We start from the raw sequence: 55,253 nt of genomic DNA on the forward strand, positions 1-55,253 counted from the left end.
AAGGCGGAGGGTGCCGAGCGGTCGCTATTGTCGAGGAACAGCGTGACTTCGGCGGTGTTGCGCGCGGGCCGAGCGCCCGAGCCGGAAAAGATCACGTCGTCCATGCCGGACGCGCGCATATTCTTGTAGGAGCTTTCGCCCATCACCCAGCGCAGCGCCTCGACAAGGTTCGACTTGCCGCAGCCGTTCGGCCCGACAATACCCGTCAGGCCGCGTTCGATAACGAACTCGCCGGGCTCGACGAAAGACTTGAAACCAAGGAGGCGAAGGCGCGAAAACTTCATTCACGCGCCTCATAGGCGGGTTCGGCAAAAGTGTTCCGCGGTCTTGCGAAGAGAATCCGCGGCAAGACGACTGGTCGAGCAGCGCCGGGGCGCTGCCGCCTCAGCGCTGAACGAGCGTCAGAGCAGAGGGTCGATGATGGCCGACATTTCCTCAATCGACATCGCCCCTTTGTAGGTCTTACCGTTGATGAAGAAGGTCGGTGTCGAGTCGACCTTGAATTCATTGGCGCCGCGCTTCTGGACCGATCTCACATCGTCCAGAAGTTTCTGGTCCGTCAAGCAGGCCTCGAAGGACTCCTGTGTAAAACCGGCGAGCTTCGAAATTTGCAGCAGCGCGTCCTTGGTGTTCGACACGCCCACCCAGTTCGCCTGCTGCCTGAACAGCACGTCGACCATCGGGAAATAGTTATCCTTGGCGCAGCGCGCCAGCATGAAACCCGCTTCAGCGCTCGGATCGAACGGGAATTCGCGCAGGATGTAGCGCGCCTTGCCGGTGTCGATGTACTTGGTCTTCAGTTCCGGGAAGGTCGTTTCGGCGAAATGCGCGCAATGCGGGCAGGTCATCGAGGCGTATTCGACGATGGTGACCTTGGCGTCGTCCTTGCCGAGCTGCTTGTCGGGCAATGCGCCCGGCTTCAGCAGTTCCGCCATGTCGACAGTGCCCTGCGCTTCCGGCGCCTGGACCGCGGCCGGCGTCGCCGGCTTTGCGGGTGCGGCCGGATCGGCGGGCTTCACATCCGCCGCCTTGGCCTGTTCGCCCGAGTCACTGCAGGCGGCGAGCAGGGCCACCGCCGGAATGGCGGCCAGCGAAGACAGGACGTTTCTGCGAGACAAGCTGTTGCCGAACGGAGGACGGTTCATACGAATCACCTGACAAGGGTTGGATTTTGCAATGCAAAGGCACGAAAAGGCGAGAGTTGGCGCGAATTAAGGCATCTCCATCCCCAATCCAATCGCGAAACCTGACAAAGGCGATCACGAATGCGAGATGTCGATGACAAATCCATGACTGTCTTCAAGGAGTTCTTGGCTTCCTTTCACCCAGGATAGTTGCGCCAAGCCTTTCCAGCGAGGCGCGCAGCCCTTCATCTTCGATCAGTTCGACCGTGCTGGATAACTTTGTCTTCTCCGCCGCCGTCAAGGGCCTGAAGGTCGGTTTAGGCCGTCCTTTGTCCGCCGTCACCGGTTTTTGCACGATCCTGATGCGGCCTATTGCCGTAAAGCCGAGGAAAGCGTTGACGCGGTTGATGATCTCGCCGGTCTCGTGCTGCAAATGAAGTGCCGCCATCCCTTCGCAGGCGATGACCAGCACGGCCGGCTCGAACGGATCGTCCTCATGCAGGCGGCGCGGCCACTGGATCTTCTCGGGACGCGAGCGGCTGGCGAGGCGCGGACCGGCGATCTCCTCCCACGACTGGACGAGACCGATCGAGATGCCCGCCCGCTTGCGCAGCACCGGATCGAGGATCCCGGTGGCGAGATCGCTCACCGGAACAGGATTGCCGAAGCGCATTTTCCCTGCCATGTGCGTTCTCCAGCCACGACCTCATCCAACACGAAGATCAATGGCACCAGCAGACCAGACCCGCAAGACCGGGCCAGACAATACCGCGTCGCGCCTTATCGCCTGGTACGACGCGCACCACCGTGAGCTGCCCTGGCGTGTGTCGCCGCGCGAACATGCACGGGGCATGCGGCCCGACCCCTACCGCATCTGGCTGTCCGAAGTCATGCTGCAGCAGACCACCGTCGAGGCGGTGAAGGCCTATTTCCAGGTCTTCGTGGAAAAATGGCCTGATGTCGAGGCATTGGCGGCTGCGCCGACCGAGGACGTGATGAAGGCCTGGGCGGGACTGGGCTATTACTCCCGCGCACGCAACCTCAAGGCCTGCGCCGATCTGGTGGCGGCGCGTGGCGGCCGGTTTCCCGACACGGAGACCGCCTTGCGAGACCTGCCCGGCATAGGCGCCTACACGTCGGCGGCCATCACGGCGATCGCTTTCGACCGCCCTGCCGCCGTGGTCGACGGCAATGTCGAACGCGTCATCTCGAGGCTGTTTTCGATCACGACGCCGCTGAGCGAAGCCAAGGCCGAAATACGCGCCCATGTCGAGCGCATGGTGCCGGCGGCAAGGCCGGGCGACTTCGCCCAGGCGATGATGGATCTCGGCGCCACGATCTGCACCCCGCGCCGGCCGCGCTGCATGCTGTGCCCGCTGCGCGAGGATTGCAGCGCCGTCGTTTCAGGCGACCCCGAGCATTTCCCGGTGCGACTTCCAAAGGCCGACAAGCCGCAGCGGCGGGGTGCTGCTTTCGTGGCCGTGCGCGAGGACGGCGCCATTCTTCTGCGCAAGCGGCCCGAGAAGGGATTGCTCGGCGGCATGACGGAGGTGCCGACCACGGCCTGGACGGCGCGGGTGGATGGAGCCACCACGCCGGAGGCGGCGCCCTTTCCCGGCGATTGGCGGCGCGCAGGGACGATCACGCATGTCTTCACCCATTTCGCGCTCGAGCTCGAAGTCTTTCACGCCCACGTCAGAGATGATGCGCCCGAGGGGTATTTCTGGTCGCCCGCTGATGAGATTTCCGGAGAGGCCCTGCCAACCGTCATGAAAAAGGCAATCGAAGCTGCGATACCCGGCGCGACGAAAAGCCGTCGCCACAGAGTACAAAGAGGCCCCATGACTGAAATCCGCCACATCGTTTTCGACATCGGCAGAGTGTTGCTCCACTACGATCCGAACATTCCGTTCAGCCGCCTCATTCCCGATGCCGAGGAGAGAAGGTGGTTCTTCGACAATGTCTGCACGCATGACTGGAATATCGAGCAGGATCGCGGCCGGACCTGGGAAGAGGCAGAGGCATTGCTGATCGCGGACCACCCCGATCACGCCGAAAACATCCGCGGCTTCCGCCGCCACTGGCATGAGATGGTGCCGCATGCCTATGACGACAGTGTCGCCATCATGCTCGGGCTGATCGAGAGCGGCCATGATGTGACCATGCTGACCAACTTCGCCGCCGACACGCTGGCCGAAGCCCGCAAACGCTTTGATTTCCTCGATCGGCCGCGCGGCGTCACCATCTCCGGCGAGATCGGCAAGATCAAGCCGGACCGTGACATTTACGATCATCACGTGGCTGCGTTCGGCCTCGAACCATCGGCGACGCTGTTCATCGACGACAGCCAGAAGAATGTCGATGGCGCCAGGGCGGCGGGCTGGCAAGCGGTGCTGTTCACCGATGCCAAGACGCTTCAAGCAGACCTTGAACGCTTCGGTTTAAAGGCCTGATCTGAATCGCTTGCGGCGATCCGCTGAGATTCTGAATCAATGCAGAAGCATGCAGCATTGGTGCGGGGTTCAGCCCCCTGCCCGTTCCATGCCGAGACGGGCGATGCGGCGAAGTTCGTCGATCGGGGTGAGCCCGCCACTGCGCTCATAATGCCAGAAGGTCCAGCCGTTGCAGGCGTCCAGTCCCTGCACTTCAGCGCCGATCTTGTGGATCGAGCCGGCGCTGTCGCCGATCGCCACCGTGCCGTCGGCACGCACCTTGGCCGCCCAGCGCTTCTTGGCGTCATAGAGCGTGGCGCCTGGCGTGACCAGCCCGGTGTCGATCAGGCTGACGAAGGCGACCCGCGGCTCGGCGCGCTTGCCGGTAAGCACCGTCAAATCGGCATCTTCCAGCGGCCGCACGGCGTCGATACGCTCGTTGGCGGCGTCGATATAGGCCTGCTCGCGCTCGATGCCGACGAAATGACGGCCAAGGCGCTTGGCCACCGCACCAGTGGTGCCGGAGCCGAAGAAGGGATCAAGCACGATGTCGCCGGGCTTGGTCGAAGCCATCATGATCCGGGCGAGCAGCGCCTCCGGCTTCTGCGTCGGGTGCAGCTTTTCGCCATTGTCGTTCTTCAGCCGCTCACCGCCGGTGCAGATCGGGAACAGCCAGTCGGAGCGCATCTGGACGTCGTCGTTCGACGCCTTCAGCGCCTCGTAGTTGAAGGTGTAGCCCTTGCCCTTCTGATCACGCGAGGCCCAGATCATCGTCTCATGCGCATTCTGGAAGCGGCGGCCGCGGAAATTCGGCATCGGATTGGTCTTGCGCCAGACGACGTCGTTGAGGATCCAGAAGCCCAGATCCTGCATCTTGGCGCCGACCCGGAAGATGTTGTGATAGGAGCCGATGACCCAGATGGTGCCATTGGGTTTCAGCACCCGCCGCGCCGCCAGGAGCCAGGCGCGGGTGAAGGCGTCGTAGGCCTCGAAACTCTCGAACTGGTCCCAATGGTCGTCGACGGCATCGACCTTGGATTGGTCGGGGCGGTGCAGATCGCCGTCGAGTTGCAGATTGTAGGGCGGATCGGCGAAGATGACGTCGATCGACTTCTCGGGCAAGCGGTCGAGGGCCGCGACGCAGTCGCCCTTGAGGATCGTGTCCAGCCATTCGGATTGCTGGGGAGCAAGGGAAAGCTCGTCGAGAAGACGCATGGCAGACATTTTTACACCCAAGGCACGCGTTACTGTTTACTCCCCGTTATGGTTACCGATCAGCGTAAATATTCGGTGAAGGCCGGCGGTGTGGGCTGCCGGGTTTGCGAAGGCGGTGCCGTTAGTGTATGCCGCGCCGCCTGAGCCCCGAGAGGCCATTCCTCCATCCTCCTGTTCCGGATCACCATGCCCCAGCCAGATCTTGTCATTTTCGATTGCGACGGCGTGCTCGTCGATTCCGAAATCATCGCGGCACGGGTCGAAGCCGAGTTGATAAGCCTTGCCGGATACGAGATCTCGGCGGAGGAGATTGCCGAGACCTATGCCGGCTTGACGTTCAAGGACATCCTGATGCGGATCGAGGAGAAGTCCAAGATCCCGTTCCAGGTATCGCTGATCGATCGCGCCGAAGAGCTGGTCGACCGCAGACTGCGAAGCGACGTTCGCGCCATCGAGGGTGTGCGCGAAGCGGTTGCCTCGGTCACGGCGCAACGCTGCATCTGCTCCAACTCACGCTCGGAGCGGATAGAATTCATGCTGGAGAAGGTGCATCTGCTGCCGTTTTTCGCCGGCCGCATCTTCTCGGCGCTGGAAACGCCTACCGGCAAAACAAAACCGGCTCCGGACGTGTTCGCGCTCGCTGCCGAGAAGCTCAATGCCAATCCGGCGAACACTTTCGTCATCGAGGATTCCGTACACGGCGTCCACGGCGCCAGGGCGGCCGGCATGCGGGTGATCGGCTTCACCGGCGCGGCCCACAGCTATCTCGGCCATGCCGATGCCTTGACCGAGGCCGGCGCCGAGACGGTGATCCGCCGCTGGCCGGAGCTAAAGAGCGTGATCGCCGCGTTGTCAGAGTGGTCGGCTGACGCTTGAAAAAGGTGCCTCCAGTCGGACGCACGCCATTTCAGTGACCGCTTAGTTTGCCGCCACGACCTTCTTCCTGTGGGTCTTCTTCGGCTTGTCCGTTGTCGCCTTCGGCGCGGTTTCGTCATAGCCGGCGTAGGCTTGATAATCCGGCGCCGTCGGGGCCGGCACGACGACATTGGAATCGGTGAACACGAACTGGGTGGCGACCGAGGGATCGGTCACCTGGACCTGATATTGGTGAATCTGCGAGTAAAGCACGTCGGTGCCGTGCGTCACCGCGATGCGGATCGGCATGGTGATGTTTCCCGGTGTGAACTTCGGTCCCGGCACGATCTTGCCGGCGACGGCGATCTTCATCGTCAGCTGGCCGTCGGCACGGCTGCAATCGCGGGTGACGTCGCTGATCGAGGCCTGGTAAATGATCCGCGCCGAATCGTCGGGCGGAGTGGCAGCGGCGGCGTCAGCCGCGGCCTGGGCCGCAGCGTCAGCCGCGGCGTCGCCGGTCTTTTTGAGCTTGGGCTTGGGCTTCCGAGCTTCATTGACGTAAGTGTTGAAGAAGGCCGTGCCGTCGCGCACCGTCACTCTCGGACAGTAGGCGTTCAACTGGCTGGCCAGAATCTTGGGATCCTGCGGCGGCGGCGGTGCTGCCGGATCCTTCTTGCCGAAGCCGAGGTTCAGGATACCGTTGTCGCTCGATTGGCAACCGGCGGCGGCGAGCATAAAGCCGGTGAGCGCAAGACCCGCCACAAAACGACCGCCGAATGTATGAAACGCCATGAAACTGCTCTTCCCTCTCGCAAAGCTGGTGACGTATATCAACCGCGCGGCAAAAATGCGACTGAGGCAGCGTAGAAATTAACCACCTTCTGGTGAACGGAAAAGCCAAGCGGCAAACGGATCTGTGACATGCAATATGTGAGTACCCGCGGGGAAGCGCCCGTGCTTGGATTTTCCGATGCCGTGCTGGCGGGCCTGGCGCGCGATGGCGGGCTTTACGTGCCGCGCGAGTGGCCGCGGTTTTCGCCCGCCGAGATCCGTGCCATGCGCGGCCTTGCCTATCCTGATCTCGCGATCCGCGTGCTGTCGCCCTTCATTGGCGGCGAAATCCAGGCGCCTGTGTTCGAACGGCTGGTTCGCGAAGCCTATGCCACCTTCCGCCACGAGGCTGTCTGCCCGCTGGTCCAGACCGGCTCCAACACCTTTGTCCTCGAACTCTTCCATGGGCCGACGCTGGCGTTCAAGGATGTGGCGATGCAGTTGCTTGCCCGGCTGATGGACCACGTGCTTGCCGAACGCGACCAGCATGCCACCATCGTCGGCGCCACGTCGGGCGATACCGGTGGCGCGGCCATCGACGCCTTTGCCGGGCGCAGCCGCACCGACATCTTCATCCTCTTCCCGCATGGCCGCGTTTCGCCGGTGCAGCAGCGGCAGATGACGACGTCGAGGGCCGAAAACGTCCATGCGCTGGCGATCGAAGGCAATTTCGACGACTGCCAGGGCCTGCTCAAGGACATGTTCAACGATCACGCTTTCCGCGACCGGGTGGCGTTGTCGGGTGTCAATTCGATCAACTGGGCCCGCATCATGGCCCAGATCGTCTATTACTTTTCCTCGGCGCTGTCGCTCGGCGCGCCGGACAGGCCTATCTCCTTCACCGTGCCGACCGGCAATTTCGGCGATATTTTCGCCGGCTACGCAGCCAAGAAGATGGGCCTGCCGATCGAGCGGCTGGTCATCGCCACCAACGACAACGACATATTGGCGCGCACCTTCGCCACCGGCGAATACCGCACCAAGGGCGTTTTCGCGACCACTTCGCCGTCGATGGACATCCAGGTGTCGTCGAATTTCGAACGCCTGCTGTTCGAGGCGTCAAACCGCGATGCGTCGACCGTACGACGCTACATGGATGGCCTGAAGCAGTCGGGCGCTTTCACCATCGAAGCCCGGGAAATTGCCGGGATGCGGTCCGAATTCGACGCCGGCCGCGCTGATATGGACGAGGTCGCCGCCACCATCCGCTCGACGCTTAAGGCCAGCAATTACCTGCTTGATCCACATACGGCGGCAGCCGTGCATGTGGCAGCAGGCAAGGCCACGGGCGCCGTACCGATGGTGGTGCTGGGCACGGCGCATCCGGCAAAATTCCCTGCCGCCGTCGAGGCCGCCAGCGGGGTCTCGCCCGCCCTGCCCGCATGGCTAGGCGGGTTGATGACATCAGAGGAAAAATACACGGTACTTCCATCCGACCTGAAAATGGTGGAAGATTACGTCGGCCGCCGCGCGCGAGCGGCGCGTTAGGGAGTAAAAGCCATATGGGTGTTGAGGTAAGCCGTCTGTCGAACGGCCTGACAGTCGCCACCGAAACCCTTCCAAGTATCGAATCGGTTGCCCTTGGTGCCTGGGTCAAGTCCGGTGCCCGCAATGAGCGTGACGATGAGCATGGCATGGCCCATCTGCTCGAGCACATGGCGTTCAAGGGCACAAAGCGGCGAAGTGCGTTCGAAATCGCCTCGGAGATCGAGGACGTCGGCGGCGAGATCAACGCCGCCACCAGTGTCGAGACCACCTCCTACTATGCCAGGGTGCTGTCGGACGACGTGCCCCTGGCCGTCGATATCCTGGCCGACATCCTGCAGGAGTCCGAATTCGACCCGCAGGAACTCGAACGCGAGCAGCATGTGATCCTGCAGGAGATCGGCGCCGCGCACGATACGCCCGACGACATCGTCTTCGACCGTTTCACCGAGACGGCCTTTCGCCACCAGACCATCGGCCGCTCGATCCTGGGTACGCCGGAAACCGTCAAATCATTCACCTCCAAGCAGTTGCACGATTTCATCGAGCGCCAATATGGTGCCGAGCGGATGGTGATTGTCGCTGCCGGCGACATCAAGCACGACAATTTCGTGCGCGAGGTCGAGAAGCAGCTTGGCGGCTTTCGCAGCAAGGCCGACAGCACCATCCCGCAATACGCGCAATATGTCGGCGGCGATTTCCGCGAGGATCGCGACCTGATGGACGCGCAGATCGTGCTGGGCTTCGAGGGCCGCGCCTATCATGTGCGCGACTTCTACGCCTCGCAGGTGCTGTCGATGATCCTCGGCGGCGGCATGTCATCGCGCCTGTTCCAGGAAGTGCGCGAGAAACGCGGCCTGTGCTACTCCGTCTATGCCTTCCACTGGGGCTTTTCCGACACCGGCATCTTCGGCGTCCATGCCGCGACCGGCCAGAGCGACATCGCCGAACTCGTGCCTGTCATCATCGACGAACTGCAGAAGGCCGGCGAGAGCATCCTGCAGGAGGAACTCGACCGGGCGCGCGCCCAATATCGTGCCGGGCTGATCATGTCCGCCGAAAGCCCGGCCAGCCGCGCCTCGCAGATCGCAAGGCAATTGCTGCTATTCGGCAGGCCGATCGCCAAGGAGGAATTGATGGAGCGCCTGTCGGCGCTGACGGTCGAGCGGCTGACCGACCTTTCGTCGCGGATGTTCTCGACCAAGCCGACGCTTACCGCTGTCGGGCCCGTGGGTACGCTGGCACCATATGAGGCGATCCTCGATTCGCTTCCGGGCACGCAGACCACAGCCCGCAGGCTCGCAGTCTAAGTCCCCAAAGCGTCGTGTTCGCGCTCCCTTTCTTTCGCCGTGACCTGCCGGCGCTGAAGGGCAATCTCGTCACCTTGCGCGTCCCATTCACCAACGACTACCGTGAGTGGTCGACGCTGCGCGGCGAAAGCCGCGCCTTCCTGGAGCCGTGGGAGCCGCGTTGGACACCCGACGAACTCGACCGCACGGCATGGCGCCTGCGCATCAGCCGCTACCGCGAAGACTATGCGCAAGGGACGGCGATCGCCTTCTTCATCTTCGAGAGGTCGAGCGGCAAGCTGGCGGGCGGCATCACGCTCGGCAACATTCGCCACGGTGTCTCGCAGAGCGGCCATGTCGGCTACTGGATCGGCGAGCGCTTCGGCGGCCGTGGCCTGATGACCGACGCGGTCAAGGTCGTGGCCCGATTCGCCTTCGATACGCTGCGGTTGCACCGGATCGAGGCGGCCTGTATTCCCGACAATGCCAGGTCGATCCGCGTGCTTGAAAAAGCCGGATTCCGGCGCGAAGGACTTCTGCGATCCTATCTCAGGATCAACGGCATCTGGCAGGATCACTACCTCTACGCCCGGATCGCGGACGATCCGCCCGCAGGAACGAAGGACTGATTTTGACGAATTTCCTGCGAAACGGGCCGCTGTTCGCCCTTGTCCTCGCGGCAATCCTGACGCTCTGCGCGGCTTCGTCGGCCTTTGCCGTCGAACCGATCAAGATTGCCCGCGACGACAAGGCGCTCGACCTTTCAGGTGCCGTCGAGATCTACCGCAACCAGGGGGAAAACTTCCAGGTTTCGACAGCGCCCGGGCCGGACGGCATCGTGCGGCGCATCGAGGTCGAGGCCAATGACGCCCGCTCGACGGGCGACTGGGCGGTCTTCGCGCTTGCCAACACCACCGACCAGCAGCTCGACCGGCTGATCGTCGCGCCGCATTTCCGGCTGGTGAATTCAGGCATCTTCTGGCCCGATCTCGGCTCGACGCGCATTGCCGCCATCACGCCCAGCGAAGGCTTCGCGCTCGACCGCCAGACCAGCCCGGACGCCGACGTGTTCCGGGTGACGCTGAACCCCGGCACGGTGATCACCTTCATCGCCGAACTCGCCTCGCCGAAGCTGCCGCAGGTCTATCTCTGGGACCCGGAATCCTACAAGGACTCGGTCAATTCCTACACGCTGTTTCGCGGCATCGTCATCGGCATTGCGGGCCTTTTGGCGCTGTTCCTGACCATCCTTTTCGTGGTCAAGGGGACGTCGATGTTCCCGGCGACTGCCGCGCTCGCCTGGGCGGTGCTTGCCTATATCTGCGTCGATTTCGGTTTCCTCAACAAGGTTATCGAGATCTCGCCCGGCAACGAGCAGATGTGGCGGGCTGGAACGGAGGTGGCTCTGGCTGGAACCTTCGTGGTTTTCCTGTTCGCCTATCTCAATCTCAACCGATGGCATGGCCATTTCAGCTATGGCGCACTAGCCTGGATACTCGGGCTGGTGCTGATCGCCGGCGTCGCCATCGTCGATCCGGCGGTCGCCGCTGGCATCGCCCGCATCTCCTTTGCCGCCACGGCGCTCACCGGACTCGGCCTGATCATCTTTCTCGGCATACGCGGCTATGACCGCGCCATCATGCTGGTACCCAGTTGGGTCATGGTACTGTTGTGGCTGTGCGGGTCGTGGATGGCAATCACCGGCATGCTCGACAACGACATCGCCCAGCCGGCGCTCGGCGGCGGGCTTATCCTGATCATCCTGCTGATCGGCTTCACCGTCATGCAGCACGCTTTTGCCGGCGGCGCGCTGCACCAGGGCCTGTTCTCCGACCTCGAACGCCAGGCACTGGCAGTTGCCGGATCGGGCGACACGGTCTGGGACTGGGACGTGCTGCGCGACCGCGTGGTGACCAAGCCCGATGTCAGCATCCAGCTCGGCCTGGCGCCGAACAGCCTTGGAGGCGCGGCGCGCAACTGGCTGCCGGTGCTGCATGCCGACGACCGCGACACGTTCCGCACGACGCTCGATGTGGTTCTGGAGCACCGCCGCGGCCGGGTGGCGCAGAACTTCCGCCTGCGCGGCGCCGACGGGCATTATCATTGGTTCGCCTTGCGCGCGCGGCCGGTCATCGGATCGGACGGCGAAGTCATCCGCTGCGTCGGCACCATGGTCGACGTCACCGAGCAGAAGAAGTCCGAGGAAAGGCTGCTGCACGACGCGGTGCACGACAATCTGACCGGCCTACCGAACCGCGAATTGTTCATGAACCGGCTGGAGGCGATCATCTCGATCGCACGCACCGAGGAGAAGGTGCGCCCGACCGTCTTCGTCATCGACATCGACCGCTTCAAGCAGGTCAATGACGGGCTCGGCATCTCGGCCGGCGACACCATCCTGCTCACCATAGCGCGCCGCCTGCACCGGCTGTTGAAGCCGAAGGATTCGCTGTCGCGTTTTGCCGGCGACCAGTTCGCGCTGATGCTGCTGTCCGAGCAGGATCCTGCGCGCATCGCCGGCGTGGCCGATGCCATCAAGCACGCGATCAACAACCCGATCACCTTCGCCAAGCGCGAGATCGTGCTGACGGCCTCGATCGGCCTGATCACCTGGACCTCGGCGCAAACCTCGGCCGAGGACATGGTCAAGGACGCCGAGCTTGCCATGCACCAGGCCAAGCGCTTCGGCGGCGACAGGATCGAGCCGTTCCGCCCGGCTTTCCGCACCGTCGGCACCGACCGGCTGCAGTTCGAATCCGACCTGCGGCGCGCCATCGAGCGACGCGAATTCACGCTTGCCTACCAGCCGATCGTGCGGCTCGAGGACGGCAGCGTTGCCGGCTTCGAGGCCTTGCTGCGTTGGGACCACCCGCGCCGTGGCATGATCCCGCCTGCTGATTTCATCCCGGTCGCCGAAAGCTGCGGGCTGATCGTCCAGCTTGGGCTGTTCGCTATGCAGCAGGCGGCCGAGGACCTGGCGGGATGGCAAAAGCAGATCGGCGATGCTCCGCTGTCGGTCTCGGTCAACCTGTCCAGCCGCCAGCTCATCCGCCGCGACCTGGTCAGCGATGTCCGCTCGGTCATCGCGCGCGCCAATCTGAAGCCGCGCTGCTTTCGGCTCGAACTCACCGAGTCCCTGGTCATGGACAATCCGGAACAGACCGCCCATGTGCTGACCAAGCTGAAGCAGCTCGGCATCGGCCTGTCGCTGGACGATTTCGGCACCGGCTATTCCTCGCTCGCCTATCTGACGCGTTTCCCGTTCGACACCATCAAGATCGACAAGAGTTTTGTCGACGACAACACGCCCAAGCGCGCCGTGCTGCTCAAATCCATGGTCAATATGGCGCATGAGCTCGGCCTTTCCGTGGTGGCCGAGGGCATTTCGGACGAACGCGATGCGCTGGAACTGCGCCAGATGGGATGCGAATATGTCCAGAGCTTCATGTTCGGCGCGCCGATGCCGGGCGACCAAGTGCTGAAGACGTTGAAGGAACAATATCCGCTGACGCAGGCGTGATGCGTTTTACGCGTGTGGCCCAAGCGCTTGGTGGCTTTGCAACATAGCTCGAAATTAGCCGAAACGATCATCCGTCGTCATCCTGGGGCGAAGCAAGGAGCGTAGCGACGCGGCGCAGACCCCCAGGATCCATGCCGCGACTTCAAGGCGTTGATACGGTGCAATGCTTTGCTCGGCTGCATCCTTCGGTAAATGTCACGGAATGGATCCTAGGGTCGCCGCGACGGAGCTTCGCTCCTGCTTCGCCCTAGGATGACGAAGTTGAGTAGGCTTCGGCCAATCTCGGATGTTCGCGACAGTCGAAGCTTTAGGCGTGCCCGGCGGCGAGGCTGAGATGGGCGAGATCGATGCCGATCGAGGCTAGGATCCGGTCGTATTTGCGCTCGATGTCGGCGTCGAACAGAAGCTCGGGACTGGCCGGGCAGGTCAGCCAGCCATTCTCGGCGATCTCGGTTTCCAGCTGGCCGGCGCCCCAGCCGGAATAGCCAAGCGCCATCAACGCGTGACGCGGGCCGCGGCCGGACGATATGGCGCGCAATATGTCGACTGTCGCGGTCAGGCAGATGCCGTCGGAAACGGTCAAAGACGATTCCACGCGGTAGTCGCCCGAATGCAGGACGAAGCCCCGGCTGCGATCGACAGGCCCGCCATTGCGCACGACGAAATCGCGCGCCTGCGCCGGCAGGCGGATCGCCTCCTGCTCGTTCATGATGCCGAGCTGCACCAACAGGTCCGGAAACAGCATCTGCTGCGTCTGGTTGATGATCAGGCCCATCGCGCCTTCATCGCTGTGCGCGCAGACATAGATGACCGAGCGCGTGAAACGGTCGTCCTTCATGCCGGGCATGGCAATCAGGAACTGATCGTCGAGAAAGCCGCGTCCAGCAGCTGTCTTCTTGTGGCGCAACAAATCCATGGCGGGGAGGGTAACGTGTTTCCTGGGCGCCGAAAAGATGCGCCGCGCCGGATTCGACCAAAGCCCATGTTGCCAGGCCGGCGTGACTTGCCCGCGAAAGTCACGCAAATATGATATCAGCAAGGCCATGAAATCATTGCGCGGCCACGAACGGACGATCAAATCACCGCCATGCAAAGCCTGAAAATCCTGCTGCTCGGCGCCGCTATCGGATCGGTGACCGTCCTCCCCGCCTCAGCCTCCTCATCCGCATGGTATAACAGCGAAGGTGGCAAGGTGCGGCTGGTGACATCAGGCAAACCGGACGATGCCGGCCGCATCCAGGGCGCTCTGGACATCGCGCTCAAGCCAGGCTGGAAGACTTATTGGCGCGATCCAGGCGACGCGGGTGTGCCGCCACAACTCGACATTTCGGCCAGCACCAACATCGTGGACGCCACACTCTCGTTTCCGGCGCCGCAGCGTCATGATGACGGCTACGGCAAATGGGCCGGCTACAACTACCCTGTTTCGCTGCCTGTGACATTCACGCTGGCGACGCCGAACAAACCGGCAGTCATCAATGCCGACATCTTTCTCGGCATTTGTGAAACGATCTGCATCCCCGTGCAGACGCGGCTGACCGTCGACCCCGGCTCCGACCCGGACAATGCCGACGACGCAGCCCTGGTGAAGGCGAGTTTCGCCGCCTTGCCCGCACCCGCAAGACCGGGTTTCGGCATCAATGTCCTGCCGGGCGACCACGAGACGCTGGTTGTCGAGGCGAGTTTTCCCGGCGATCCGGAGGCGGCGGATTTCTTCGTCGCCGGCGAGCGTGACTACATGTTTGGCGCCCCCTCCCGCAGCGAAAGGGACGGCAAGCTGATCTTCACCGTGCCGATCCTCGACCGCCCTTCGACAACGCCGACGGATGGCGGGCTTCGCTACACGCTGACGAGTTCGGCAGGCGCCGTCGAAGGGCTGCTGCCTTTCCCTTGAAGCGCTTGCCTCGATGGTTGCGGGAAGCCGCCGAGTTCGCTACGCAAGCACGCATCCTTCCCATTCCCCAAGCGAGGACCTCATGACCATTTCCGTTGGCGACAAGCTGCCCGAGGCGACTTTCAAGACAATGACCGCCGACGGAGCCAAGGCGATCACGTCGGCCGAGATTTTCCCTGGCAAGAAGGTGGTTCTGTTCGGCGTCCCTGGCGCCTTCACGCCGACCTGCAGCAACAACCATTTGCCCGGCTATCTCGAAAACCATGACGCCATCCTGGCGCGAGGCGTCGACACCATCGCCGTCGTTTCGGTCAATGACGTCCACGTCATGGGCGCCTGGGCGCACTTCACCGGCGGCGAAGGCAAGATCCTGTTCCTCGCCGACGGCAATGGTGATTTCGCCAAGGCGGTCGGCCTCGACAACGACCTTTCCGCGGGCGGCATGGGACTGCGCTCGAAGCGCTTTTCGATGATCGTCGAGGACGGCAAGGTCACCGCCGTCAATGTCGAGACCAAGCCCGGAGTCGACGAATCCGGCGCGGCTCATATTCTGGGACAGCTCTGAACTTCAACAGCCGTGTCGGGCGAGGCCGCAGCGGCCGACCTCGCCTAGCGGCCGCCTGCACTCCAGAACAGCCGCTTTTGGGGGGATTCCAACGATGTTTGACATCTTCTGGCGCGCTGTCGCGATCGGCGTCGGCGCCACCGTGCTGATGGATCTCTGGGCCATCTTCCTCCACAAGGCATTCGGCCAGTCACGGCCGAATTGGGGACCGGTCGGTCGCTGGGTCTGGCACCTCGGCGACAAGGTCTTTCACGACGATATCGGCGATGCGGCGCCCTACGCGCATGAGGTGGCGCTGGGCTGGGCGTTTCACTATTTGGTCGGCATCGTCTACGGCATCATCCTGGTCGTGGTGGCCGGAGCGGGCTGGCTGGCCACACCGACCTTCCTGCCGGCCTTCATTCTCGGCATCGTCACAGTCGGTGCCGGCTGGTTCCTGCTGGCGCCTGGCATGGGTGCTGGATGGGCAGCCTCGAAGCGACCCAATCCGATGCAGATCCGGGCGCTCAACCTGGTCTCGCATACGATTTTCGCGCTCGGGCTTTGGGGCACGGCGCTGCTGATCCGGTAGGGGTTCAGCGCTGCTCCAGTCTGTCGATAGGCTGCCATCCATGGAGAACATGGCGCGTGCCGATATCGTAAGCAAAATAGTTGCCGCCGCCAGCCGGCTGATCCGCGTCGCGGCTGATTTCCCGTCCGCTGAGGGAAAGCAGCAGGAGTGTTCCCACGCCTCCATGGCCGATGAAAGCAATGTCGCCGGCCTCCTTGGTGGCCAGAACGTCGCCGACTTCGCTCACCACACGATTCTGGGCATCGATCGCCCGCTCCCAGCCGCGAATGCTTTTGTCCGGATTGGCGAAGAACTGGTCCGCGACCGCCTCGAATTCGGACGGCGGCAGGAAACCCGTCGAGGACCGGTCATTCTCATGCATGCGCTCTCTCACCACGACCGCAAGGTGGAGATGGCTTGCCAGGATTTCGGCCGTTTCCATAGCCTTGCGCTCGCCCGACGACACGATGCACCGGATTGAACCGACCCATGGCTGATCGAGCATGGCAACGGCTCTCGTCCGTCCGATGTCGGATAGCCTCCATTCCGGCACGGGAACGGCGGCATCGATCTGAACCTGGGGATGCGTGACATAGTAGAGGATCGGCACGATCGAGGTTCCTGCCTGAGAACGGACCGGCTGCCGGAATCAGTAGCTCTGGGTCGAACGACGCGCCTTCGTGGCCAGCGGCTGCTTTGCCTGGGCATCTGGCTTTGGGTTTGACACCGCTGGCTTGAAAGAGCCTTTCTTGAATGGCGCCATGCCTTCCCTTGCCAATTCGTCGGCACGCTCGTTCTCGGTGTGGCCGGCATGGCCCTTGACCCAGTTCCAGGTGACCTTGTGGCGTCGGTTGGCCTCATCCAGCGCCTGCCACAGTTCGCCGTTCTTGACCGGCTTCCTGTCGGCGGTCCTCCAGCCATTCTTCTTCCAGCCATGGATCCACTTGGAAATGCCATCCATGACATATTTGCTGTCGGTGTGAAGCTCGACGGTGCAAGGTTCCTTCAGCGCATTCAGCGCCGAGATGGCCGCCAGCAACTCCATGCGGTTGTTGGTCGTCTCGGCCTCGCCGCCGGAAAGCTCCTTGGTGGCGCCGTTGAAACGCAGGATCGCGCCCCAGCCGCCTGGGCCTGGATTGCCCGAACAGGCGCCGTCGGTGAATATCTCAACCTGTTTGCTCATGATGCCCCATATTCGGCCAATCCATATTCCGAAGCAGATTTGATCGCCCTATGGAACCGCATCCTTCTGATGTATTCGGTCGGGTCGCGTTTCATGACCAGTCCGCCATCCGGAACGGTCAGCCAGTCGTAGAGCCGGGTCAGCATGAAGCGCAATGCCGAACCGCGCGCCAGCATCGGCAGCGCCGCCTTTTCTTCGCCGCTCAGCGGACGCACGCTCTGGTAGCCGGCAAGCAGTGCCTTGCCCTTGGTGAGGTTGAAGGAAAAGTCCTTCTCGAAGCACCAAGCGTTGAGGCAAGTGGCGACATCATAGGCGTAGAGGTCGTTGCAGGCGAAATAGAAGTCGATCAGGCCGGAGAGCTTTTCGCCCAGGAAGAAGACATTGTCCGGAAAAAGATCGGCATGGATGATGCCTTCGGGAAGGTTCTTCGGCCAGTTCCGCTGGAAGTCGGCGAAGTCGGCGTCGACTTCGGCCGCCAGTCCCGGCTCAACCTCGTCGGCCCGGTCGCGGGACGCGTCCCAAAGCTTGCGCCAGCCGTCGATGGCGAGCGCGTTGGGACGGGTCATCGAAAAATCGGCGCCAGCCAGGTGCAGGGCGGCCAGTGCCCTGCCGACCTCGGCGCAATGCGTTGCCATCGGGCGCCGCAGCGACAGCCCTTCCAGGAAGGTGATGATGACGGCTGGCCGGCCGGCCAGCGTGCCAATGACGCTACCGTCATCAGCGGTCACAGGCAGCGGGCAGGACACCCCTTTCTTGGCGAGATGGCCCATCAGCCCGAGGAAAAACGGCAGATCCGCCTTCTCGACGCGCTTTTCATAGAGCGTCAGGATGTAGGAGCCGCTGGAAGTGTGCAGCAGGAAGTTGGAGTTTTCGGTGCCCTCGGCGATGCCCTTGTAGGAAAGGAGATCGCCGACCGGATAATGCTTCAGGAATGCGCCGAGTTCGCCCTCCGCAACGTCGGTATAGACGGCCATGTGCCTTACGCGGCTCCGTTGACGAAGGCCATGTCGGCCGGCGTCAGTTCGACATCTCGCAGTACCCGCATGACCGGAAAATCCTCTGTTTCGGTGGCAGTGACGGCGAGGTCGATGGTGACATCGAAGCGCTGGCGGAACGCGTCGATGATCTCGTCGACGATGATCTCCGGCGCCGATGCCCCAGCCGACAGGCCGAGCGTCGAAATGTTGCCGATGTCATTCCACGGAATCTCGGCGGCGCGCTGCACGAGAAGCGACATCGTGGCGCCGGCACGCTCCGCCACTTCGACAAGGCGGCGCGAATTGGAGGAATTGGGTGCACCGACGATCAAATAGAGATCAGCGCCCGGGGCGGTGTCCTTGACCGCTTCCTGGCGGTTGGTGGTGGCGTAGCAGATCGATTCCGCCGCCGGCGCCTGCAGGTCGGGAAAGCGGTCCTGCAGCGCGCGGATGATGCCGGCGGTGTCCTCGACAGACAGTGTGGTCTGGGTGACGAAGCCAAGCGCCTTCGGATCGGCCGGCACAAGCTTCGCGGCATCGGCTTCAGTCTCGATCAGCGTTACCGCGCCCTCCGGCAACTGGCCCATCGTGCCGATCACCTCGGGGTGTCCGGCATGGCCGATCAACAGCACGTGGCGGCCAAGACGCTGATGGCGCATTGCCTGCTTGTGGACTTTCGAGACCAATGGACAGGTGGCGTCGAGATAGAACAAATTGCGCGCCTGCGCGTCCGCCGGCACCGATTTCGGCACGCCGTGCGCCGAGAAGACGACCGGAGACTGCCGGTGTTCGGCTGGGATTTCGGAAAGCTCCTCGATGAAGACAGCGCCAAGGCTTTGCAGCCCCTCAACGACATAGCGGTTGTGGACGATCTCGTGGCGGACATAGACCGGCGCGCCATATTTCTTCAGCGCCAGCACCACGATCTGGATGGCGCGGTCGACGCCGGCGCAAAAGCCGCGCGGCTGGCAGAGCCGGATCGTCAGCGGAGGCTTGGTGGTTGTCTGAAGCATTAAAATCCTGACCGGTTCGTCAGCGCCGAAATGAGGTGCCCACCCCTGTTCTGTCAAGAGCCGGCCTGTCAAGGGCGTCGCTGTCGTTCAGTCCTCTTTCGCGGGAAGGCGAAGCCGCAGAACGAGCACCGCTGCGAGCGCCGCGGCGAGCCCATACCAGGTGACAGCATATTGCAGATGGCTGTTCGGCAGGTCGATGATGGTGACGCCGCCGACCGGCAGGCCGCCGGGATTGGGCGTCTTGTCGGCATCGATGAAGATCGGCACCAGCGTGAAGCCGGCCGGCAAGCCGGCGCTTGCCGCCATCACGTCGCGGTCCTTCCAGTAGAAGATGTTCTTGGCCACATCATTGTCGGGAAGCATCATCGACGGCTTTGCCGGCAGCGGGTTGCGGGCGAGCCCGGTGACCGCCACCTTGCCCGTCACCTGTCCCTTGGGGCGTTTGGCGGCGTCCTTGAGGTCGTAGGGCACGAAGCCGCGATTGACCAGCACGAAGCGGCCATCGTCGAGGGCCAGCGGCGTATAGACGTTGAAACCGGCGTCCCCCTCCCAGGTCGCGTAAAAGTGCCGCTCGCCTGCGTGCAGGAACGTGCCGCTGACGGTCACGGGCGTATAGTCGGCGTCTCCGGTGGCGGCGAATTCCTTCTCGACATCGGCCAGCGGCCGCGGCGCCGAATGGGTGCGCTGGTCGATGGTCTGGAGAAGGCCTTCCTTCCAGTGCAGGCGCTGGACTTGCCAGGTGCCGAGCGCCAGCAGGATCAAAAGCAGGACCAGGCCAAGCCCGAGCAGCAATGCCGATCGTGGCCGCGAACGGCCGCTGCCTTTGACGGATGCCTCACTCATTCGCCGCGGTCCAGCCGGCCTTCGGCCGCCTTGTTGGCATATTGCAGCGTGAGCAGCACGCCCTTGATGAGCCGGAGCGCGGTCAGGCACAGCACCAGGGCCAGCGGAATCCATATCAGCAGATGCAGCCAGAGCGGCGGGCTCAGCGTGACCTCGACCCAGAGCGCCAGGCCGACGATGATGAAGCCGATGATGAGGATGACGAAGACCGCCGGCCCGTCGCCGGCATCGGCGTAGGAATAATCGAGGCCGCAATTGACGCAGCGCTTGCCGACGGTGAGGAAGCCGGAAAACAACCGCCCTTCGCCGCAGCGCGGGCAGCGGCCGCGCAGGCCAGCCGAAATCGGATCGATCGGAGGCCAGATCGCCTTATCGTCGCTCATTGCTTACCGCTCGATCTCGATCGGTGTCCCGTCGGTCACCATTGCCCAGATTTCGTCCATGTCGGAGTCCGTAACCGCAATGCAGCCGTCGGTCCAGTCGACCAATTGAAGCAGCCAGCCCCACCAGCCATAGCCATTGGGCTGGCCATGAATCATGATCATGCCGCCAGCGTCGACATTGCGGGTCTTCGCGGCCGCCAGATCGTCGGCATTGGGATAGGAGACGTGGATCGACTTGTGAAAGATGCTGTTGGGATTGCGCCAATCGTAGCGCCCCTCGGGCGTGCGTTGATCGCCCTCCTGGTACTTGTGCCCAAGCGGATCGCCGCCGAGCGCGATGCCGTAGCTTCGCAGGACCTTGCCGTCGCCGATCAGCTCCAGCCGCCGTTCCGCCTTGCTAACACGCACCAGATCGACTTTGCCGCCGGCAAAAGCTGGAACCGCCGCGATCATGAACACGAAGAAGATGGCAGAAGGAGTTGTTAGCCGCATCGGCTATCGATCGGCGATCATTGCGCCGAAAAGAAGAAGGCGGCCACGTCGCCGCGGTCGCCTTCTCGAATCCCCAGAGACGAAAATCAGTGGGCTTCGACCACCGCGCCGACCGATCCCCAGACATAGATCGAGGCGAACAGGAACAGCCAGACCACGTCGACGAAGTGCCAGTACCAGGCGGCCGCCTCGAAACCGAAATGCTGCTTGGGGGTGAAATCGCCCTTGATCGCCCTGATGAGGCAGACCAGCAGGAAGATGGTGCCGATGATGACATGGAAGCCGTGGAAGCCGGTCGCCATGAAGAAGGTGGCGCCGTAGATGGAGTCCTTGAAGGCGAACGGAGCGTGCATGTACTCGTAGGCCTGCACCATGGTGAACAGCATGCCGAGGCCGACGGTCAGCACCAGGCCGTTGATCAGCCCTTTGCGATCGCCATGGATGAGCGAATGGTGCGCCCAGGTGACCGTTGTGCCCGACAGCAGCAAGATGACGGTGTTGTAGAGCGGCAGATGGAAGGGATCGAGAACCTCCATGCCCTTCGGCGGCCAGACACCGCCGGTGAACGCGGTGCGGGCATATTGATGTGCCTCGCTCGGGAATAGGCTGGCGTCGAAATAGGCCCAGAACCAGGCGACGAAGAACATCACCTCTGAGGCGATGAACATGATCATGCCATAGCGCAGATGCAGCGACACGACACGCGTGTGATGGCCTTCATGCGCTTCCTTGATCGTGTCCGACCACCAGGCGAACATGGTGTAGAGCACGATCACCAAGCCGATGAAGAACAGCCACGGATTGGCGATGTTGAAGCCGAAGATCGGGAAGGAACCGCCCTTCAGATACTGCATGAGGCAGACGCCGCCAAAGGCGGTGACGAGCGCCCCTACCGATCCCAGGAAAGGCCACGGGCTCGGGTCGACGAGATGATAGTCGTGATGTTGTGCGTGCGCGTCTGCCATATCAACCCCCGAGATTTGCTTCGGTATTCGAAATTGTCTTGCTGTTTCCCTGGACCGGCTCCGAAGAGGCGACCGGCTTGTTCTTCTCGACCGGGAACATCGTGTAGGACAGAGTGATCGTCCTCACGTCCTTCAATTCCGGCACGTTCACGATATCCGGGTCCACATAGAACAGGACCGGCATGTCCAGCGTCTCGCCGGGCTTCAGCGTCGTATCGGTGAAGCAGAAGCACTCGACCTTGTTAAAGTAAGGCCCCGCCAGTTCCGGCTGGACGTTGAAGGTGGCGCGACCGGTGACGGGGCGATCGAACTTGTTGGTCGCCTGGTAATGCGCCTGCACCGTCTCGCCGATCTTCATGGTCAACGAGCGCTGGACCGGCTGGAACTCCCACGGCACGCCGGCAATATTGGCGTCGAAGCGGACGGTGATCTCGCGGTCGAGCACACGGCCGGCATATTGCTTCTCGACGCGTTGGGTCGTGCCGCCATAGCCGGTCGCCTGGCAGAACATCTTGTAGAGCGGCACGGCGGCATAGGCCATGCCGATCATGCCGGTGAAGAAGGCGAGACAGACAGCCGCGACGATGCGGTTGCTGTTCCTCCCTGCCGGCTTTTTGGATGTCTCGACGCTCATCACATCGTGCCCGACAGATTGTGGCCGAACTTCACGATCGTGGCGATGTAGAAAATGATGACCAATGCTGCCAGCGCCACGGCGATGGCGATGGAACGGCTGCGCTGGGCCTTCTTCTGGCGCTCGGTCAAGGTGACCGTTTCGAGCTTGTCCTCGATCATGGTCATGCCCCACCCATGGCAAGCGCGCGTTCGACAACGCTGTCGGCCAGGTAGGTAGCGAAGATGGCGAAGAGATAGAGCAGCGAATAGCCGAACAGCGCCTTGGCCGGCTTCATGACGCGATCGTCGTCGGCCATGCCGAGCACTTTCCACGCATACCAGACAAAGCCAACCCCAAGCAGCATCGCGGCCACGCCGTAGACCGGCGTGGTGTAGCCGAGCAGCCACGGCAGCACACCGACCGGAGCCAGCACAAGCGCATAGGCGAAAATCTGACGGCGGGTCGACGCCTGGCCGGCGACATTGGGCATCATCGGGATGCCGGCGCGGGCATAGTCGTCGGACTTGAACAGCGCGAGCGCCCAGAAATGCGGCGGCGTCCACAGGAAGATGATCAGGAACAGGATGATGCTTTCGAGGCTGACCGACCCGGTCACGGCGGCCCAGCCGATGACGGGCGGGATCGCACCGGCCGCGCCGCCGATGACGATGTTCTGCGGCGTCCAGCGCTTCAGCCACATCGTGTAGACGACGGCATAGAAGAAGATGGTGAAGGCCAGCAGTGTCGCCGACAGCCAGTTGACCAGCACGCCGAGCGTCATCACCGACAGCACCGAAAGCACCAGGCCGAAGCTCAGCGCTTCGTGCGGCTGGATGCGGCCGGACGGCACCGGACGGCTGGCCGTCCTGGTCATCACCGCGTCGATGTCGGCGTCGTACCACATGTTGAGCGCGCCAGATGCACCGGCGCCGATGGCGATCGACAGGATGGCGATCACCGCCAGCAGCGGGTTGATGGTCACGGGTGCCGCGACCAGTCCGACAAAAGCCGTGAACACCACCAGCGACATGACGCGCGGCTTCAGCAGGGCGAAGAAATCGCCCGCCGTCGCTTCCGACATGCGGAAGCGCGCTTCGTCAATGCTGGTTTCGTCGACTAGGGCCATGCGTACTCAAGTTCCATCATTCCGTTGGCCAAAACCGCCGGCGCGCCGGCGGCTTCGTATTCGAGCGGGCAGCCGCCTTATTTGATCTTCGGCAGCTGTTCCCACTGGTGGAACGGCGGCGGCGAAGGCAGCTGCCATTCGAGCGTGGTGGCGCCCTCGCCCCATGGGTTGGCGCCGGCGATCCGCTTCTTCTGGAAGGCTTCGAAGACGCAGTAGAGGAAGATCGCCACGCCGACAGCCGAGATATAGGACCCGATGGACGACACATAGTTCCAGCCGGCAAATGCGTCCGGATAGTCTATGGTACGGCGCGGCATACCAGCGAGGCCAAGGAAATGCTGCGGGAAGAAAATCAGATTGACGCCGACGAACGTGACCCAGAAGTGGGTGTTGGCAATCACCGGCGAATACATGTAGCCGGTCATCTTCGGGAACCAGTAGTACCAGCCAGCGAAGATGGCGAACACCGCGCCCAGCGACAGCACGTAGTGGAAGTGCGCAATGACGAAATAGGTGTCATGCAGCGAGCGGTCGAGGCCGGCATTGGCCAGCTGGACGCCGGTGACGCCACCGATGGTGAACAGGAAGATGAAGCCCAGCGCCCACAGCATTGGAGTCTTGAACGAGATCGACCCGCCCCACATCGTGGCGATCCAGGAGAAGATCTTCACGCCGGTCGGCACCGCGATGACCATGGTGGCGAAGACGAAATAACGCTGCGTGTCGAGCGACAGGCCAGTCGTATACATATGGTGCGCCCAGACGATGAAGCCGACGGCACCGATCGCGACCATGGCATAGGCCATGCCGAGATAGCCGAACACCGGCTTCCTCGAGAAGGTCGAGATGACATGGCTGATGATGCCGAAGCCCGGCAGGATCAGAATATACACTTCCGGATGGCCGAAGAACCAGAACAGGTGCTGGAACAGCAGCGGGTCGCCGCCGCCATCAGGAGCGAAGAAGGTGGTGCCGAAATTGCGGTCGGTGAGCAGCATGGTGATGCCGCCGGCCAGAACCGGCAGGGACAGGAGCAGCAGGAAGGCGGTGACCAGCACCGACCAGGCAAACAGCGGCATCTTGTGCAGCGTCATGCCGGGTGCGCGCATGTTGAAGATGGTGGTGATGAAGTTGATGGCGCCGAGGATCGAGGACGCGCCGGCAATGTGGATCGACAGGATCGCCAGATCCATCGCCGGTCCGGGCTGACCGGAGGTCGACAGCGGCGGATAGAGCGTCCAGCCGCCGCCGACGCCAAAGGCGCCCGGTGCGCTCGGCACGAACATCGAGGTGAGCAGCAGGATGAAGGCAGGCGGCAGCAGCCAGAACGAGATGTTGTTCATGCGCGGAAACGCCATGTCGGGAGCACCGATCATGATCGGCACCATCCAGTTGGCGAAACCGCCGATCAGGGCCGGCATGACCATGAAGAAGATCATGATCAGTGCATGCGCGGTGGCAAAGGCATTGTACATGCTCTTGCCGCCGTCGATCGCGGCGTCACCGTTCATGCCGTAGACCATCTGCGCCAGACCGCTGAAGATCTGGATGCCAGGCTCCTGCAGTTCCATGCGGATGGCGACCGACAGTGCGCCGCCGATGATACCGGCCATGATCGCGAAGATCAGGTAGAGCGTGCCGATGTCCTTATGGTTGGTCGAATAAACCCAGCGCACCCAACCGTGATAAGGCTTGTGGTCGTGCCCGTCGTGAGCTGCAGCGTCTGCCATGTTCCGCTCCGTTCCCTGATCTTTTCTGGCCGCGGCATCAATTGCCGGCGGCCGCAACCTTGTTCTGGCCATCGACCTCGGCCATCAGCGTCTTGTTGGCGCCGGGCAGATCGGTCTTGGCCGCAGCCAACCAGGTCTTGAACTGCGCATCGGAGACGACGCGAATGGCGATCGGCATGAAGGCATGGTCCTTGCCGCAGAGCTGCGAGCACTGGCCATAATAGAGGCCTTCCTTCTCCGCCTTGAACCAGGTCTCGTTGGTGCGGCCGGGGATGGCGTCGACCTTGATGCCGAAGGACGGCATGGCGAAGGAATGGATCACGTCGGTCGCGGTGACAAGCACGCGGGTCATCGTGTGGACCGGCACCACCAATTCATTGTCGACGGCGAGCAGGCGCGGATAGACGCCGCGGTCCTCCTTGCCGGCCTTGGCGCGGTCACCATCCTGAAGGATGGCCGAATTGAAGGCGAGCGTGTTGTCGGTCTGGTATTCGTAGTCCCAGTTCCACTGGTTGCCAGTCGCCTTCACGGTCAGCTTGGCTTCTTCCGGCGGCGTATACTGCGCGGTCAGGAGCTGAAACGAAGGAATGGCAAGGCAAAGCAGGATGACGACGGGGCCAACGGTCCAGATGACCTCGATCAGCGTGTTGTGGCTGGTGTTGGAGGGAATCGGGTTGGCGCTCGCGCGGAATTTCACGATGCAGTAGGCAAGGAGAAGCAGCACCAGAACGGTGATCGGGACGATGAACCACATCGTGTAATTTCCGAACCACTCGATCTGCCGCATCATGTCGGTCGCCGGCGCCTGGAAGGTCGTCTCCCACTCCACGGGCTGATCGGCATGGGCGGATGTGCCGGCAAAAATCGCGGCAGCGGCACAAGCACTCAGAAACTTGGCACTTGCTAGAAACCTGGCGCCAGCTAGGAAATTTCTCATCGCCCTCTTCGTCTCCCAGTCCCTCGCGGCTGTGCCAACGAGAATAACGAACAATGCCGGGACGGGAATCCCGACAGTCTCAAGGTGGTTCAAACCATACTCTTTTTCCCTCCGCAAGAAAGGAGCGGAGGAAACTGTGCGGCATTTTTGCGCGCAAGCCGGCACGGCTCTTCCGGGGCAGCGGCAACGGTGGCGAATCGTGCCTGTCCGGCAGGCCGCCCGCCTCATGACGGCAGGGCGCGCGTGGCGTCGTAATTCAGGCGAATTTGGCAGGGAAAAGCGCTGTATTGCCTGTTTCGGGACAGCTGGGCCGCGGTCTCGTCCTTTACTTGGCATTGGCGCGGCTTAAAGTGCCGTGATTCGCAATGGAGCCGTCATGAACTCTTGGCTTTCGAGACTGGGGCGTACGAGACCGGGGCTATCGAGCACCTTGGTCAAGGCCATGTTTTTAGCCGCCCTGTCCGCGGCCGGTCTGTTCGTCGCCGGTCAGGCCAATGCCGCCCAGCCGAGCGGCACGGTGCGCTCGACGCATGGCGCCTGGTCGATCATCTGCGACACGCCGGCCGGTGCCACCTCGGAACAATGCGTGATGATGCAAAACGTCGTCGCCGAGGATCGTCCGGAAATGGGCCTGTCGGTCGTCGTGCTGCGCACCGCCGACAACAAGGCCGAGATCCTGCGCGTGCTGGCGCCGCTTGGCGTGCTTTTGCCGAACGGGCTCGGCCTTAATGTCGACGGCAAGGACATCGGCCGCGCCTATTTCGTGCGCTGCTTCCAGGACGGCTGTTATGCCGAGGTCATTCTCGAAAAGCCGCTGCTCGATACGCTGAAGACCGGCACATCGGCAACGTTTATCGTCTTCCAGACGCCTGAAGAAGGCATCGGCATCCCGGTCGATCTCAAGGGTTTCGCCGAGGGTTTCGCCGCCCTGCCCTGATCCTGGGCCTTGCTTAGAGCCGGAGGCTGACGCGGTTTTCGAAACCGGAAAACAGGGTCCTGCATCGAGCGGGCGCCGTCATTCAACGACGTCGATCTCCATTGCCGATTGTGCCGGCGCGGCTTCACGCCTACATCGGGGGAAAGCAATCTTCCCACGGATGGACGTGCCATGAACAGCCTGATCGGCCAATTCGACATTTCAGACGATCGCATCAAGCAGATCGTTGCCGACACCATCAACGGCGCCGATGACGGCGAGTTGTTTCTCGAATACAGCGAGAGCGAGGCGCTGATGTTCGACAATGGGCGGCTCAAGACCGCCAACTTCAACACCGACCAGGGCTTTGGCCTGCGTGCGGTCGCGGGCGAAGCCAGCGGCTACGCCCATTCGAGCGACCTGTCGGAAGCCTCGCTGCTGCGCGCCGCCGATGCCGTCTCGACCGTCAAGGGTGGCTATTCGGGTACGCTTGCCGCCGCACCCGCCCGCACCAACCGCCATCTCTATGGCGACGAGAATCCGATCCCCTCGCCTTCCTTCGAGGCCAAGGCAAAGCTGCTGCAGGAAATCGACGCCTGGCTGCGTGCCGAGGATCCGCGCGTGCGCCAGGTGACGGCCTCGCTCGCCGCGTCCTGGCAGCACGTCGAGATCGTGCGCGCCGATGGCCAGGTGGTGCGCGATGTCAGGCCGCTGGTCCGCATCAACGTTTCGGTCGTGGCCGGCGACGGCGACCGCCAGGAAAGCGGCTCCTACGGCATGGGCGGTCGCAAGGCGTTCGGCGAATTCCTGATCGAGGACAGCTGGAAGCACGCGGCGAAAGAAGCGCTCAGGCAAGCACTGGTCAATCTCGAGGCGGTCCCCGCACCGGCCGGCACCTTCGACATCGTGCTGTCCAGCGGCTGGCCGGGCGTCATGCTGCACGAGGCCGTCGGCCATGGCCTGGAAGGCGACTTCAACCGCAAGAAGACCTCGGCCTTCGCCGGCCTGCTGGGCCAGCAGGTCGCCGCCAAGGGCGTTACCGTCGTCGACGACGGCACCATCCCCGAGCGGCGCGGCTCGCTCACCGTCGACGACGAAGGCACGCCTTCGGCCCGCAACGTGCTGATCGAGGACGGCAGACTGGTCGGCTATATGCAGGATCGCCAGAACGCGCGCCTGATGGGCATGAAAGCCACCGGCAACGGCCGGCGCGAAGGCTACGCCCACCAGCCGATGCCGCGCATGACCAACACCTACATGACTTCTGGCGACATGGAGCCGGACGAGATCATCGCCTCCGTCAGGAACGGCATCTATGCCGTTTCCTTCGGCGGCGGCCAGGTCGACATCACTTCGGGCAAATTCGTGTTCGGCTGCACCGAAGCCTACATGATCGAGAACGGCAAGGTGACGCAGCCGATCAAGGGCGCGATGCTGATCGGCAACGGGCCTGACGCCATGCACCGCGTCTCGATGGTCGGCAACGACATGAAGCTCGACAATGGCATCGGCATGTGCGGCAAGGCCGGACAGGGCGTACCGGTCGGCGTCGGCCAGCCGCACCTCAGGATGAACCAGATGACGGTGGGTGGCACCAGGGTTTGAAGATGCTCAATCCGGCAGCCTTGAACCGCGCTCGCCGTTAGGGTATCTTACTCTTGTCTTACACTGGGGTAAGCTCACGATGGCTGGTGCCGAAAAACTCATAACCACCGTCTCGACCAAGGGACAAGTGATCCTGCCCAGCGCGATCCGGAAACGGAGGAATTGGGGTGCCGGCACGCGTCTGCAGGTCGAAGACACACCCGAGGGTGTTCTCCTGAAACCAGCGCCGGCCTTCGCCCCGACGCGGCCAGAAGACGTGTTTGGCGTGTTGCCGCACAGCGGCAAGCCGAAGACGCTGGGAGAGATGGACGCGGGCGTCCTTGCCGAAGCGCGGCGACGCCATGCTCGCGATTGATACCAACGTCGTCGTCAGATATCTGACGAACGACCATCCCGAACAGTCCCCGCGATCCCGCCGGCTGATCGATGGTCAAGCTGTGTTTGTCGCCGTCACCGTGATCCTGGAGGCTGAGTGGGTGCTGCGAAGCGCCTATGGCTACAACCAGGCCGAGGTCGTCAATGCGTTGCGGGCACTCGGCGGGCTCTCCACTGTGGAGATGGAAGACGCCACGGTTGTCTCTTCCGCACTCGACCTGGCTGAGGAAGGGATGGACTTCGCGGATGCACTGCATCTCGGCAAGTCCGCGCATTGCTCGGGATTTGCCACCTTCGATCGCAAACTCGTCAAGGCTGCTCGGGCTGCAGGGCATGGCGGCGTGCAAGAGGCCTAGCGGCCTCCGAACACGATCGTGTTAGCAAATTATTAATGTTCAATTGCCTTTGGTGCGCGATCTGAACAATGAAGGGCACACCATCCTATCCGTGAAGACCGACAGGGGCGATCTCTTCCTGGACAACCTGGCCGATGAAATCCGGCCCTGGAACGCGACCGGCGCAGCAGAACCCGAACATCTGGATGTCGATCAACCAGCGCGGCGGCACGCCGAAAACCTGACGTGTCGCCAAGGCTCTCAGACTGAGCGGCCGAACTGTGCGCCTTTCTTGGAATTGCTCCCGCTGCGACCAGCCTACTGGTTGCAGGACGGCTCGCCCTCTTGCCCGCAAGGCGGCTTCTTCTTGAACTCCTGCGGCTGTGGCAGTCGCCGCTCCTGCATCTGCGGTCTCGGCTGCGCTTCCGGCCTCCGCTCCAGTCTTTGCGGCCGCAGCGCCTGCTCGCTCGGCCTTTCCTGCCTGAACTGGCGCTGCGCATTCTCGTCCGGCCGCCGCTCCTGCATCTGAGGTCTCGGCTGCGCTCGGAATTCCGGCCTCGGCTCTTGTCTTTGCGGCCGCAGCACCTGCTCGCTCGGCCTTTCCTGCCTGAACCGGCGCTGCGCGTTCTCGTCCGGCCTGTTGACCTTGAAGTTGCGCTGGACGTTGACCTCGCCGCCGGCGGAACCTTCTTCGTTCTGCAGCCTGCGGAACTTCCTGCCCCTGTCGCTCCTGTTGGCCGAACCTTGACCGCCCGGTTCGACGATGGACTGCCCGGAAGACAAATCCCTGCGCATCAGCTTCCTCGGCCTGCCCTTGTTCCCCTCGGAGAACACGTCCGGATTGCTGTTCCTGAACCGCTCCTCAACGCCCGGCCGGTTCTCGGCCGGCATGCCGTTGACGGTCGGCAGCTTGCGGAATTTCCTGCCCTTTTTGGTTGCGGTCGAGCCCTGATCACCCGATTCGAAAACGGACCGGCCGGCGGACAGATCCTTGCGCGTCAGCTTCTTCGGCCTGCCGCTGCTCTCATCGGAGAAGGCGTTCGGATTGTTCTTCCGGAACTTCTCCCGCGCGCTCGGCTGGTTCTCGGCCGGCATGCCATTGACGGTCGGCAGCTTGCGATTCCTGCCCTGGGCATTGCCGGCCCCGGCCTGCTCGTTGCCCTGTCCGGTAACGGCGGCGCCGGCGTTTCCGGTGGCCTGCTGGTTGTTGCCACCCGCCGCGCCCCGCTCGCTCAAACGCTTCCTTGACTTGTCGCTAGGCAAGTTCTGGTCGCTAGGCAAGTTCCGACCGTCGAGCGCCGGCTTGCCATTGGCGAGCGGCAGCCTCTTGCCGTTCGCACCAGGCAGGGCGTGATCGCGCGACAGCTCGCCGGTCGCGGACCGGGTCTCCGACTGCGGAATAGCAGTGCCGGGCTGCTGGCCCTGGATGACGCGCTGGCCAGGCTTCGGCGGCAAGCCGCCCTGTTTCTTGTCGCCCTGTTGCTGATTAGTGAACTGACGGGACATGGCCGCCTTCTTCTGCAGCGGCGGCGGCAGCGCGACCCTGGCCGCCAGCGCATCCGCGCGGGCACCAACGGCGCCTCCGGTCGTCTGCCGGCCCGTGGTGCGGCCACCCTGAATACCGGCGCCTGACTGCGCGGCCTGATTGATGGTCTCGTTTTTGATCGTCGTGTTGATGTTGTTGATGACGGTTGTGTTGTGGATGTTGTTGAAGATGATGTCGTTCGGCGGCGGCACGATGTGGCGCGGCGGGTTGATGAACACGGGTATCGGCACGAACACCGGCGTCGGCAGGACGAAGACATCGACTGGCGGCGGCGGCGGCTCAAGTACGACGAAATCCCGCGGTGGTGGCGGCAGGAAGATCACCGTGATCGGAGGCGGCGGCGAGAAATCGAAATCGTCGAAAAAGATTACCGGCCGCTCGACATAGATAATTTCCTCGGGCGGCGGCGGCGGCACGTCGTAGACGATGACGGTGAAGCTCTCCGGCGGCTCCAGCTCGGCGTCGAAATGCTCCAGCCGGCGGCGCGCGTCCCAGGCGTGCGGACCGTGCGGATAGCGCTCCAGATAGGACCAGTAGGCTTCCGGCGTGTCTGTCATCCAGGTCTCGCGCCAGGTGATTGCCTCGCGCCGGGCCGCGATGATGGCGCGCACGCGCTTGGCCATCGCATCGTGTGGGTAGGCGTCGAGGAAATCCTCGTAGCCGCGCATCGTGTCGCGCTCGAGAGCGGCAACATAGGCGTCATGCGCGTCGAAATCGCGGATCGGCCTGGTTCGCGCCGCCCGGGTCTCCGCTGCCGAAACCTTGGGCGGAGGAGCATCCGCGCTGCGTTCGAAGAAAACGAAAGGCGCCGTGATCTTCGAAGCGCTCCATGGCAGTTCCCCGCCTTGCGTGACCTCGCTGACACGCAGGCGCGTGCGGTCGAACACGTCCTGCAGCGACAGGCCGCCTTCGCGCATCATCTCGGCGAGCGCCTTGGCGTAGGCTCCGTAGGGGCCTTTGCCCTCCGGCGCGACGGTTCCCGGAGCAGCGTTGAAGGCGATCAGCATGTTCGGATCGGGATCTACCAATGCAAGGCCACCGGCCAGCGGCTCCTTCCACTTCTGGAAGGGATTTGGCCGCGCCGCATCGAGCACCACGATATTGACCTTGGTCGGCAACCCGGACAGCGGCCTGGTGATATCGGAAATCCGCAGCGCCTGAAGCGGGACATCGTTTGGATTGGCGATCTGAGCATCGACCGGCAGGAAGTAGTTCTCGCCCTCGAACTGCACGCCATGGCCTGCGAGATAGACGAAAACGACGGCGTCGGGACCGGCAGCGGACACCTTGCCCATGAAATCGCGGAACGCGCCGCGCAGCGAGTCTTGATCCACATCACGCGCGCCGACCACGTCGAACCCAGCGGCCTGCAATGTCTGCGCGATCAGGCCGGCGTCATTGGCGGCCGTCGCGAGCTCTCCGGTCTTGTAGGCGCCATTGCCGATGACGAAGGCCAGACGCTTTTCGCCTTGCGCCAGCGCCCCGGTTGCGGCGCTGACCGCGAAAAAGATGAGAACGGCGACGAGACCAAGGAATTTCTGAATCCGCATTGCAATCCGCAATCTCCCTCGTCCCTTCAGCCCAACAACGCCGGAGGGGTCGCAATGTTTCCCGAACCGGGCAAAAATAAAGAGACGCAACACGGCGGCTTTGGGGCGCAATTTCGTCGAAAGAACAGAGGCTTCACAAATTTCCGCGAGCCAGCGGCATTGGACTACCGGCGACGCCTCAGTTTCTCCAGCAAGGCGACGGCCTCGACATGGGGCGACCACAGGAACTGGTCGATCGGCGTCACGCTTTTCAAGGTGTAACCGCCGTCGATGAGGATGCGCAGGTCGCGCGCCAGCGTCACGGGGTTGCAGGACACCGCGGCAACGAACGGAACATCCGAGCGGGCGATCTGCTTCGACTGGTCCTCGGCGCCCGCACGCGGCGGGTCGAAGACGAGGCCGTCGAAGGCGTTCAACTCCTTGAACGTCAGCGGCCTGCGGAACAGGTCACGGCGTTCGCCCGTCACCCGCTTCAGGCCGGTCGCGAAGCGTGATCCCCGGTCGAGCGCCGAAAGGGCGGCCGCATCGCCTTCCACCGCGTGCACTTCCGACTTCGCGGCCAACCGCAAAGAAAAACTGCCGCAACCGGCGAAAAGATCGGCGACCTTCTTGGCACGCTTCAGATGGGTGCCGACGATCTCGGCCATGGTCTGTTCGGCTGCCTCGGTCGCCTGCAGGAAGGCGCCGGGCGGCACGGCGACAGCGACACTGCCGAACATGACCACAGGCTTCCTCGGTTCGATGATGATCTCGTCATCGATGGACAGCCTGGCAAAGCCCTGCGCCATGACAAAATTGGAGGCGATGCGGCGCTGGTGTTCGCCGAGCTTGCCGGACTCATGGGCCGCGACGTCGAGGCCGGAACCGGTCACGGTGACCGCCATCCGGAACGATTTCGTGGTGGCGCATATCAAGTCCGCGAGCGCCCTCAACCGGTCGAGCGCTGCTACGATCTCGGGCAGCGAGATCGGGCATTCGGATATGGAAATGATTTCCGGCGACAGATGGCGATTGAAGCCGAGCAGCATTCCCGTCTCGGTGCGCCGGGCGGCAAGCACGACACGACGGCGCGTATGCGGCGCGCAGGCGACCAGTTCGCCAATCTCGCAATCGATGCCCTTTAGGGCGTGCACCACCTTGTAGCGTTTCCACTGGCGATAGGCTTCGGCCTGGAAATGCTGGAGGGCGCAACCGCCGCATTCGGTGAAATGGCGGCAGGCGGGATCGATGCGCAGCGGCGAGGCCTCCAGCACCGCCATCAGCTCTGCACGATCCCTTTCGCGCGCGGCCAAGACGGTTTCACCAGGCAGCGTGAAGGGAATGAACAGATCGCCGCTTTCGGTCTCGGCAATGCCGTCACCCTGGGCGCCAAGCTTTTTGATGGTGAAGCGCGCGCTCATCGATCCTTGACCCCACCGAGCAGGAATTCGCGGTTGCCGTCGCCGCCTTCGATCGGCGACAGATGCAGGCCGAGCGAGCGCCAGCCTGGAACGGCGTCGAGCCAATCCTGCAGCAGGCCGGCGACACGGGCAGCATCGAAGGGATCTTTCAACAGGCCGCCCTTGCCGATTGCCTCGCGACCCGCCTCGAATTGCGGCTTGACCAGCAAGATCGCGCCGGCACCGGGTTTTGCAATGGCGAGTGCCGGCGGCAGCGCCAGCTTCAGCGAGATGAAGCTGACATCGGAAACGATGAAATCCGGGTTTCGGCCCGCAAGATCGGCGATAGTAAGATCGCGGGCGTTGAGACCTTCGATAACGGTCACACGCGCGTCGTTGCCGATATTGGGATGCATCTGTCCGTGACCGACATCGATCGCCGTGACATGGGATGCGCCGCGTTCGAGCAGCACCTGGGTGAAGCCGCCGGTCGAGGCGCCGATGTCGAGCGCATCGCGACCGGCCGGATCGAGGCCGAAATGGTCGAGCCCGCCGAGCAACTTCAGCGCCGCGCGCGACACATAGCCTTGTGCCGGATCATCGATGGCAACAAGGCATTGCGGCGAAACGTTCTGACCGGGCTTGCGGGCAATGACGCCGTCCACCGTCACCGTGCCGCGCTCGACCGCGTCGCGGGCACGCGAGCGGCTGGCAAACAGCCCGCGCTGGACGAGCAGGTCATCGAGCCGCTGGCGGGTGCTGGCTGGCAGAGGCGAATTCATCGGCCTTCATGGCGAAAGCCGGCAGCGAAGGCAAGGACATTGGGCGGGACAAGGAAAGTGCGGCGAACGCATCGCGCCGGATGGTGGCTTGCCTGCATCGCATCAGGTCCGGCAAAATGGTGGTCGAGGAGAGCTATCGTCGAAACATCCCGGGGGGAGAACGAATGCTGACGGGAACCTGCCACTGTGGCGCAACCCACTGGACCCTGGAAGGCGATCCCGGGCCGATCACGGCCTGCAACTGCACGCTTTGCCGCCGCTATGGCACGCTCTGGGCTTATGACTTCGTCGACGAACGTATCCGCGTCGCGGGACCGGTGGGCAGCTATACGCGCGCCGGAAAGGACATGCCGTCGCTCGAAATCCTGTTCTGTCCGACCTGCGCCTGCGTGCTGGCCTGGCGCGGATTGCGCGCCGATGCCTCCGGGCGGGCACGCATCGCCGTCAATGTGCGGCTGGCGCCGCCCGAGGCCGTCGCCGACTTGCCGATCGACCATTTCGATGGCCTCGACACTTTTGAGGACCTGCCGCGCGACGGCCGCTGCGTACGCGACATGTGGTTCTAGAATATGGTGCGGGGCATCTGGCGCTCGACGGCTGGAGAAAGGCCGTCGTCGCGTCCCCCTGACGCTTGCTCACGTGGATGCTCAACCGCAACCGGGGGCGCAGGTGGAGGATTCGGCACGACCACCAATTGCGGCACCTGCCTGTAGGAAAAGCCGCCGCGGATATCGCCCATCTTGCCCGCGACGATGCCCATAGCCGCCTTTTCGAGATTGCGGTCGTAGCGCGTCTCGGCGATGGCCGGCGCAATTATGATTGCCCCGAGGGCCACGGCGCATAGAAGCGTTTTCATTCCAATGATCTCCCTGCCTGACACAGATCTAGCAGGGCGCCGTTGAAAAACGGCCAAGGGACACGGTAAGCAAAACGCCAAACGGCAGTGTTAACAATGCCTTACAAAATCAAGCCAGCAAACTGATTCAAGCGCTTGAGGTGTCGAATCAGGCGCGCTGGGCTTGCGCGGTGTGACCGAGCGCCGTGAAAACGGTGCGCACGATGCCAGCGGCATCGAGACCGGCATCGGCATACATCTTTTCCGGCTTGGCATGGTCGGTGAAGGCGTCAGGCAGCATCAGCGGGCGCACCTTCAGGCCGCTTTCCAGCAGTCCTTCATGGGCAAGGAACTGCAGCACGTGGCTGGCGAAGCCGCCAATGGCGCCCTCCTCCACCGTCACCAGAACTTCGTGCGAGCGGGCCAGCCGCCGGATCATATCCTCGTCGAGCGGCTTGGCAAAACGGGCATCGGCAACGGTGGTGGAAAGCCCGGCCGCGCCGAGTTCCTCGGCGGCGATCAGGCAATCCTGTAGCCGTGTGCCGAAGGACAGCAGCGCCACCTTGCTTCCTTCCCTGACGATGCGGCCCTTGCCAAGTTCGAGAACCGATCCGCGCTCCGGCATGTCGACGCCGACGCCATTGCCGCGCGGATAGCGGAAGGCGATCGGGCCGTCATCATAGCTTGCCGCGGTGCGCACCATGTGGCGCAGTTCCGCTTCATCGGCCGCCGCCATCACGACAAAACCCGGCAGGCTTGCGAGGAAGGTGGTGTCGAAAGCTCCGCAATGGGTGGCGCCATCGGCGCCAACGAAGCCGGCGCGGTCTATGGGAAAACGCACCGGCAGTTTCTGGATCGCGACGTCGTGGACGACCTGGTCGTAAGCGCGCTGCAGGAAGGTCGAATAGATCGCCGCGAACGGCTTGTAGCCTTCTGTCGCCAGGCCAGCGGCGAAGGTCACCGCATGCTGCTCGGCAATGCCGACATCGAAGGTCCTGGCCGGGAACACTTCGCCGAACAGGTCAAGCCCGGTGCCGCCCGGCATGGCGGCGGTAACGGCGACGATGCGGTCGTCCTCGCGGGCCTCCTGGATCAGGCTCTGTGCGAACACCTTGGTATAGGCGGGCGCGTTGGCCGGCGCCTTGGCCTGCGCGCCGGTGATGACGTCGAACTTGTTGACGCCGTGATATTTGTCGGCGGCGGCTTCCGCCGGCGCGTAGCCCTTACCCTTCTGGGTGACGACATGGATCAGCACCGGGCCCTCGCCATTGTCGCGGACATTTTTCAGGACCGGGATCAGATGCTCCAGATTGTGACCGTCGATCGGGCCGATGTGGTAGAAGCCGAGCTCCTCGAACAGCGTGCCGCCGGTGACATAGCCGCGTGCGTGCTCGACCGCCCTTGTGATCGCACGATCGGCGCGCTTGCCGAGATAAGAGGTCAGTTTCTTGCCGAAATCGCGCAGGCCGGCGTAGGCCTTGCCCGAGGCGAGGCGCGCCAGGTAGGCGCTCATGGCGCCGGTCGGCGGCGCGATCGACATGTCGTTGTCGTTGAGGATGACGATCAGCCGCGCATTGAGCGCGCCGGCATTGTTCATCGCCTCATAGGCCATGCCGGCCGACATGGCACCATCGCCGATGACGGCGATGACATTGTTGCGGCCGCCGGAGAGGTCGCGCGCGGCGGCCATGCCGAGGCCCGCCGATATCGACGTCGAGGAATGGGCGGCGCCGAAGGGATCGTATTCGCTCTCGGCGCGGCGGGTGAAGCCGGACAGGCCGCCTTCCTGGCGCAGCGTGCGGATGCGGTCGCGGCGGCCGGTCAGGATCTTGTGCGGATAGGCTTGGTGGCCGACATCCCAGATCAGCCGGTCGTCCGGCGTGTTGAAGACATAATGCAGCGCCACCGTCAGCTCGACCACGCCGAGACCGGCACCCAGATGGCCGCCGGTGTGGGACACCGCGTCGACCAGTTCGGTGCGAAGCTCGTGTGCCAGCTGCGGCAATTCGCTCTCGGCAAGCGCGCGCAGATCGGCCGGAATGCGGACCTTGTCGAGAAGCGGCGTCTGCGGTGTTGCGTTCACGGGTGCTCGGGCTTTCTATTCAACGGCGGGATAGGCCGCCGGCCGGCGAAAGTAAATGCGTGGCGGTGACGCGGATTGGAACCCTGTCTGTTTGTCTGGGCATGATCTCTGGACAAACGGAAACCGTTTGTCCGAGAAAACCGGCTCCACTTATCGGGATCATGCTCTAGCCTTCCGGCAACGGAATGAACTCTTCCTCATCTCCAGGAACGATATCGAAGCGGCCCGTCTTCCATTCCTGCTTGGCCTGTTCGATGCGCTCCTTGGACGAGGAGACGAAATTCCACCAGATGTAGCGCTTCGAGCCGAGCGAGGCGCCGCCGAACAGCATGAAATGCGCCCCGGTTTGCGACGACACGATGATCTCGTCGCCGGGCCGGAACACCAGCAGGCGCTCGGCCGGAAACACGTCGCCCGAAATCGAGACCTCACCTTCCAGCGTATAGATGGCGCGCTCTTCCGCATCGGCCGGGATCTTCACGCTGGCGCCCGGCGCAAGCCTGAGATCGGCGTAGAGTGTCTCGGAGTCGGTCCTCACCGGGGAGCGCAGTCCCTGAAAATCGCCGATGACAACGCGGCCGCTGACGCCTTCGGCATCGATCTCGGGAAGCCGCAAGACAGCGGTGTTCTCGAACACCGGCGCAACCTCTTCCTTGTCATCCGGCAGCGCCAGCCATGTCTGCAGGCCGGAGATCGACATCGGCGCGCCGCGCAATTCCTCCGGCGTGCGCTCGGAGTGCACGATGCCGCGGCCGGCGGTCATCAGGTTCACATCGCCCGGCTGGATCACCATTTCGGTGCCGAGGGAGTCACGATGCCGGATCTTGCCATCGAACAGATAGGTCACGGTCGACAGGCCGATATGGGGGTGCGGGCGGACATCGAGCGCCTGGCCGGCGCGCAGGATCGCCGGGCCCATGCGGTCGAAGAAGATGAACGGCCCGACCAGCCGCCTCTTGGCGGTCGGCAAGGCACGGCGCACCTCGAAACCGCCAATATCCTTGGCATTCGGGATGACCATCAGTTCGATCTGGTCGCTGGCAAAGGCATCGCCGGCTTCAGGGTCTTTCCCCGGGAAAAAGCTCACGAGATCTCCTTGTCAGCGCCCAGGGCTGCTGGCTCATCAGGCAAAGCGGATCGCCGCCTTTGCCCGCAGTTTGGCCGCCACCTCTTCGCGATTGCGCGGATGTTGGTTGGTTTCGAGGGAATCGAGAAGTTCGCGCGCCGATGCGGCGATAGCCTCGACCGCATGATCGAACGCATGCTGGTTCTGTTTTGACGGCCGCGTCGTTCCGCTCAGCTTGCGGACGAACTGGAGTGCCGCGTCGCGCACTTCATCATTGGTTGCCGGTGGATCAAAATTGAACAGGGTCTTGATGTTTCTGCACATCGCTTCCGTATCTCCTCTTGTCCTGGAGCCGCTTTCAGTCGAGACGAGCTTTATCCTCAATCATGATCGTGGCCAAAAACCGGTAAGACGGCTCGCTCAATCCGCGTCGAGCGGCTCCGTTCCGACCGGCTTGCCGTCGCGCGACAGCCTGATCTTCTCGACCTTGTCCTCGGCCGCCTTCAGCAGCCGGTCGCAATGCACCTTCAACGCCTCGCCACGCTCATAGATCTTGATCGACTGGTCGAGCGGCACGTCGCCACGCTCCAGATCATCGACGATCTTCTCCAGCGCGTCGAGTGCCTGTTCGAAGCTCATCGCCTTGACGTCTTCGTTGGTTTCACCAGCCATCATTCATCCTTTCATCAGTCGCCCGACATGGGCGGCGACCGAAAATGCCAGTCCCTGCAGATCGTAACCGCCCTCGAGCAGGCTGACGAGCCGGTTGCCGCTGTGGCGCGCCGCGCGCTGCATCAACTGGCCGGTCGCCCAGTCGAAATCGTCCTCGGTGAGATTGATCTCGGCCAGCGGGTCGCGGTGGTGCGCGTCGAATCCGGCCGAAATGATGATCAGGTCCGGCGCGAAATTGTCGAGCGCCGGCAGCACGCGCGACAGGAAGGCATCGCGAAACACCTCGCTGCCGGTCTGCGGCGCCAAAGGCGCGTTGACGATGTTGCCGGCGCCGATCTCATCCTTCGCGCCGGTGCCGGGGTAGAGCGGCATCTGATGCGTGGAACAATAGAGCACCGAGGGATCGTCCCAGAAAATGTCCTGCGTGCCGTTGCCGTGATGCACGTCCCAGTCGACGACGGCAACCCGCTCGACGCCATGCTTCTTCTGCGCATAGCGCGCCGCGATCGCAGCGGTGTTGAAGAGGCAGAAGCCCATGGCGGTGGTTTTTTCGGCATGGTGGCCGGGCGGGCGGGCGGCGACGAAGACATTGTCAGCGCGGCCCGCGAAGATGTCGTCGACGGCGGCGTTGGCGGCGCCGATCGCGGTGATTGCCGCCTGCCAGCTCTTCGGGCTGGCGGTGGTGTCGGCGTCGATGCGGGCAATGCCTTCGTCAGGGATCGCGGCACGCACACGGGCGACGAAGTCGGCGGGATGCGCGTAGAGGATGGTGGCCTCGTCACCTTCCGGCGCCTTGACGCGATCAAGCGCGGCGAAGGCCTCGTCGTCGAGCACGCGTTCGATGGCTCGCAAGCGGTCCGGCCGCTCTGGGTGGCCAGGTGGCGTGATGTGCTCAAGGAAGATCGGATGCGTGTAGAGACGAGTGGCCATGCCCCCTATCTAGTGCCCCAGCGCGGCGATGGCCATGCATTGCGGCCTGATGGCTGGGGAAAATCGCGCCTGCGTCCATTCGCGTCGCTGCCGGGATTGGCGCCGCCAGGGCTTCGGCGTAAGGTTCCCCGCTGCCTGGTGCCCGCCGCAAACGGGAGAATCGGGAACACGGTTGAATTCCGTGGCGTGCCCAACGCTGTGAGGGGGACCGCGCCGGTAAATGCCACTGTCAATGACGGGAAGGCACCGGACGCGGGTTGATCCCGAGCCAGAAGACCGGCCTGGCAGGCATCGTCATCCGCATGGTCAGGCGGGTGACCTCAATTGCAATCGCAAGGGGACAAGCGATGCCGGAAAATATGACCGATTCCATTGCTGACGCATTTAGCCAGACAGCGCGCGACGCGGTGTATCGCGCGCTGTTCACGCGGCGCGATGTGCGCAGCCATTTCCTGCCCGACGCGCTCGACGACGAGGTGCTGGCACGGCTGCTGCTTGCCGCCCATCACGCACCCTCGGTCGGCTTCATGCAGCCATGGAATTTCATCGTCATTCGCGATGCCGCACGACGGGCGGAGGTGCGCGACCTGTTCCTGGCCGCACGCGAGCAGGAATTGCCGGCCATTGAGGAAGAGCGGCAGGCGCTCTACCGCAAGCTCAAGCTGGAGGGCATCTGCGAAAGCGCGCTCAACATCTGCATCACCTGCGACCGCCAGCGCTCAAAGGGGTCGCCGCTGGGACGCTGGCACAATCCGGAGATGGATCTCTACAGCACGGTCTGCGCGGTGCAGAATTTCTGGCTGGCCGCGCGCGCCGAAGGTGTCGGTGTCGGCTGGGTAAGTATCATCGAGACGCAAGCGTTGAAACGCCTGCTGGCCATTCCCGATCATGTGATGCCGATCGCCTATCTCTGCGTCGGCCGTGTCTCGGAGTTTGCGCCCAAGCCGGATCTTGAAACACATGGCTGGGGCCGGCGTCTGCCGCTGCCCGAACTGATCATGAGCGAGACGTTTTGCGGACAAGGCGAGGCGCGGCTCAAATCGGCGGTGGCGCACCTCAACAGCGACGCTGTTGAGCCGGCGAGCCCCGCCGATCAGCGTGTCGCGCCGGCCGTGTCCCAGCGCGAGCCGCCGAAGGAGGAGAGCGCCTTGTCCTTGAGTTCCCTGAATTTCGACGATGCCTCGGCCAGCCGGGCGTCCCAGGCCGGATCGGGCACCTGGCCGGCGATAGTCTTGAAATAAACCTGCATCAGGCAGGCGATGGCGAAGGGCTCGATGAAGGCCGCCTTGAAGGCCCAGGCTAAGACGATGGCAAGCACGAAGGCCCAGCCGGCCAGCTGTCCGGGCATCAGGTAAAGAATGGCGCCGGCCGGGGCCAGCATCAGCAGGAAGATGACGAAAGAGACGCCCCACATGATCACCGCCAGCCAGACGGCGTTCTTGACCATGGTCTTGCCGTTCTGGGCATAGAGCACGACGCCTTGCCGCGCGGTCTCGAAGGGCGAGGACGAATTGATGCGGATGTTGTAGCCGAGGATGATCTCGTCGACATAGGTCAGCGACAGGCGGATCACCGTGTTGATGAAGGAGACCACGCCGCTCAGGCCGGGAATGGGCAGGAAAGCGGCGATGCCGCCGAGCAGGCCGGTGATGGCGCGGATGGCGCCCTTGACCAGCTGGTCGACGACGAAAAGGATGTTGGCCTCGGCGAAACGCTCCGTCACGACCTGCCTGGCGTAGGCGATCTGGTTCTGGCCGTCGGGAACATCCTGGCCGTCGATCAAATGGACCATGACGGCGATGTGGCCGGCCTTGACGACGTAGAGGATGTATTCGCGGATCCAGTAGACGGCGATCGAGACGATCCCGAAGCCGACCACGCCACCCCACAGGGCAAACGACAACGGCCCGTCAGGATCAGCGGAGATATGGCCAACGCCATAGCCGACCGAGGCACCGGTGCCGGTCGCCATGATGTAGGCCAGCGTGATGCCGAAATAGACGATCATACGAAAGACAATGAAAGGCCAGGTCCGCACCATCATGGACACCGACCTGCCGATATCGAAATCCCACATGCCCCGAATCCCCCATCAGAGATGGCTGGGAAGGATGCGCTCAACCCGCAGATTGTCAATCGTGGGCGGTGTCGCCGAAGCCGAGGGAATTTCAGTTCGGCCGCGGACCCGGCTTCTCGATCAGGCCTTCGAGCAGTTGCTTGAACGCCGCCACCACCTTCTTCGACGTCGCTTCGGGGTCGCTCGAATTGGCGATACGCTGCGCCGCCTGGCTGCTGGCGCCGTTGATCAGCCGCGCGGCGGTCTCGGGGTCGACGCCGGGAACGACCACTCCCTCCTCCTGCAGCCCAGTCAGGTGATCCGTCATTGAACCGACGCACGCATTGGCATTCGGCCATTGTGCCGGATCTCCCAGGACGGCCGGGCCATCCCGAAACATGATGCGCTGGATTTCCGGCTCCAGCGCCATCTCGATATAGGTCGTGCACTCGTCGACGAAATGCTGCCAGCGGGTCGGCGCTCTCGATGCGATCGCATGCACCCTGGCCGCCATCTCCGCATCGATTTCGGCGATGACCGCCTGCAGCAGCCCCTTTTTGTCACCGAAGTGATGGTAGAGCGCGCCGCGCGTCAGTCCGGCGGACGCCGTGAAATCATCCATCGACGCCTCGGCGTAACCTGTCGTGCCGAAGGCCTGGCGGGCCGCGGCGATCAGCTTGGCGCGCGTCTCAGCGATCATCTCCTTGCGGGGTTTGTGCATTCCGTCTGGCCCTATTCACATACGCGTCGTATGCCAATTGACATACGCGGCGTATGATCTATCTAAAGCATACGCGTCGTATGTAATTGTCGAATTGTCCTTTGTCGAGGAATCCCATGCAAAACCCCTATTCGGAAATCTTTCGCGCCCCTGGAGCCAAGAGCTTTGCAGCCGCGGGCTTCATAGCACGCTTGCCGATCGCCATGGCGCCGATCGGCATCGTCGCGATGCTGTCGCAGACACGCGGCGAGTACTGGCTGGCGGGTGCCGTCTCGGCGACATTCGCACTGGCCAACGCTTTCCTGGCGCCGCAAATATCAAGGCTGGTGGATCGCCTTGGCCAGACGCGGGTTGTCGTGCCGACCACAATCGTCTCCGTGTTCGCATTCCTTGTGCTGATTGCAGCGGCCAATCAGGATTGGCCGGTTTGGACGCTGTTCATCTCCGCGCTGCTGGCCGCCGCAATGCCGAGCATGCCGGCAATGGTGCGCGCGCGCTGGACCGAGATTTTTCGCGGCCGGCCGGAGATGAACACCGCGTTCGCCTTCGAGTCGGCGGCGGATGAGCTGGTCTACATCGCCGGCGCATCGCTGTCGGTGGGACTGAGTGCTGCCCTGTTCCCCGAAGCGGGCATGCTCGTGAGCACCTTGTTCCTCGCCTTGGGGTCGACGGCGTTCGTCCTGCAGCGATCGACCGAGCCGCAAGTGCGGCCAGTGGACCATGGCTCGAGCGGCTCGGCGATCCGCCTGCGGCCGGTGCGGATCATCACCTTCGCCCTGATTTTCATCGGCGCGACCTTCGCGACGACGGAAGTAAGCACAGTAGCCATTACCAAGGAGCTCGGGCAGCCGGGTGCCGCGAGCCTGGTCATCGGCGTCTATGCGCTGGGTTCGTTCGTGCTCGGCATCATTGTCGGCGCGCTCAACCTGAAGGCACCATTGCAACGCCAGTTGGCAACCGCGGTCGCCATCATCGCGGTCAGCACACTGCTGCCGCTCACCGCCAACAGCGTGCCGCTTCTGGCGCTGACCGTCTTCATCAGCGGCGTCGCGATCTCGCCGACCTTCATCACGGCGTTCGGCCTGATCGAACGGCATGTGCCCGAAGCGATGCTGACCGAGGGCATCACCTGGGTGACCACTGGGATCGGCATCGGCATGGCACTGGGGTCCTTTGCCGCCGGCGCGGTGGTGGACGCGTTCGGCGCCCAGAACGGGTTCTGGGTTTCGGTGGCATCAGGCGCCATTGCGCTGGTCACGGTGCTGCTCGGCCAGCGCAGCCTGGCCGTCCATGAATGCGACCTGGAGGGGTGCGAAGCAGTCGCCGTACCCGCGGAATAGTATGCAGCGCGCCCGGTCCCGCTCGGGCGGGGCGCGCTGCTCTCTACGCGGACAGGCTTGACTTATCGGCCCTTCGATCTCGGGTCACGACAAAGAGCATTGTTGGCGCGCCGTGCAACATCACCTCTTGTTCGAAGGCGAAGCCGCATTTCTCCAGCACCCGCCGCGATGCGGGATTTGCGGCACGGGCGAGGCCAATGACCCGGTCGGCGTGCAGAGGACCGAATGCGGCATGCAGCGCCTCCGTAACCAGTTCTGTGGCATAACCGTGTCCCCAGCTCTCAGGATGAAGATGGTAGGATAGGTTCAAGCCGTCGAAATCCGCCGATACAGTGACGCCGCCGAAGCCGACCAGCTTTCCATCCGCCTCGACCGCCCAGGGGCCAAAACCATGCTTGTCCCAATGGCCGATGTCGCGGGCAAGTCTTGTAGCACTCTGCTGAGGTGTGTCCGGAACAGGATCTGGGCGATGAGCGACAACTTCCCGGCGCGAGAAGAGATCGACCAGGAAATCCAGATCAGCCTTTGCTGGCCGGCGCAGCAAAAGCCGTCCACTGCGCTGACTCAAAGGCAATGACGCGTTCATGCCGTCATCTCCCGGCAAGGGGATCGGCTGACCCTTCAGAGAATCTCGGTCTTGGCGATGTGGATGCCAAAACCTTCGAGGCCGACATAGTGGCGCTCACGTGAGGCGATCAAATTGATCGAGGAAATGCCGAGGTCCTTCAGGATCTGTGCGCCGAGGCCGATTTCGCGCCATTCATTCTCGCGGCGTCGGGCCTCCTCATGGTCCTCGCGCTCGCCGCTCGCCGGGCGCTTGCGCTCCTGGTGCGCGACGCCGACCGAGCCTTCGCGCAGATAGACGATAACGCCGCGCTTGCGCTCGCCCATCGCCTTCATGATAACGTCGAGCTGGTGGCTGGTGCCGAAGACGTCGGTCACCACATCCTCGGAATGCAGGCGCACGGGCACCTCTTCCCCATCGCGGATATCGCCGAAGACGACGGCGACGTGGTGCATGGAATCCCAGGGCAGCGTGTAGGTGAAGACCTGCGCCTTGCCGCCGAGCGTGTCGATTTCGGAACAGGCGACGCGTTCGACCAGCGATTCCTTGCGTTGCCGGTAGGCGATGAGATCGGCGACCGAAACCTGCTTGAGCTTGTGCTCCTCTGCAAACGCCGCGACCTGCGGGCCGCGCTTGACGGTGCCGTCGTCATTGACCAGTTCGGAAATGACGCCGATCGGCGGCAGGCCGGCGAGCTTGCACAAATCGACCGCCGCTTCGGTATGGCCCGAACGCATCAGCACGCCGCCTTCGCGCGCGATCAGCGGAAAGATATGGCCGGGGCGGACGAAATCGGAGGCGCCGACATTGCCGTTGGCGAGGTTGCGCACGGTCAGCGTGCGGTCGTCGGCCGAGATGCCTGTCGTCGTGCCATGCTTGAAATCGACGCTGACGGTGAAAGCGGTGGTGTGGGCCGAATCATTGTCGGCCACCATCGGCGAAAGGTTCAACCGCTTGGCTTCCTCGCGCGGCATCGGCGTGCAGACGATGCCGGAGGTGTTGCGCACGATGAAGGCCATCTTCTCCGGCGTGCAATGGACGGCGGCGACGATCAGGTCGCCCTCGTTCTCGCGCCCGTCATCGTCCATGACGACGACGATCTCGCCGCGTTCGAAAGCACGCAGGGCTTCAACGATCTTCTTCTGGTCGTAAGGCATGGGCACTCGCTTCGCTCGCAGGGCAGTAGGGGAATAGGGCAGTAAGGCAGTAGGGAAAAGCAAAAAATTGGCGGCTTCTGCAGCCGACATAGATACTGCCCTACTGCCCTACTCCCTTCCCCGTCTGTCCTCGATGGCGCAGATAATGATCGGCGATCGCGCAGGCAACCATCGCCTCGCCGATCGGCACGGCGCGGATGCCGACGCAGGGGTCGTGCCGGCCCTTGGTCATCACCTCGACGTCGTGGCCGTCCTTGTCGATCGACTTTCGCGGCGTCAGGATCGACGAGGTCGGCTTGACGGCGAAGCGGGCGACGATCGCCTGGCCGGTCGAGATGCCGCCGAGGATGCCGCCGGCATTGTTGGACAGGAACACCGGTTTGCCATCATTGCCCATGCGCATCTCGTCGGCATTTTGCTCGCCGGTGATGCGGGCGGCCTCGAAGCCATTGCCGATCTCGACACCCTTGACCGCGTTGATCGACATCAGGCCGGAGGCGATATCCTGGTCGAGCTTGGCGTATATCGGCGCGCCGAGCCCCGGCGGAACGCCGTCGGCAACGATCTCGATCACCGCGCCGACCGAGGAACCGGCCTTGCGGATGCCGTCGAGATAACTCGTAAAGATGGGAACGGAAGCGGGATCGGGCGTGAAGAACGGGTTCTCGGCGTTACCGATGAAGTTCCAGTTCCAGTTGGCGCGGTCGATCGACTTTTCGCCCATCGACACCAGCGCGCCGCGCACCACCATGCCCGGCACCACCTTGCGGGCGAGTGCGCCGGCGGCGACCCTAGCCGCGGTTTCGCGGGCCGAGGAGCGGCCACCGCCGCGATAGTCGCGTATGCCGTATTTGACGTCATAGGTGTAATCGGCATGGCCCGGCCGGTACTGGCGGGCGATCTCGCCATAGTCCTTCGAACGCTGGTCGACATTCTCGATCAGCATCGAGACCGGCGTGCCGGTGGTGATCATCGTCTCGCCGTCCTCGTCGAGGACGAAGCCCGACAGCACTTTGACCTCGTCCGGCTCGCGGCGTTGTGTGACGAAGCGCGACTGGCCCGGCCGGCGCTTGTCGAGTTCGGCCTGGATTTCGTCACGCGTGAAGCGGATGCCGGGCGGACAGCCATCGACCACGCAGCCCAGTGCGGCGCCATGGCTTTCACCCCAGGTGGTGACGCGGAAAAGATGCCCGAACGTATTGTGAGACATGGAAAAGTGCCCTGCCCGGCATCGGAGCCGGCTGAAGCCTGCTTCTATTGGCGTTTTTTGCGGTGGTCAAACTGTCATCCCGGCCGTTTAAGTTTTGACACATTCGGCTGGTTTCTGCTTTCTTCCATCCGCCGTTGAGGATCCGCCGCCACAAGTGCCGGCGCAATGACCAAAGAGGACGATGATGCGTACCCTGATTGGCGCTGTTGCCGCCACACTGTTGCTTTCCACCGCCGCTTTCGCCGGCCAGACCGAAGGCCTGATCAAGAAGGTCGACAAGGACGCGCTGACCCTGACGCTTGACGACGGCAAATCCTACAAGCTGAACGCCGAGACCGATCTCGACGCGCTGAAGCCGGGCATGGACATCGTCATCGCCTATGACGTGAACAATGGCGAGAACGTCGTCACCGATATGCAGTTGCCGGACAGCGACACGAACTAGGGAATTGGTGCGCCATCACGCGGCCTAAAGCCACTCCAGCCCGCTGCCTTCGAGTTTGAGCAAGCGATCATGCGGGATTTCGAGGTTTGCGGCCTCGTCCTCGGCCATATCGAGCACGAAGCGAAACAAGGTTCGCATGACGCCGCCATGCGTCACGCAGATCGTGCTGTGTTCGAGCGCGTCGAACCAGGGCTTCACCCGTTCGAGCAACATCTGATAGCTCTCGGCACCTTCGCCGGGTGGCTGAAAGTTCCATTTGTCCAAAGCGCGCGTCCTGCTCGCACCGGGATACCGCGTTTCGAGCTCGGCAAAGGTGAACCCCTGCCAATCACCGAAATTGACTTCAACGAGGCGGGCATCGGTTCGATAGGCAAGCGGATCGAGTTTCATGGCGGCGCGGATCCGCTCCATGGTTTCGCGCGTCCGCCTCATCGGGCTGGCGACGAAATCGAAATGCTGGGGATCGCCGACGAGTTCGGCCAGCCGATGCCCATTTCCGGTCGCCTGCTCGCGGCCGAGGACATTGAGATCGGTGTCGGCCTGCCCCTGAAGCCGGAACTCGGCGTTCCACGCGGTCTGGCCGTGACGCACGAGATAAACCAGCGGGTACATCAGGTCTCCCGGAGGTCGGGCCTGGGCCTGGGCGAGGGATAGGCTGAGGGATTAGTCCTTGACCGTCGAAATATCAGGCGCGTCGACCGCCTTCATGCCGACCACATGATAGCCGGAATCGACATGATGCACCTCGCCGGTGACGCCACGCGACAGGTCGGACAGGAAATAGACGCCGGAATCACCGACCTCTTCCTGCGTGACCGTCTGCTTCAGCGGCGAATTGTATTCGTTCCACTTCAGGATGTAGCGGAAGTCGCCGATGCCAGAGGCGGCCAGCGTCTTGATCGGGCCGGCGGAGATGGCGTTGACGCGGATCTTCTTGGCGCCGAGATCGACGGCGAGGTAACGCACGCTGGCTTCGAGCGCGGCCTTGGCCACGCCCATGACGTTGTAGTGCGGCATCACCTTTTCGGCACCATAGTAGGTCAGCGTCAGCAGCGACCCGCCATCGGTCATCAGCGCCTCGGCCCGCTTGGCGATGGTGGTGAAGGAATAAACCGAAATGTCCATGGTGCGCAGGAAGTTGTCGCGCGTCGTCTCGACATAGCGGCCGGTCAATTCGTCCTTGTCGGAAAAGGCGATGGCATGGACGAGGAAGTCGAGCTTGCCCCAATGCCTGGCGACGTTGGCGAAAACCTCGTCGAGGCTCGCCGGATCGGTTACATCGCAATGGCCAGCGACATAGGCGCCCAGTTCCGCCGCCAGCGGCTCGACGCGCTTCTTGAACGCCTCGCCCTGATAGGTCAGCGCGATCTCGGCGCCGTGGTCGACGCACGCCTTGGCGATGCCGTAGGCGATCGACCTGTTGTTCGCGACGCCAAGAATCAGGCCGCGCTTGCCGGCCATCAGGCCCTGTCCACCCGCCATGTGCGTGCTCTCCGCAAGATATTCTGCTTTGTTGAGTGCCTATCGCACAGGCACAAAGCCCCTTCAAGCGCTCAAACCGGACAGTTCGGGGGACAAAAGCGGTCGATCAGCCTTTTTGGCCGCGCAACAGCGTTTCGAGCGCGCTGTCGCCGCCTTCCGGCAGCATGATGCGCACATGGGCATAGAGATCGCCATGGCCGCCGGCTTTTTCCGACAGGCCCCTGCCCTTGAGCCGCAGCACCTTGTCCGAACTCGACCAGGCGGGAACGTTGACCGCGAGCCTGCCGGTCGGTGTTTCGACCGGCACCTTGGCACCCAGCACCGCATCCGCCAGCGACACCGGCAAATCGGCATGCAGGTCGCGGCCCTCGATTCGGTAGCGCGGATGCCGGCGGATATGGATCTTGACCAAGGCGTCGCCGGGCTGACCCGGCCCCTGCTCGCCCTGCCCCTTCAGCCGGATGGTCTGGCCGTCCTCGACATAGGCCGGCAGCTTCACCGCCACCTTGCGGCCATCCGGGAACATCGCCGTAACCTTTTCGGCGTTCGCCGCTTCCTCGATGGTGATGTCGAGCGTGACGTTCAGATCGGCAGCGGTCGCGGGCTGGCGGCGATCGCCCATGCCGGCACCGCGCGCGCCCGAAAAGGCGTCGCCAAAAATCTGGCTGAAAATATCGCTGTTGCCGTCGAACGGATCGCCACCGGGGCGCCCGGACCGGAATTCGAATCGCGAGCCGCCCGCCCCCTGCTGCTGGCGGCGAAACCCGGCAAAGGGATCGCCGCCACCGGCCGCGCCCTCAAAGCCCTGGAAGCGCGGCTTGCCGTCGGCGTCGATCTCGCCGCGATCGAAAGCGGCACGGTTCTTCTCGTCGCCGACGATCTCATAGGCCTGATTGGCCGCGGCAAAACGGTCCTTCGCCTTGGGGTCATTCGGGTTCTGGTCCGGATGATGTTTCTTGGCGAGCTTCCGGTATGCCGATTTTATGTCCTTGGCCGATGCGTTCTTTGCAACGCCCAGCACCTCATAGGGGTCGCGCATGCTTCCTGCCCTGGAAATGAGTTGAGTCCATACTTGCCTCCTATATGCGCTCGCATAGGAAGAAATTCCAGTAGCGGAGCGCCATATCAAGGGCTGAAAATCAGAGCGCCTTGAAGCCCTGCATGCGCCACCCGCCGGCGTTGGCGAGGCACAGTTCGCCCTCGAACATCGCAACGCCGTCAAAGCTTTCGCGCGAAGCCTTGAAGCGGCGGCATGTCTGCCCCCTGTCCTTCAATTCCGCCAGTTCGGTGATCGAGCCGCGCGAACCCGTGCCGGCATTTGCCCATGGCACGGCCTGCCCGCCGAGTTGTTCGATATCGGCGGAGGACACCGCATTGCCGATCGTCGTCTGGTCGGAGTTTCGATCCGAATCGACCGGGGCTGCAGAAGCAGACGTGCTGCTGGTCAGGATCGAGCGGTCGACCTCGGCCTTTTCCAGGCTGAAACCACCCGCGCCGCAGGCGGCAAGCGGCAAGGCGGCCGCCACGATCGCCGCTTTCGCGCTGGCCGAAGCGATAACGCTCCATTGCCTGCTGTCAAAAGCTTGCGCGATACGCGACAATCGGCAACTCCCCCTGCTCCATGACAATTTGAGAAAAACTATGAGTGACACAGAGTTAACAAGCAGTGACTTTACCGAGGCGGCCGAACCGTTTCGCCTCTTTGCCGCATGGCTTGATGACGCCACCAAGAGCGAAATCAATGACGCCAATGGCGTGGCACTGGCGACCGTCGATGCCGAAGGCATGCCAGATGTGCGGATGGTGCTGCTCAAGGGGTTCGATGAAAGCGGCTTTGTGTTCTACACGAATTTCGAGAGCGCCAAGGGCCAGGAGATTTTGGGCAACATGAAGGCGGCGATGTGCTTCCACTGGAAATCGTTGCGTCGCCAGGTCCGCATTCGCGGCCCGGTGGAGATCGTCAGCGAGGCCGAAGCCGACGCCTATTATGCAACGCGGCCGCGCGGCAGCCGCATCGGCGCCTGGGCCTCCAAACAGTCGCGGCCACTGGAAAGCCGCTTTGCGCTGGAGAAGGCGGTCGCCGAGTACACGGCACGCTATCCAATCGGTGATATCCCGCGGCCAAAATATTGGTCGGGCTTTCGCATCGTGCCGAAGACGATCGAGTTCTGGCACGACAGGCCATTCCGGCTGCACGATCGCCTCGTCTTTACTCGCGACCCTAAGGGCGGCTGGAACAAGACGCGGCTTTATCCGTAGGTTCCCAAAGAACTACCTCGGCTGAAAGGGTGACCCATGAGCCTGTTCCTTGCCTTTCTCGGCGTCTCGTTCATGGTGATTGCCACGCCTGGTCCAGACACCGCTATCACCATCCGCAACACGCTGCTTGGCGGGCGCACGGCCGGCGTCTTCACCGCGCTCGGCATCTCCAGCGGCCAGACGATCTGGGCACTGGCGACCAGTGCCGGCATCGTCGCCCTGCTGGTCGCCTCGGAGCCGCTGTTCCTTGCCGTCAAATATGCGGGTGCCGCCTATCTGGTCTATCTCGGCTTCAGGGCGCTGCAGGAAGCGCTGCGGCGGTCGCATCCACGGGTAGCGGCGGGGCTCGCAAAGCCAGCGCGGCGGCTGATAGCGGCAACCGCCTATCGACAGGGACTGATCAGCGATCTCGGCAATCCGAAGATGGCCGTGTTTTTCGCCAGCCTGTTGCCGCAATTCGTGCCGCCCGGAGGGGAAAGTTTTTCGGCGCTGCTCGGTCTCGGAGTGGTCTTCGCCGTCATGACCTTGACCTGGCTGGCGCTCTACGCAACGCTGGTCGCCAAAGCAGGAGACTTCCTGCGCCGCCCGTCTATCCGCCGCACCATAGAAGCCGTGACCGGAATTGTGCTGATCGGCTTGGGCATCCGCATCGCAACCGAGCACCGCTAGGCCGACTGGTCGCGACGGAGCTACACGGAACAAATCGCCGTTTCACCCCGCCGTGCTAAGTGGGAAGCCGAGCTACTTCTTCCTGGTCATGAATGCGGTGAGCGCGGCGCGCGCCTCGTCTGATTTCAGCCGCTCGCGGAAATGCTCGCTTTCCTCGCCGATGCGGGCGATGAGGTCTTGCCGCGAGCCGCGCATCAGGTCGCGCGCGATCTTCAGCGCCTGCGGTGGCTTGGCGGCGATCTGGCCGGCCGCCGCCAGGACCGACGCCTCCAGCGCTCCTTCCTCGACCACGTCGTAGATCAGGCCGGCCGCCTTCGCGCGGTCGGCCGAGAAACCCTCGCCGAGACCGAGCAGTGCGAAAGCGCCCTGCTGCCCCAGCACGCGCGGCGCCAAAAGGCTCGATCCCGCTTCGGGCACCAGGCCGAGATCGACGAAGGGCGTCCTGAACACGGTGCGCGGCGTGGCGAAAGTCAGGTCGCAATGCAGGTTGAGCGTGGTGCCGATGCCGACCGCGATGCCGTCGACGCCGGAGACCATGGGCTTTTCGACCCTGGCCAGCGCCATCAGGAAATCCCAGACTTCGGTGCCGCCATCGCCACCGGTGGCGACAACCATGAAATCGGCAAGGTCGTTGCCGGAGGAGAAGGCGCCGGGCACGCCGAGGAAGACATGGACGCGGACTGCCGGATCGGCGTCACCCTCGGCCAAGGTTTGCGACATCTTGGCATACATGGCGCGCGTCAGCGCGTTCTTCTTCTCCGGGCGGTTCATGCGGACGATCTGGATGGAGCCCTGGCGCTCGACGAGGATATGGTCTGTCACGGTCTTTCCCTGTGAACGTTGGGCCCTGTGAACGGTGGGCCTTGTGAACGTTGCCTTGTGAACGTCAGGCTGAGATCAGTGTCTTGCCGGCAGTGGCAAGGCTTTCTGCGCCTTGGATGACGCGTTCCTTCAAGGCAACGACCTCGCCGAGCAGGTTTTCGGCGAAGAAGCGGCAAAGGGGGATGCGGCCCTGATCGGCAAGAGCACCCCGCGCCAGATAGGCGCCGCCGGCGACCAGCGAGATCAGCCTGAGATAGGGTGTGGCCCCCGCCAGCGCCTCCTCCGTCCTGCCTTCGGCCGACAATTTTTGCAGGAAACGCGTCGCTTGCGTCAGATCGCCAAGTGCCGCGTCGAGAGCATCGGCGGTGCGGCCGAAACCCTGCAGGTTCGAAGTACGTACAGCGCTGGCGATCGCAGCCAGTTCGCCGATATAGCCATGCACATGCTCGCCGCCGCCGAGCGGCAGCTTGCGGGTCACCAGGTCGATCGCCTGGATGCCATTGGTGCCCTCATAGATCGGTGCGATGCGCGCATCGCGATAGAACGCTGCCGCGCCTGTCTCCTCGATAAAACCCATGCCGCCATGCACCTGCAGGCCGAGCGAGGCGACTTCGACGCCGACGTCGGTCGAAAACGCCTTGGCCAGCGGTGTCAGCAGATTGGCGCGGTCGCGCCAATACGCCGTCTCGTCAGCATCAGAGGCGCGCGCCATGTCGATGGCATGCGCGCAGGAATAGCTGATGGCGCGAGCAATCTGCGCCAGCGCCTTCATGGTCAGGAGATTGCGCTGCACGTCGGGGTGATGGACGATCGGAGCCATGCCGGCGCCAGCGTAATCCGCTGCCTTGCCCTGGCGGCGCTCATTGGCGTAGGCGATCGCCTTCTGGGTGGCGGCTTCCGCGACCGCCACACCCTGCATGCCGACGGCCAGGCGGGCATTGTTCATCATGGTGAACATGCAGGCGAGGCCCTTGTTTTCCTCGCCGATCAGCCAGCCGACGGCGCCCGGCCTGGCGCCCTGGAAACCATCGCCATAGATCATGGTGCAGGTCGGCGAGGCGTGGATGCCTAGCTTGTGCTCGAGGCCGGAACAGAAGACGTCGTTGCGCGCGCCGAGCGAACCATCGTCGCCAACCAGGAATTTCGGCACCAGGAACAGCGAGATGCCGCGCGTGCCGGCGGGCGCATCGGGCAGCCGCGCCAGCACCAGATGGATGATGTTGTCGGTGAAGTCGTGCTCGCCATAGGTGATGAATATCTTCTGGCCGAAGATGCGGTAGGTGCCGTCGCCAGCAGGTTCGGCGCGGGTGCGCAAGGCAGCGAGGTCCGATCCGGCCTGCGGCTCGGTCAGGTTCATCGTGCCCATCCACTCGCCGGAGACGAGCTTTTCCAGATATTTCGCCTTGAGGGCTTCGGAAGCGTGTTTGTCGAGCGCTTCGACCGCGCCCATGGTGAGCGTCGGGCCGATGCCGAAGGCCATGGCGGCTGAATTCCACATTTCGAGTGCTGCGACACCAAGCATGGTCGGCAACGCCTGGCCGCCATACGCTTCAGGCCCAGACAGCGCGTTCCAGCCGCCATCGATCCAGCGGCGATAGAGTTCCTTCCAGCCCGGCGGCGTGGTAACGACGGCGTCTTCCAACACCGCACCTTGCTCGTCGCCGACCTTGTAGAGTGGTGCCACCTCCTCGGTGGCGAAACGGCCGGCTTCGCCAAGAACGGCATCGACCAGATCCTCGCCGAGATCGCCGAACGTGCCGGCATCGAGGGCGGATTTCATACCGGCCACGTGCTTCAGCGTAAAGGCAATATCCTCGACCGGTGCCCGGTACATGTCGCTTTCCTCCTCAGCTTCCGCCTACCGACCCTATGGCTGGCGGAGCCGCAAAACCATCCGCCTTTTAGCGATCTTCCGCCTTCTTTTTACGTAAACGTCAAATTTTGTCACGTGGATTTTGCGATCGCGCCGGCCTGTATTAAATTCGACTGACGCTGGTCACGTCGACCGGCGCAAGACCAAACCAGCCGACTGAAACCAACTCATGCTCGCCAGACCTGACGCCTATCGTTGCATCGAATGCGGCCTGCCTTACCGGGCAGCAGGGTTCTCGTACCATCATGGGGAATTGGAAAACGGCGCCGCCTACTGGTCGGATCGCGGCATATTGTGCTCGCCGCGATGCTCGCTCGCCCATCACCGCAAACGCGCCGCCGAAGGCACGCTGCAGCAAGAGCCGGCACGGGATCCGTTTGAATTTCAGCCGCTTGGCCGGCGCTAACTTCGCCGGTAGGCCAGTTCGAATTCCCCTTCCAGGCGTTTGCGCTGCCCCTCACCTGCCTGCCGGCATCCTCTCCCCGTAAACGGGGCGAGGGGCGCTGTCGTCGATGGTTTCGCCGATCGTCAACGTCGCAAAGAAGAGCCGGCGTA

At 63.2% G+C, this 55,253-nt stretch carries 58 protein-coding genes, 2 pseudogenes and 1 riboswitch (1 of these 61 only partly in view); of the genes and pseudogenes, 21 read left to right on the forward strand and 39 right to left on the reverse strand.

The features are described 5' to 3' along the window. The 3 genes from smc to JT360_RS20275 form a co-directional block, all read right to left on the reverse strand. Window positions 1-284: the start of a chromosome segregation protein SMC gene (gene smc, locus JT360_RS20265; protein ID WP_214473522.1), read on the reverse strand. It extends 3,175 nt beyond the left edge of the window; 284 of the gene's 3,459 nt are visible here — the first part of the coding sequence; the start codon lies at window positions 282-284; its stop codon lies beyond the left edge, outside the window. 117 nt (window positions 285-401) lie between these two features. Next, window positions 402-1,145, reverse strand: a complete 744-nt coding sequence (locus JT360_RS20270; protein WP_214473523.1) for a DsbA family protein — start codon at window positions 1,143-1,145, stop codon at window positions 402-404. A gap of 154 nt (window positions 1,146-1,299) precedes the next feature. Further along, entirely contained in the window at window positions 1,300-1,809 is a 510-nt protein-coding gene (locus JT360_RS20275) for a DUF721 domain-containing protein (protein WP_214473524.1), read from the reverse strand. Window positions 1,810-1,849: 40 nt separating this feature from the next. Here JT360_RS20275 and mutY point away from each other — a divergent pair. Both mutY and JT360_RS33995 read left to right on the forward strand, forming a co-directional pair. Further along, window positions 1,850-2,944 (forward strand): annotated as a pseudogene (gene mutY, locus JT360_RS33625) (A/G-specific adenine glycosylase); the annotation flags it as partial. A gap of 21 nt (window positions 2,945-2,965) precedes the next feature. Then, window positions 2,966-3,577 (forward strand): HAD family hydrolase, encoded by a 612-nt coding sequence (locus JT360_RS33995; RefSeq protein WP_284731834.1) that lies wholly within the window; start codon window positions 2,966-2,968, stop codon window positions 3,575-3,577. Between the two features lie 69 nt (window positions 3,578-3,646). On the opposite strand, the gene JT360_RS20285 is transcribed toward JT360_RS33995, so the two are convergent. Further along, entirely contained in the window at window positions 3,647-4,780 is a 1,134-nt protein-coding gene (locus tag JT360_RS20285; protein ID WP_214473526.1) for a site-specific DNA-methyltransferase, read from the reverse strand. 177 nt (window positions 4,781-4,957) lie between these two features. Here JT360_RS20285 and JT360_RS20290 point away from each other — a divergent pair, with 177 nt between their 5' ends. Next, window positions 4,958-5,647, forward strand: a complete 690-nt coding sequence (locus JT360_RS20290; RefSeq protein ID WP_214473527.1) for an HAD family hydrolase — start codon at window positions 4,958-4,960, stop codon at window positions 5,645-5,647. A 42-nt stretch (window positions 5,648-5,689) separates the two neighbouring features. Here the strand turns inward: JT360_RS20290 and JT360_RS20295 are convergent, their stop codons facing one another. Next, window positions 5,690-6,418 carry a hypothetical protein gene (locus tag JT360_RS20295; protein WP_214473528.1) on the reverse strand — a complete coding sequence of 243 codons (729 nt, stop codon included), beginning with the start codon at window positions 6,416-6,418 and terminating at the stop codon, window positions 5,690-5,692. A gap of 129 nt (window positions 6,419-6,547) precedes the next feature. On the opposite strand from JT360_RS20295, the gene thrC reads away from it, so the two are divergent. Genes thrC through JT360_RS20315 form a run of 4 tightly spaced genes read left to right on the forward strand, consistent with a single transcriptional unit; the run spans window position 6,548 to window position 12,751 of the window. After that, entirely contained in the window at window positions 6,548-7,945 is a 1,398-nt protein-coding gene (gene thrC / locus JT360_RS20300; protein WP_214473529.1) for a threonine synthase, read from the forward strand. A gap of 14 nt (window positions 7,946-7,959) precedes the next feature. Further along, entirely contained in the window at window positions 7,960-9,252 is a 1,293-nt protein-coding gene (locus JT360_RS20305; protein WP_214473530.1) for a M16 family metallopeptidase, read from the forward strand. 14 nt (window positions 9,253-9,266) lie between these two features. Further along, window positions 9,267-9,860 (forward strand): GNAT family N-acetyltransferase, encoded by a 594-nt coding sequence (locus tag JT360_RS20310; protein ID WP_214473531.1) that lies wholly within the window; start codon window positions 9,267-9,269, stop codon window positions 9,858-9,860. Between the two features lie 2 nt (window positions 9,861-9,862). Further along, window positions 9,863-12,751: an EAL domain-containing protein gene (locus JT360_RS20315; protein ID WP_214473532.1), complete on the forward strand. Its 2,889-nt coding sequence runs from the start codon at window positions 9,863-9,865 to the stop codon at window positions 12,749-12,751. 307 nt (window positions 12,752-13,058) lie between these two features. Here the strand turns inward: JT360_RS20315 and JT360_RS20320 are convergent, their stop codons facing one another. Continuing rightward, window positions 13,059-13,667 (reverse strand): YqgE/AlgH family protein, encoded by a 609-nt coding sequence (locus tag JT360_RS20320; protein WP_214473533.1) that lies wholly within the window; start codon window positions 13,665-13,667, stop codon window positions 13,059-13,061. Window positions 13,668-13,838: 171 nt separating this feature from the next. On the opposite strand from JT360_RS20320, the gene JT360_RS20325 reads away from it, so the two are divergent. The 3 genes from JT360_RS20325 (at window position 13,839) to JT360_RS20335 (ending at window position 15,781) form a co-directional block, all read left to right on the forward strand. Next, on the forward strand, window positions 13,839-14,645 hold the full coding sequence (locus tag JT360_RS20325) for a protein-disulfide reductase DsbD domain-containing protein (RefSeq protein WP_214473534.1): 807 nt from the start codon (window positions 13,839-13,841) through the stop codon (window positions 14,643-14,645). An 82-nt stretch (window positions 14,646-14,727) separates the two neighbouring features. Beyond that, window positions 14,728-15,210 carry a peroxiredoxin gene (locus JT360_RS20330; protein WP_214473535.1) on the forward strand — a complete coding sequence of 161 codons (483 nt, stop codon included), beginning with the start codon at window positions 14,728-14,730 and terminating at the stop codon, window positions 15,208-15,210. Between the two features lie 94 nt (window positions 15,211-15,304). Next, complete coding sequence (locus JT360_RS20335; protein WP_214473536.1) at window positions 15,305-15,781, forward strand: DUF2938 domain-containing protein; 477 nt, start codon at window positions 15,305-15,307, stop codon at window positions 15,779-15,781. Window positions 15,782-15,785: 4 nt separating this feature from the next. Here the strand turns inward: JT360_RS20335 and JT360_RS20340 are convergent, their stop codons facing one another. From JT360_RS20340 to coxB, 13 genes are all read right to left on the reverse strand, one after another. Continuing rightward, window positions 15,786-16,370 (reverse strand): histidine phosphatase family protein, encoded by a 585-nt coding sequence (locus JT360_RS20340; protein ID WP_214473537.1) that lies wholly within the window; start codon window positions 16,368-16,370, stop codon window positions 15,786-15,788. A gap of 39 nt (window positions 16,371-16,409) precedes the next feature. Beyond that, window positions 16,410-16,943: a ribonuclease HI gene (gene rnhA / locus JT360_RS20345; protein WP_214473538.1), complete on the reverse strand. Its 534-nt coding sequence runs from the start codon at window positions 16,941-16,943 to the stop codon at window positions 16,410-16,412. Next, complete coding sequence (locus JT360_RS20350; protein WP_214473539.1) at window positions 16,940-17,917, reverse strand: homoserine kinase; 978 nt, start codon at window positions 17,915-17,917, stop codon at window positions 16,940-16,942. Before JT360_RS20350 ends, rnhA begins: the two co-directional genes overlap by 4 nt. Window positions 17,918-17,922: 5 nt before the next feature. Next, window positions 17,923-18,933 carry a 4-hydroxy-3-methylbut-2-enyl diphosphate reductase gene (ispH, locus tag JT360_RS20355; protein WP_214473540.1) on the reverse strand — a complete coding sequence of 337 codons (1,011 nt, stop codon included), beginning with the start codon at window positions 18,931-18,933 and terminating at the stop codon, window positions 17,923-17,925. 87 nt (window positions 18,934-19,020) lie between these two features. Continuing rightward, a complete protein-coding gene (locus JT360_RS20360; protein WP_214473541.1) occupies window positions 19,021-19,776 on the reverse strand; it encodes an SURF1 family protein in 756 nt (251 codons plus the stop codon). Next, window positions 19,773-20,159 carry a DUF983 domain-containing protein gene (locus JT360_RS20365; protein ID WP_214473542.1) on the reverse strand — a complete coding sequence of 129 codons (387 nt, stop codon included), beginning with the start codon at window positions 20,157-20,159 and terminating at the stop codon, window positions 19,773-19,775. The genes JT360_RS20360 and JT360_RS20365 overlap by 4 nt, the downstream gene beginning before the upstream one ends. Window positions 20,160-20,162: 3 nt before the next feature. Continuing rightward, window positions 20,163-20,651, reverse strand: a complete 489-nt coding sequence (locus JT360_RS20370; protein ID WP_214473543.1) for a L,D-transpeptidase family protein — start codon at window positions 20,649-20,651, stop codon at window positions 20,163-20,165. An 86-nt stretch (window positions 20,652-20,737) separates the two neighbouring features. Then, complete coding sequence (locus JT360_RS20375; protein ID WP_214473544.1) at window positions 20,738-21,616, reverse strand: cytochrome c oxidase subunit 3; 879 nt, start codon at window positions 21,614-21,616, stop codon at window positions 20,738-20,740. 1 nt (window position 21,617) lies between these two features. After that, window positions 21,618-22,250: a cytochrome c oxidase assembly protein gene (locus tag JT360_RS20380; protein ID WP_214473545.1), complete on the reverse strand. Its 633-nt coding sequence runs from the start codon at window positions 22,248-22,250 to the stop codon at window positions 21,618-21,620. Beyond that, on the reverse strand, window positions 22,250-22,417 hold the full coding sequence (locus JT360_RS20385) for a cytochrome c oxidase system small membrane protein (protein ID WP_214473546.1): 168 nt from the start codon (window positions 22,415-22,417) through the stop codon (window positions 22,250-22,252). Before JT360_RS20385 ends, JT360_RS20380 begins: the two co-directional genes overlap by 1 nt. After that, window positions 22,414-23,358 carry a heme o synthase gene (locus JT360_RS20390; protein WP_214473547.1) on the reverse strand — a complete coding sequence of 315 codons (945 nt, stop codon included), beginning with the start codon at window positions 23,356-23,358 and terminating at the stop codon, window positions 22,414-22,416. Before JT360_RS20390 ends, JT360_RS20385 begins: the two co-directional genes overlap by 4 nt. Before the next feature lie 77 nt (window positions 23,359-23,435). Then, on the reverse strand, window positions 23,436-25,088 hold the full coding sequence (ctaD, locus tag JT360_RS20395; RefSeq protein ID WP_214473548.1) for a cytochrome c oxidase subunit I: 1,653 nt from the start codon (window positions 25,086-25,088) through the stop codon (window positions 23,436-23,438). A gap of 37 nt (window positions 25,089-25,125) precedes the next feature. Continuing rightward, window positions 25,126-26,025 (reverse strand): cytochrome c oxidase subunit II, encoded by a 900-nt coding sequence (gene coxB, locus JT360_RS20400; protein WP_250888939.1) that lies wholly within the window; start codon window positions 26,023-26,025, stop codon window positions 25,126-25,128. A gap of 376 nt (window positions 26,026-26,401) precedes the next feature. On the opposite strand from coxB, the gene JT360_RS20405 reads away from it, so the two are divergent. The 4 genes from JT360_RS20405 to JT360_RS20420 all read left to right on the forward strand — a co-directional run bounded on the left by JT360_RS20405 (window position 26,402) and on the right by JT360_RS20420 (window position 29,277). Continuing rightward, window positions 26,402-26,962, forward strand: coding sequence for an invasion associated locus B family protein (locus JT360_RS20405; protein WP_214473550.1), 561 nt, complete (start codon window positions 26,402-26,404; stop codon window positions 26,960-26,962). Between the two features lie 171 nt (window positions 26,963-27,133). Next, on the forward strand, window positions 27,134-28,546 hold the full coding sequence (gene tldD, locus JT360_RS20410; RefSeq protein ID WP_214473551.1) for a metalloprotease TldD: 1,413 nt from the start codon (window positions 27,134-27,136) through the stop codon (window positions 28,544-28,546). A gap of 79 nt (window positions 28,547-28,625) precedes the next feature. Further along, complete coding sequence (locus tag JT360_RS20415; protein ID WP_214473552.1) at window positions 28,626-28,901, forward strand: AbrB/MazE/SpoVT family DNA-binding domain-containing protein; 276 nt, start codon at window positions 28,626-28,628, stop codon at window positions 28,899-28,901. Further along, window positions 28,888-29,277 (forward strand): type II toxin-antitoxin system VapC family toxin, encoded by a 390-nt coding sequence (locus tag JT360_RS20420; protein WP_214473580.1) that lies wholly within the window; start codon window positions 28,888-28,890, stop codon window positions 29,275-29,277. Before JT360_RS20415 ends, JT360_RS20420 begins: the two co-directional genes overlap by 14 nt. 297 nt (window positions 29,278-29,574) lie before the next feature. Here the strand turns inward: JT360_RS20420 and JT360_RS20430 are convergent, their stop codons facing one another. From JT360_RS20430 to JT360_RS20440, 3 genes are all read right to left on the reverse strand, one after another. Beyond that, entirely contained in the window at window positions 29,575-32,352 is a 2,778-nt protein-coding gene (locus JT360_RS20430) for a caspase family protein (RefSeq protein WP_250888940.1), read from the reverse strand. 164 nt (window positions 32,353-32,516) lie between these two features. Beyond that, entirely contained in the window at window positions 32,517-33,752 is a 1,236-nt protein-coding gene (locus tag JT360_RS20435) for a class I SAM-dependent RNA methyltransferase (protein WP_214473553.1), read from the reverse strand. After that, window positions 33,749-34,513 carry a TlyA family RNA methyltransferase gene (locus JT360_RS20440; protein WP_214473554.1) on the reverse strand — a complete coding sequence of 255 codons (765 nt, stop codon included), beginning with the start codon at window positions 34,511-34,513 and terminating at the stop codon, window positions 33,749-33,751. The genes JT360_RS20435 and JT360_RS20440 overlap by 4 nt, the downstream gene beginning before the upstream one ends. Before the next feature lie 164 nt (window positions 34,514-34,677). Between JT360_RS20440 and JT360_RS20445 the strand changes: the two genes are divergently transcribed. Continuing rightward, on the forward strand, window positions 34,678-35,079 hold the full coding sequence (locus JT360_RS20445) for a GFA family protein (RefSeq protein ID WP_214473555.1): 402 nt from the start codon (window positions 34,678-34,680) through the stop codon (window positions 35,077-35,079). On the opposite strand, the gene JT360_RS20450 is transcribed toward JT360_RS20445, so the two are convergent. The 6 genes from JT360_RS20450 to JT360_RS20475 all read right to left on the reverse strand — a co-directional run bounded on the left by JT360_RS20450 (window position 35,076) and on the right by JT360_RS20475 (window position 40,099). Continuing rightward, window positions 35,076-35,369, reverse strand: a complete 294-nt coding sequence (locus tag JT360_RS20450; protein ID WP_214473556.1) for a hypothetical protein — start codon at window positions 35,367-35,369, stop codon at window positions 35,076-35,078. The two genes, JT360_RS20445 and JT360_RS20450, sit on opposite strands and share 4 nt — an antisense overlap. A gap of 148 nt (window positions 35,370-35,517) precedes the next feature. Then, window positions 35,518-37,431, reverse strand: coding sequence for a 1-deoxy-D-xylulose-5-phosphate synthase (gene dxs, locus JT360_RS20455; protein WP_214473557.1), 1,914 nt, complete (start codon window positions 37,429-37,431; stop codon window positions 35,518-35,520). Window positions 37,432-37,597: 166 nt separating this feature from the next. Then, entirely contained in the window at window positions 37,598-38,518 is a 921-nt protein-coding gene (locus tag JT360_RS20460; protein WP_214473558.1) for a pirin family protein, read from the reverse strand. A gap of 36 nt (window positions 38,519-38,554) precedes the next feature. Continuing rightward, window positions 38,555-38,821: a DUF2277 domain-containing protein gene (locus JT360_RS20465; protein ID WP_010914875.1), complete on the reverse strand. Its 267-nt coding sequence runs from the start codon at window positions 38,819-38,821 to the stop codon at window positions 38,555-38,557. A 96-nt stretch (window positions 38,822-38,917) separates the two neighbouring features. After that, window positions 38,918-39,169, reverse strand: coding sequence for an exodeoxyribonuclease VII small subunit (locus JT360_RS20470; RefSeq protein ID WP_013896673.1), 252 nt, complete (start codon window positions 39,167-39,169; stop codon window positions 38,918-38,920). Between the two features lie 3 nt (window positions 39,170-39,172). Then, complete coding sequence (locus JT360_RS20475) at window positions 39,173-40,099, reverse strand: histone deacetylase family protein (RefSeq protein ID WP_214473559.1); 927 nt, start codon at window positions 40,097-40,099, stop codon at window positions 39,173-39,175. Between the two features lie 119 nt (window positions 40,100-40,218). Next, window positions 40,219-40,398: riboswitch (cobalamin riboswitch) on the forward strand. A gap of 60 nt (window positions 40,399-40,458) precedes the next feature. Between JT360_RS20475 and bluB the strand changes: the two are divergent. Beyond that, window positions 40,459-41,076: pseudogene (bluB, locus tag JT360_RS33635) on the forward strand (5,6-dimethylbenzimidazole synthase); the annotation flags it as partial. Between the two features lie 116 nt (window positions 41,077-41,192). Here bluB and JT360_RS20485 read toward each other — a convergent pair. Beyond that, window positions 41,193-42,176 carry a hypothetical protein gene (locus JT360_RS20485; RefSeq protein ID WP_250888941.1) on the reverse strand — a complete coding sequence of 328 codons (984 nt, stop codon included), beginning with the start codon at window positions 42,174-42,176 and terminating at the stop codon, window positions 41,193-41,195. A 91-nt stretch (window positions 42,177-42,267) separates the two neighbouring features. Continuing rightward, window positions 42,268-42,876, reverse strand: a complete 609-nt coding sequence (locus JT360_RS20490) for a TetR/AcrR family transcriptional regulator (RefSeq protein ID WP_214473561.1) — start codon at window positions 42,874-42,876, stop codon at window positions 42,268-42,270. Between the two features lie 116 nt (window positions 42,877-42,992). On the opposite strand from JT360_RS20490, the gene JT360_RS20495 reads away from it, so the two are divergent. Next, window positions 42,993-44,216, forward strand: a complete 1,224-nt coding sequence (locus JT360_RS20495) for an MFS transporter (RefSeq protein ID WP_214473562.1) — start codon at window positions 42,993-42,995, stop codon at window positions 44,214-44,216. Between the two features lie 43 nt (window positions 44,217-44,259). Here JT360_RS20495 and JT360_RS20500 read toward each other — a convergent pair whose 3' ends face one another. From JT360_RS20500 to aroC, 3 genes are all read right to left on the reverse strand, one after another. After that, window positions 44,260-44,802: a GNAT family N-acetyltransferase gene (locus JT360_RS20500; protein WP_214473563.1), complete on the reverse strand. Its 543-nt coding sequence runs from the start codon at window positions 44,800-44,802 to the stop codon at window positions 44,260-44,262. Between the two features lie 35 nt (window positions 44,803-44,837). Next, window positions 44,838-45,938 carry a 3,4-dihydroxy-2-butanone-4-phosphate synthase gene (ribB, locus tag JT360_RS20505; RefSeq protein ID WP_214473564.1) on the reverse strand — a complete coding sequence of 367 codons (1,101 nt, stop codon included), beginning with the start codon at window positions 45,936-45,938 and terminating at the stop codon, window positions 44,838-44,840. Window positions 45,939-46,038: 100 nt separating this feature from the next. After that, a complete protein-coding gene (gene aroC / locus JT360_RS20510) occupies window positions 46,039-47,148 on the reverse strand; it encodes a chorismate synthase (RefSeq protein ID WP_214473565.1) in 1,110 nt (369 codons plus the stop codon). 184 nt (window positions 47,149-47,332) lie between these two features. Here aroC and JT360_RS20515 point away from each other — a divergent pair, with 184 nt between their 5' ends. Next, entirely contained in the window at window positions 47,333-47,593 is a 261-nt protein-coding gene (locus JT360_RS20515) for a DUF1344 domain-containing protein (RefSeq protein WP_214473566.1), read from the forward strand. A 24-nt stretch (window positions 47,594-47,617) separates the two neighbouring features. On the opposite strand, the gene JT360_RS20520 is transcribed toward JT360_RS20515, so the two are convergent. The 4 genes from JT360_RS20520 to JT360_RS20535 all read right to left on the reverse strand — a co-directional run bounded on the left by JT360_RS20520 (window position 47,618) and on the right by JT360_RS20535 (window position 50,676). After that, window positions 47,618-48,205, reverse strand: coding sequence for a histidine phosphatase family protein (locus tag JT360_RS20520; RefSeq protein WP_214473567.1), 588 nt, complete (start codon window positions 48,203-48,205; stop codon window positions 47,618-47,620). A 51-nt stretch (window positions 48,206-48,256) separates the two neighbouring features. Then, complete coding sequence (gene fabI, locus JT360_RS20525; protein ID WP_214473568.1) at window positions 48,257-49,075, reverse strand: enoyl-ACP reductase FabI; 819 nt, start codon at window positions 49,073-49,075, stop codon at window positions 48,257-48,259. Window positions 49,076-49,181: 106 nt separating this feature from the next. Further along, entirely contained in the window at window positions 49,182-50,114 is a 933-nt protein-coding gene (locus tag JT360_RS20530) for a DnaJ C-terminal domain-containing protein (RefSeq protein WP_214473569.1), read from the reverse strand. A 100-nt stretch (window positions 50,115-50,214) separates the two neighbouring features. Further along, a complete protein-coding gene (locus JT360_RS20535) occupies window positions 50,215-50,676 on the reverse strand; it encodes an RT0821/Lpp0805 family surface protein (RefSeq protein WP_214473570.1) in 462 nt (153 codons plus the stop codon). 40 nt (window positions 50,677-50,716) lie between these two features. On the opposite strand from JT360_RS20535, the gene pdxH reads away from it, so the two are divergent. Together pdxH and JT360_RS20545 are read left to right on the forward strand one after the other, a co-directional pair. Then, a complete protein-coding gene (gene pdxH / locus JT360_RS20540; protein WP_214473571.1) occupies window positions 50,717-51,334 on the forward strand; it encodes a pyridoxamine 5'-phosphate oxidase in 618 nt (205 codons plus the stop codon). A 36-nt stretch (window positions 51,335-51,370) separates the two neighbouring features. Continuing rightward, on the forward strand, window positions 51,371-52,003 hold the full coding sequence (locus JT360_RS20545; RefSeq protein ID WP_214473572.1) for a LysE family translocator: 633 nt from the start codon (window positions 51,371-51,373) through the stop codon (window positions 52,001-52,003). Between the two features lie 72 nt (window positions 52,004-52,075). Here JT360_RS20545 and JT360_RS20550 read toward each other — a convergent pair whose 3' ends face one another. Continuing rightward, entirely contained in the window at window positions 52,076-52,825 is a 750-nt protein-coding gene (locus JT360_RS20550; RefSeq protein ID WP_214473573.1) for a crotonase/enoyl-CoA hydratase family protein, read from the reverse strand. Window positions 52,826-52,889: 64 nt separating this feature from the next. After that, window positions 52,890-54,659, reverse strand: a complete 1,770-nt coding sequence (locus JT360_RS20555; RefSeq protein WP_214473574.1) for an acyl-CoA dehydrogenase family protein — start codon at window positions 54,657-54,659, stop codon at window positions 52,890-52,892. Window positions 54,660-54,867: 208 nt separating this feature from the next. Between JT360_RS20555 and JT360_RS20560 the strand changes: the two genes are divergently transcribed. Continuing rightward, window positions 54,868-55,104 (forward strand): hypothetical protein, encoded by a 237-nt coding sequence (locus JT360_RS20560; RefSeq protein WP_214473575.1) that lies wholly within the window; start codon window positions 54,868-54,870, stop codon window positions 55,102-55,104. The last annotated feature ends 149 nt before the right edge of the window (window positions 55,105-55,253 follow it).

The organism is Mesorhizobium sp. dw_380 (genome assembly GCF_018588885.1).
Taxonomy (GTDB): Bacteria; Pseudomonadota; Alphaproteobacteria; order Rhizobiales; family Rhizobiaceae; genus Mesorhizobium.

Excerpts from the sequence above, each read along its gene's own strand:
- JT360_RS20335 (WP_214473536.1), top strand. The coding sequence starts at position 15,305 with ATGTTTGACATCTTCTGGCGCGCTGTCGCGATCGGCGTCGGCGCCACC.
- JT360_RS20515 (WP_214473566.1), top strand. The coding sequence starts at position 47,333 with ATGCGTACCCTGATTGGCGCTGTTGCCGCCACACTGTTGCTTTCCACC.
- JT360_RS20370 (WP_214473543.1), bottom strand. The coding sequence starts at position 20,651 with ATGCGGCTAACAACTCCTTCTGCCATCTTCTTCGTGTTCATGATCGCG.
- JT360_RS20495 (WP_214473562.1), top strand. The coding sequence starts at position 42,993 with ATGCAAAACCCCTATTCGGAAATCTTTCGCGCCCCTGGAGCCAAGAGC.
- thrC (WP_214473529.1), top strand. The coding sequence starts at position 6,548 with ATGCAATATGTGAGTACCCGCGGGGAAGCGCCCGTGCTTGGATTTTCC.
- JT360_RS20445 (WP_214473555.1), top strand. The coding sequence starts at position 34,678 with ATGCTGACGGGAACCTGCCACTGTGGCGCAACCCACTGGACCCTGGAA.
- JT360_RS20545 (WP_214473572.1), top strand. The coding sequence starts at position 51,371 with ATGAGCCTGTTCCTTGCCTTTCTCGGCGTCTCGTTCATGGTGATTGCC.
- JT360_RS20415 (WP_214473552.1), top strand. The coding sequence starts at position 28,626 with ATGGCTGGTGCCGAAAAACTCATAACCACCGTCTCGACCAAGGGACAA.
- ctaD (WP_214473548.1), bottom strand. The coding sequence starts at position 25,088 with ATGGCAGACGCTGCAGCTCACGACGGGCACGACCACAAGCCTTATCAC.
- JT360_RS20520 (WP_214473567.1), bottom strand. The coding sequence starts at position 48,205 with ATGTACCCGCTGGTTTATCTCGTGCGTCACGGCCAGACCGCGTGGAAC.
- JT360_RS20490 (WP_214473561.1), bottom strand. The coding sequence starts at position 42,876 with ATGCACAAACCCCGCAAGGAGATGATCGCTGAGACGCGCGCCAAGCTG.
- JT360_RS20365 (WP_214473542.1), bottom strand. The coding sequence starts at position 20,159 with ATGAGCGACGATAAGGCGATCTGGCCTCCGATCGATCCGATTTCGGCT.
- JT360_RS20485 (WP_250888941.1), bottom strand. The coding sequence starts at position 42,176 with ATGTGGGATTTCGATATCGGCAGGTCGGTGTCCATGATGGTGCGGACC.
- JT360_RS20380 (WP_214473545.1), bottom strand. The coding sequence starts at position 22,250 with ATGAGCGTCGAGACATCCAAAAAGCCGGCAGGGAGGAACAGCAACCGC.
- JT360_RS20435 (WP_214473553.1), bottom strand. The coding sequence starts at position 33,752 with ATGAGCGCGCGCTTCACCATCAAAAAGCTTGGCGCCCAGGGTGACGGC.
- JT360_RS20350 (WP_214473539.1), bottom strand. The coding sequence starts at position 17,917 with ATGGCCGTCTATACCGACGTTGCGGAGGGCGAACTCGGCGCATTCCTG.
- JT360_RS20375 (WP_214473544.1), bottom strand. The coding sequence starts at position 21,616 with ATGGCAGACGCGCACGCACAACATCACGACTATCATCTCGTCGACCCG.
- JT360_RS20475 (WP_214473559.1), bottom strand. The coding sequence starts at position 40,099 with ATGGCCACTCGTCTCTACACGCATCCGATCTTCCTTGAGCACATCACG.
- rnhA (WP_214473538.1), bottom strand. The coding sequence starts at position 16,943 with ATGAGCAAACAGGTTGAGATATTCACCGACGGCGCCTGTTCGGGCAAT.
- JT360_RS20440 (WP_214473554.1), bottom strand. The coding sequence starts at position 34,513 with ATGAATTCGCCTCTGCCAGCCAGCACCCGCCAGCGGCTCGATGACCTG.
- JT360_RS20450 (WP_214473556.1), bottom strand. The coding sequence starts at position 35,369 with ATGAAAACGCTTCTATGCGCCGTGGCCCTCGGGGCAATCATAATTGCG.
- JT360_RS20285 (WP_214473526.1), bottom strand. The coding sequence starts at position 4,780 with ATGTCTGCCATGCGTCTTCTCGACGAGCTTTCCCTTGCTCCCCAGCAA.
- JT360_RS20470 (WP_013896673.1), bottom strand. The coding sequence starts at position 39,169 with ATGGCTGGTGAAACCAACGAAGACGTCAAGGCGATGAGCTTCGAACAG.
- JT360_RS20430 (WP_250888940.1), bottom strand. The coding sequence starts at position 32,352 with ATGCGGATTCAGAAATTCCTTGGTCTCGTCGCCGTTCTCATCTTTTTC.
- JT360_RS33995 (WP_284731834.1), top strand. The coding sequence starts at position 2,966 with ATGACTGAAATCCGCCACATCGTTTTCGACATCGGCAGAGTGTTGCTC.
- pdxH (WP_214473571.1), top strand. The coding sequence starts at position 50,717 with ATGAGTGACACAGAGTTAACAAGCAGTGACTTTACCGAGGCGGCCGAA.
- JT360_RS20295 (WP_214473528.1), bottom strand. The coding sequence starts at position 6,418 with ATGGCGTTTCATACATTCGGCGGTCGTTTTGTGGCGGGTCTTGCGCTC.
- ispH (WP_214473540.1), bottom strand. The coding sequence starts at position 18,933 with ATGCTTCAGACAACCACCAAGCCTCCGCTGACGATCCGGCTCTGCCAG.
- JT360_RS20555 (WP_214473574.1), bottom strand. The coding sequence starts at position 54,659 with ATGTACCGGGCACCGGTCGAGGATATTGCCTTTACGCTGAAGCACGTG.
- aroC (WP_214473565.1), bottom strand. The coding sequence starts at position 47,148 with ATGTCTCACAATACGTTCGGGCATCTTTTCCGCGTCACCACCTGGGGT.
- JT360_RS20305 (WP_214473530.1), top strand. The coding sequence starts at position 7,960 with ATGGGTGTTGAGGTAAGCCGTCTGTCGAACGGCCTGACAGTCGCCACC.
- JT360_RS20530 (WP_214473569.1), bottom strand. The coding sequence starts at position 50,114 with ATGCGCGACCCCTATGAGGTGCTGGGCGTTGCAAAGAACGCATCGGCC.
- JT360_RS20385 (WP_214473546.1), bottom strand. The coding sequence starts at position 22,417 with ATGACCATGATCGAGGACAAGCTCGAAACGGTCACCTTGACCGAGCGC.
- ribB (WP_214473564.1), bottom strand. The coding sequence starts at position 45,938 with ATGCCTTACGACCAGAAGAAGATCGTTGAAGCCCTGCGTGCTTTCGAA.
- JT360_RS20275 (WP_214473524.1), bottom strand. The coding sequence starts at position 1,809 with ATGGCAGGGAAAATGCGCTTCGGCAATCCTGTTCCGGTGAGCGATCTC.
- tldD (WP_214473551.1), top strand. The coding sequence starts at position 27,134 with ATGAACAGCCTGATCGGCCAATTCGACATTTCAGACGATCGCATCAAG.
- JT360_RS20330 (WP_214473535.1), top strand. The coding sequence starts at position 14,728 with ATGACCATTTCCGTTGGCGACAAGCTGCCCGAGGCGACTTTCAAGACA.
- JT360_RS20420 (WP_214473580.1), top strand. The coding sequence starts at position 28,888 with ATGCTCGCGATTGATACCAACGTCGTCGTCAGATATCTGACGAACGAC.
- fabI (WP_214473568.1), bottom strand. The coding sequence starts at position 49,075 with ATGGCGGGTGGACAGGGCCTGATGGCCGGCAAGCGCGGCCTGATTCTT.
- JT360_RS20560 (WP_214473575.1), top strand. The coding sequence starts at position 54,868 with ATGCTCGCCAGACCTGACGCCTATCGTTGCATCGAATGCGGCCTGCCT.
- coxB (WP_250888939.1), bottom strand. The coding sequence starts at position 26,025 with ATGAGAAATTTCCTAGCTGGCGCCAGGTTTCTAGCAAGTGCCAAGTTT.
- JT360_RS20320 (WP_214473533.1), bottom strand. The coding sequence starts at position 13,667 with ATGGATTTGTTGCGCCACAAGAAGACAGCTGCTGGACGCGGCTTTCTC.
- JT360_RS20290 (WP_214473527.1), top strand. The coding sequence starts at position 4,958 with ATGCCCCAGCCAGATCTTGTCATTTTCGATTGCGACGGCGTGCTCGTC.
- JT360_RS20390 (WP_214473547.1), bottom strand. The coding sequence starts at position 23,358 with ATGGCCCTAGTCGACGAAACCAGCATTGACGAAGCGCGCTTCCGCATG.
- JT360_RS20325 (WP_214473534.1), top strand. The coding sequence starts at position 13,839 with ATGCAAAGCCTGAAAATCCTGCTGCTCGGCGCCGCTATCGGATCGGTG.
- JT360_RS20270 (WP_214473523.1), bottom strand. The coding sequence starts at position 1,145 with ATGAACCGTCCTCCGTTCGGCAACAGCTTGTCTCGCAGAAACGTCCTG.
- JT360_RS20465 (WP_010914875.1), bottom strand. The coding sequence starts at position 38,821 with ATGTGCAGAAACATCAAGACCCTGTTCAATTTTGATCCACCGGCAACC.
- JT360_RS20360 (WP_214473541.1), bottom strand. The coding sequence starts at position 19,776 with ATGAGTGAGGCATCCGTCAAAGGCAGCGGCCGTTCGCGGCCACGATCG.
- JT360_RS20405 (WP_214473550.1), top strand. The coding sequence starts at position 26,402 with ATGAACTCTTGGCTTTCGAGACTGGGGCGTACGAGACCGGGGCTATCG.
- JT360_RS20500 (WP_214473563.1), bottom strand. The coding sequence starts at position 44,802 with ATGAACGCGTCATTGCCTTTGAGTCAGCGCAGTGGACGGCTTTTGCTG.